The following is a 56811-nucleotide window of genomic DNA, read 5'->3' on the forward strand; positions in this document are numbered from 1 at the left end:
GACGCGGGCGGCACGTTGGCGGCGGCGGGCCGCTCGACCATCGGGGTGCGGGGGCCGAGCGCCTCGGCGAGGCCGGCGAGCGCCAGCTTCGGGTCGGCGACGATGCCGAGGTCCACGGGGAAGTTCTTCGCGATCTCGTAGGCGTCCAGGTCGATGTGGACGATCCGGACGTCGGGCCGGAAGGGGCTTTCCAGGGAGGGGAAGACCTCGGGGAAGACGTACGTGCCGACGATCAGCACGCCGTCGGCCTCGCCGACGACCCGGGCGCTGTCCCGGCCGAACATGTGGCCCAACGCCCCGCCGTAGAGCGGGTGGAGGGTGTCCATGTTCACCTCGGAGGAGTTGACGCCCCAGACGGCGGCGCCGAGGCGCTCGGCGACCTGGGTCAGCTCCCGTTGGGCTCCGCTGGCGGCGACGCCGTCGCCCATGAGGATCAGGGGTCGGCGGGCGGAGGACAGCATCCGGGCCGCCTGCCGCAGCGTGTCGGCGGGCGGGGCCACGCGGGTGTCGGGGATGCTGGTCGGCACCGCCAGCTCCGCCGTCGTCGCGTCGAGCACGTCGGCGGGGAGGACCACCATCACGGGGCCGCGGGGCGGGGTCATCGCCGTCTTCACGGCGCGGCGCAGCACGCGGAGCGTGGAGGCCGGGTCGACGACGCGGGTGGCGTACTTGACGACCGGCCTGGCCATGGCGACGAGGTCGGCCGCCATCTGGGCGTCCATCGCGTCGTAGCGGACGCCGGCCTCGCCGACGACGACCACCAGGGGGGAGCCGCCACGCTTGGCCTGGTACAGCATGCCGATGCCGTTGCCGAGGCCGACGCCGCTGTGGAGTTGGACGAGGGCGGGGCGCTGCGCCGCGCGGGCATAGCCGTCGGCCATGCCCACGGCGGCGCCTTCGTGGAGCGCCATCACGTAGGAGAGATCGGAGTTCCTCGCCTCGTCGAGGAAACCCTGCTCGACCGTTCCCGGATTACCGAACATGTGGGTGATGCCGTCGGCCGCGAACTGCTCGAAAATCGCGGCCCTGCCTGGCCTGGCGCGCATTCGGGATTATTCCTTCCTCGACGAGTGGCTGAGAAATCCGCCCGAGCGGAACGACCAGCCGTACTACCAGCCGTAACGGCGGAGTCCGTTCTCCAGCACCTGGACCAGGAGTTCACCGGACAGGATCGAGTCCGGCGTGGAACGGGCCGTCACGAACGGGTAGTCCACGAGGGCGGACGTCTCCTTTCCGACGTTCCCGTGGAATCCGCCCTCGGGCCCGGTGGCGTCGCGCAGGATGTACTCCAGCGGGTACGGCGGCGGGCCCATGTTGAAGTCGACGCCGAGGAATCCGGTGCCGTCCTTGTAGTCGTACTCCTTGGGGTGGCCGGTGACGTGCTTGCCCCACAGCAGGCTGGTGCGGTCCTCCCACTCGCGGGCGAAGGCGAGCACGGCCACGCCGTAGCACTCGGCGAGGATCGGCTTGTCGGCCTTCACGAAGGCCAGCGCCACCTCGTGCAGCCGCTCGTTGTTGGCCAGGTCGACGATCGGGCCGCTGCCGCCGACGATCACCAGCGCGTCGAAGCCCGAGACCAGGTCGGCGGTGGCGGTGTCCAGCTGGCGGTGGTACTCCTCGATCTCCCGCAGGTGGTTCAGGGCGCTGTAGTAGGGCCGCTCGGGGATGAGCGCCTGGAGGCTGACGGGGTTGTCCAGCCGGCTGGACTCGTCGAGCTCGGTGGCGCGGCGCGCCATGTCGCGGGTGGTGACCGACCGGCCCAGCGGCGGGTCGATGTAGTCGGCGTCGAGGCTCGGCGGCAGCGCGTGGGGCCGCTTCCCGGTGGGGGTCATGAACGTGATCTGGTACCCCTGCCGGTCGAACGCCTCGACCGGGCCGACGAGCTCCTCGCCCCAGTATCCGTATTCGGAGAGGACGACGAGTATCCGCTTGGACATCTGTTTCTCCTCACTGCCCGCCGTGTGGCGGGGCGTGCTCTGTGGTGCGGACACCTGAAGTACATCCCGGGCCCGTCGGGAGCGACAAGGAATTCCCCGGCGGCGCCCGCCACTCGTCGAACTTGACGTAGTCGTGTCGGCGGTGACTTCGGGGAGTTGACGCAGTACGGGGCAGCGCTCCCGAGTCCGGCATTAATACCCCCGGGATTCGCACTATCTCTGCGAAGCCCTTGAAAGGGGGTAGCACCATGAATGGTCGCCTGGTCATAACAGATCTGGCTCCCGTCATCAGCGGCGGATCGCATGCCGCGAAAGCAGTTGTCGGGGAACACGTCCCCGTTTCCGCGACGATCTGGCGCGAGGGTCACGACGCCCTCGCCGCCCACGTTCTGGTGGGACCGGTGACGAGCGAGAACGTCCCGGACCGCACTCGGGACCACGCTCAGGAACGCACCCGGGACCACGCTCAGGACCGCGTCGCCGTCCCGATGAGGCTCGTCAACGCCGGCCTGGACCGCTGGCAGGCCGACGTCGTGCCCGACCGCGAGGGCCTGTGGTCCTTCCAGGTGGTGGCCTGGGGCGATCCGTGGGCCACGTGGCGCCACGCCGTCGACGCCAAGACCGCCGCCCGCGTCCCGCTCGACCTCCTCGCCAACGACCTGGAGAAGGGCGCCCTGCTCCTGGACCGCCTCGCGGCCCAGACGGGCGAGAGCCGCCCGGCCAGGGCCGCGCGCCGCCTGCGCGACGCCGAACTGCCGCTCGCCGAGCGGCTCCGTGAGGCCACCGGGGAGGCCATGGCCGCGCTCGTCGCACGCCACCCGCTGCGGGACCTGGTGACCGAGGGCCCCGTCCACCACCTCTACGTCGACCGCGAGCGGGCCCTGTTCGGCTCCTGGTACGAGATGTTCCCCCGCTCCACCGGCGGCACCGACGCCGACGGCGGGCCCGTCCACGGCACCTTCGCCACGGCCGCCGCCGACCTGCCGCGCATCGCGGCCATGGGGTTCGACGTCGTCTACCTGCCGCCCATCCACCCCATCGGCCACACCGGCCGCAAGGGGAGGAACAACACCCTCGTCGCCGGCCCCGACGACGTCGGCTCGCCCTGGGCGATCGGCTCCGCCGACGGCGGCCACGACGCCGTCCACCCACGCCTCGGCACCCTCGCCGACTTCGACGCCTTCGTCGCCGCCGCCCGCGACCTCGGCCTGGAGATCGCGCTCGACCTGGCGTTGCAGGCGTCACCCGACCACCCGTGGACCCGCGAGCACCCGGAGTGGTTCACCCGCCAGCCCGACGGCACCATCGCGTACGCCGAGAACCCACCCAAGCGGTACGAGGACATCTACCCGCTGAACTTCGACAACGACCCGGAGGGCCTGTACGCCGAGATCCTGCGGATCGTCCGCCTCTGGGCGGCGCACGGCGTTCGGATCTTCCGCGTCGACAACCCCCACACCAAGCCGCCGGCCTTCTGGCACCGGCTGATCTGGGAGGTGAAGTCCACCGACCCGGACGTCCTCTTCCTCGCCGAGGCGTTCACCCGCCCCGCCGTGCTCCAGGGCCTGGCGAAGGCCGGCTTCACCCAGTCGTACACCTACTTCACCTGGCGCACCGGGAAGGAGGAGCTGACCGAGTACGCCACGGAGCTGGCCGCCGGCGCCGACTTCCTGCGGCCGAACCTCTTCGTCAACACCCCGGACATCCTCCACGCGTCGCTCCAGCAGGGCGGCCCGGCGATGTTCGCGCTGCGCGCCGCGCTCGCCGCGACGCTCTCCCCGACGTGGGGCGTGTACTCGGGCTACGAGCTGTACGAGCACCGCCCGCTGCGCCAGGGCAGCGAGGAGTACCTCAACTCCGAGAAGTACGAGCTCAGGCCGCGCGACCACGCCTCCGCCGTGGCGCACGGCCGCTCGCTGGCGCCGTGGCTGACGCGGCTGAACGCGCTCCGCCGCGCCCACCCCGCGCTGCGGCAGCTGCGCCGCATCACGTTCCTGGACGTCGACCACGACGCGCTGCTCGCGTACGTGAAGACGGACCCGGCGACGGGCGAGGCGGTGCTCTGCCTCGTCACCCTCGACCCGCACGAGCCCGTGGAGGCGACCGTGCGGGGCATCCCGGCCGCGATGGGCGCGGCCGTCGACGACCGGCTGCTGCTCCGCGACGAGCTCGGAGGCGGGGTGGTGGCCCTCTTCGGCGACACCGCGCACGTGCGGCTCGACCCGCGCCAGGCGGTGGCCCAGATCCTGGTGAGGGCCTCATGAGTACCCGCGACAACAGCACACGGACCGACGCCAACGCCGCCACCGCCGCCGGGACCGCCGCGACCGCCGGCCCCACGGCAGCCGTGAGGCGCCCGGTCGACCACGCCCGCCGCCGCCCCCTCGTCGGCTCCGAGCCGGACTGGTTCAAGCGGGCCGTCTTCTACGAGGTGCTCGTCCGCTCCTACAACGACAGCGACGGCGACGGCGTCGGCGACCTCCCCGGCCTGACCGAACGCCTCGACTACCTCGCCTGGCTGGGCGTCGACTGCCTGTGGCTGCCCCCGTTCTACGCCTCCCCGCTGCGCGACGGCGGCTACGACGTCAGCGACTACCGCGCCGTGCTCCCGGAGTTCGGCACCATCGACGACTTCGTCGCCCTGCTGGACGCCGCCCACGCCCGTGGCATCCGGGTCATCACCGACATGGTCATGAACCACACCTCCGACGCCCACCCGTGGTTCCAGGCCTCCCGCCGCGACCCCGAGGGCCCGTACGGCGACTTCTACGTCTGGGCCGACGACGACTCCGGCTACGCCGACGCGCGGATCATCTTCGTCGACACCGAGACCTCCAACTGGACCCTCGACCCCGAGCGCGGCCAGTACTACTGGCACCGGTTCTTCTCCCACCAGCCCGACCTGAACTACGAGAACCCCCGCGTGCACGACGCGATGCTCGACGCCCTCCGGTTCTGGCTGGACCTCGGCATCGACGGGTTCCGCCTCGACGCCGTGCCGTACCTCTTCGAGGAGGAGGGCACCGACTGCGAGAACCTGCCGCAGACCCACGGCTTCCTGAGGACGGTCCGCAAGATCGTCGACGACGAGTACCCCGGCCGCGTGCTGCTCGCGGAGGCCAACCAGTGGCCCGAGGACGCCGTCGCGTACTTCGGCGGCGAGCCGGGCCTGCCGGAGCTGCCGGGCGACGAGTGCCACATGGCGTTCCACTTCCCGCTCATGCCGCGCGTCTTCATGGCACTGCGCCAGGAGACCGCCGCGCCCATCGCCGAGGCGCTCGCCGCCACGCCGGCCATCCCCGAGAACGCCCAGTGGGGGATCTTCCTGCGCAACCACGACGAGCTGAGCCTGGAGATGGTCACCGACGAGGAGCGGGCGTACATGTACCAGCAGTACGCGCCGCACCCGCGGATGCGGGCCAACATCGGCATCCGCCGCCGGCTCGCCCCGCTGCTGGGCAACGAGCGGGGGCGGCTGGAGCTCGCCACCGCGCTGCTGCTGTCGATGCCGGGCTCGCCGGTCCTGTACTACGGCGACGAGATCGGCATGGGTGACAACATCTGGCTGCCGGACCGCGACGCGGTCCGCACGCCGATGCAGTGGCGGGCCGAGCCGGGCGCCGGCTTCTCCACCGCCGACCCCGAGCTGCTGCCGCTGCCGGTGGTCAGCAGCCCCGGGTACGAGCCGGCGTCGGTCAACGTCGCGGCGCAGATGACGGATCCCGGATCGTTGCTGCACTTCACGCGGCGGGTCCTGGGGATCCGGCGGCGTCACCCGGCGTTCGGCGAGGGCTCGTTCGAGGCGCTGGCGGCCTCGGACGACGCCGTGCTGGCGTACGCCCGCGACCACGTGGCGGCCGACGGCCGGCGCGACCGGGTGGTGTGCGTGAACAACCTCGCCGCCACCGCCAGGTCCGTCACCGTGACGCTGCCCGAAAGCCTGGGCCGGGGCCCGGGCCTGGGTGGATGCCTGCTGGTGGACGAGCTGACCGGCGAGGAGCGCGAGGCGCGCGCCGAGCTGCGGTTGGAACTGCCGGGGCACGCGGTGCGCTGGTTCACCGTCGTCCCCGCGGAGGAGGTCCCGTGAGCCGGCCGCGACTCCCCTCGATCCCACCGGCGCTGCTGGGCGACTGGCTGGCGCGGCAACGGTGGTACGCCGGCCCGACCGGCACGGCGGCCACGACGGCGACCACGGCCACAACGGCCACAACGGCCACAACGGCCACCGTGGTGGCGGCCGAGCCGTTCACCGACCGCGGCGACGGGTTCCTCGCCACGGTCAGGGTCGGCCCGAACGGCGGCGACACGTATCTCCTGCCGTTGGGCGTCAGCGACCGGCCGGTGCCGCCCGAGGCGGTGATCGCCGCCGCCGGCACCCTGCCCGAGCTGGGCGACGGCAACGCCACCCTCCACGACGCCCTGGCCGATCCGCCGCTCGTCGCCGCCCTCGTCGCGCGCGCCGCGCCGGGCCTGGCGCTCGCGGCCGGCGACCGGCTCGCGGTCCGGCCGCTGGGCGTGGAGCAGAGCAACAGCTCCGTCGTGGTCGACGAGCGGTACCTGTTGAAGGTCTTCCGCAGGCTGCTGCCGGGCGCGGGCCGCGACCTCGCGCTCCACCGCGCGCTGGCCGAGGCCGGCAGCCCGCACGTGCCGCCGCTGCTCGGCGCGATCGAGGACGAGGCGGGGGCCACCCTTGCCACGCTTCAGCGCTACCTGCCCGACGCGGTCGACGGCTGGGCGCTCGCGCTCGACCACGCCCGGGAGGACCGCGACATGCGGCGGGAGGCCCGAGCCCTGGGCGCCGCCGTCGCGGCCGTCCACCGCGAGCTGGCTGCGGCCGGCGGGCGGACGCGGCTGTGGCCGCCGGACCTGCGGCGGCTGTCCCGAGGACTCGTGGCCCGGCTGGACCGGGCGCTCACGTCGGCGCCGCAGCTGGCGCCGTACGCGCCGCGGCTGCGGGCGGTGTTCGAGGCCGTGGGCCGCGCGACGCCGCGGCACGCCCGGCCGACGGCGCAGCTGATCCACGGCGACCTGCACCTGGGGCAGACGCTGCGGACGGCCGAGGGCTGGCTGGTCATCGACTTCGAGGGGGAGCCGCTGGCCACCCCCGAGGAGCGCGACCGGCCGGACTCGCCGCTGCGCGACCTGGCCGGCATGCTCCGCTCGTTCGACTACGCGGCCCACCACCACCGCTCCGCCGACGGACGTGACCGCGAGGGAGACGAGACCGGCGTGGGCGACGATGCCCGTGAGGCCGACGATGCCGAACGGGCCACCCGGTGGGCGGCCCGCCACCAGCGGGCGTTCCTCGCCGGCTACGCGTCGGGCGCGTCGGGTTCCCCGGGCGCGACGCGCGGCGGCGAGGACACCCGGCTGCTCACGGCGTACGTGCTGGACAAGGCCGTCTACGAGGTGGCCTACGAGGTGCGGCACCGGCCCGGCTGGGCGTGGCTGCCGCTGCGGGCTCTCGACCGCCTGCTGGCGGCGGTGCCCTCGGCCCCCACCCGGCCTGACCGGTCGGACCCGCACGACGGGCCTGACCGGCCGGACCCACACGAGGTGACCGCCGCCTAGGAACGGCCCAGCGCCGTTCCCTTCGCTCCGGACCTCAGCCGCGGAACCCGCGGCTCACGCCCGCCGCGGCCTCCTCGTCGCGCCCGCTCCCCTGGAGCGCGGCGAGGAGGTCGCCGCTGCCGTGGGGGTTGAGGCGCGGCAACACCTGCTCCCTGGCGATGGCGGGGAGCAGCGCCCGCCACAGGATCGCCAGGCGGCTGACGAGGTCGGCGCCCTCGCAGAGCACCTGGGAGAGCAGGTGGATCCCGGTGAAGCAGCCGACGACCAGGTGCGCGCAGTCGCCGGGCTCGGTGTCGGGGGTCAGCTCGCCGGCCTGGGCCGCCTGCACGAGGTGGGTGCGGCAGACCTCGTGCCACCACAGGTAGAGGCTGGGGTCGGCCCCTCCCATGGCGCGCTGTTCCGCGGTCAGACGGAAGCTGGCCCTCAGCACGGGGTCGGTGCCGAGCTGCCGGGCGACGCCCTGGGTCACGTCGATGACCGTCTGGGTGTGGAGACCGGTGTTGGTCAACACCAGCGAACGCTTCTGTTCCTCCATGACGCCCCTGGCCAATGCCTCCTTCGACTCGAAGTGGAAATACAGAGCCCCCTTGGTGACCCGGGCGGCCTTCAGAATGTCGGCGATGCTGGCCGACGAGAAGCCCTCCCGGTCGAAGACGGTCGCGGCGGCCCTCAGTACGCGGCGCCTCGTACGCAGCGCGCGTTCTTGCATGGTCAACCTAACCTTCCCCCTAGCATTCCCGTGCCGAAATCGGCACCCAAATACGTCAGCGATCCTAGAGGTTCGCGACACCGACGCAGAATGACGAAGCCCCGTTTCCCCGCGGTTGTTCAGGGAAACGGGGCTTCGCATGCGCGACTTCGCGTGGTCAATCCGCGTTGACGTGGCGCCGCCGCGGCAGTCCCACCACCGCGACGACCAGCCCGACGGCGGCCATCAGCGCCGCGCCGAGGAACGCGTTCTGGTAGGCGTCCAGCATGTGGGCAGGCTTGCCCCCCTCGCCGGCCGAGGCGGTGATGACGCCCGCCAGCACGGCCGTTCCGAGCCCGGCGCCGATGGCGTACGCGGCCGAGCACAGGCCGGCGGCCACGCCCTGGTGGCGGTCGGCGACGCCGCTGACACCGCCGATGTTCGCGGCGTTGAGGACCGTGCCGCACGCCACGCCGTGCGCCACCAGACACGGCAGCAGCAGCGTCAGGTACCGGTCCTCCTGTCCCACCAGCACGAACATGCCGAGCGAGGCGACCTGGAGGACGAGGCCGACCACGGCGACGACCCGCACGCCGAAGGCGTTGACCAGGCGGGGGGTGAGGAAGCGGGCGGTGAGGAAGACCGTGAGGCCGAGCGGCAGGATGCCGAGCGCGATCCGCATCGCGGAGTAGTCCAGCACCTCCTGGAGGTAGAGCACGACGGTGAACTGCCAGCCCAGCGCGGCGGCGGCGTGGGTGAGCGCGACCAGGTAGGAGGCGGAGCGGACCCGGGAGCCGAAGATCGCCAGGGGCAGCATCGGGGAGCGGTGGCGCCTCTCGATGACGACGAAGACGAGGAGCAGTACGGGGGCCAGCACGAGGGGGAGCATCGTTGCCCCGGCTGCCCAGCCGATCTCGGGGGCCTGGATGACGCCGAGGACGAGGAGGAAGAGCGCGGCGGTGACGACGAACGCGCCGCCCGGGTCGTAGGAACGGCGGGCGCCGGAGCCAGGGGCCTTGGCCGCGTCAGCGTCGACGGCGGCCGGCACCAGGGCCAGCAGGGCGAGGCCCAGCAGCCCGGGGATGAAGAAGACCAGGCGCCAGTTCACCTCGGTCAGCAGCCCGGAGGCGACCAGTCCGGTGCTCCACCCGAGGCCGCCGGTGGCGCCGTAGATCGACAACGCCCGGTTCCGCTCCCGTCCCTCGGCGAACTGGGTGGTGATGATGGAGAACGCGGCGGGTGCCGTGAACGCCGCGGCCGCGCCCTTGAGGAAACGGGAGACGATGAGCGGCTCGGGCGCGGTCATCAGACCGCCGAGCAGGCTGGCCAGGATGAAGACGGCGAGGCCGACCACGAGCACCCGGCGCCGGCCGAGGACGTCGGCCGCCTTGCCGCCCAGCAGCAGGAAGCCGCCGAAGGCGAGCGTGTAGCCGGAGACCAGCCACTGTAAGGCGCCGGTCTCCATCGACAGGTCGTCCTGGATGCTGGGCAGGGCGACACCGACCGTGGAGTTGTCCAACGCGTCGAGGAAGAACACCGCGCACGTGACCAGGAGGGTCAGGCCCTGGCGGCGGCGCCGCGTGGCGCCCGGGCTCGGGGATGGACCCGGGCGTGGGCTCGGGCTCGCGCTCGCGCTCGCGCTCGCCGGGAGGTCTTTGCTGAGGGTCATCGATCCTCATTTCTCTTCCGGTCTTTCCCGGCCGTTTCGGGGCAGGGAGAATTCATGGGAGGCATGCGAGGAAACGGGCCGCCGATCGGTGCGGTCCGTCACAGTCACTGACGAGTATTACGCCGAGCGCTCCCGTTCCCACGGCGCCGCCGGGTTCTCGCGACCACTTCGTGCAGTTAACGCTGAGGCGCCCGTGCACGCCCCCCGGGAACAGAAACGGAAGGCCAGGGAAGGCCAGGGAAGGCCGCAGAAGAGCGCACCGGTCCGCACCAGTCCGCAGAATCGCTCGGAACCGCGCGGTACCGCGCGGAACCAGCTCAGGCCACGATTCCGGCGATTTCTCTGACGGTGCGGGAGAACTCCCTGATGGTCGCCGTCTCGCCGTCCTTCAGCCAGGCCAGCGCCACGCGCATCGGCTCGGCGTCGGCGAGCGCGACCCAGCAGATGTCGGGGCGGACGTAGTACCGGGACATGCTGGCGGGGGCGAAGCAGATCGCCTCGCCGGCCGCGACGAGTTCGAGCATCTCCTCGACGTTGTCGTTGGTCGGGCCCCAGCGCGGCGACGAGCCGTCGGGGCGCGGGTTGACCGCCCACCAGTCGACCCAGGCGCGCGGGGCCTTCTCCGTCCAGGTCAGCGGCTCGTCGCGGACGTCGTCGAGGGTGACGTGGTCGCGCGTGGCGAGCGGGTGGCCCACGGGGAAGCCGGCCACGCGCGGCTCGACGCGGACGATGCTGGTCCGCAGGTCGGTGAGGTCGGCCGGCAGCCAGATGAACGCCACGTCGGCGCGCCCGTCGTGGAGAGCGGCCACCTCCGCCCCCCAGTCGAAACGGCGCGGCTCGACGCGGACCTCGGGGTGGCGGCGGGCGAACTCGGCGCGCGCACGGGTGGTCAACTCCCCCGCGCCGCTCGCCTCGAAGCCGATCCGCAGCAGCCGCCCGCCAAGCCCCTGGCGGTGCCGGTCGGCGGCCTCCCTGACCCGGTCCGCCTGGGCCACGGCGCGGCGCGCCGCCGCGACGACGTCGGTCCCGGCGTCCGTGGCGGTCACGCCGCCGGGGTGACGGTCGAAGAGCCGGACCTTGAGCTCGGACTCCAGGGACTTCAGCGCGTAGGACAGCGTCGGCTGGCTCACGTGGAGTGCCTCGGCGGCCCGGCCCAGGTTCCCCGTCTCCGCGATCGCGACGAGATAGCGCAGCTGACGCAGCTCCATACCAGCGATCATAAGTGTCGTCTATGACACGAGTGAATCTCTCACTTGGACAGCCGTCCCGCCCGGGTGCGACAACTGGCAGGGCGCGCACGGGAGTCAGCCCTCGGCCCGACACCCCGGCCGCGCCCCGACCCACATCCCGACCCGGCATCCGCGACCCGCGTCCCGTCCGACGTGTTCGCGTTCACTCATGGAGGCACGACCGTGACCGCCACCCCACCCACCCCCGACTCCGAGACCGGCTCCCTCGCCCCCTCCCGGCCCGCGTCCGGCAAGGTCTGGTTGATCACCGGGGCCTCCTCCGGCTTCGGTCGGGCCCTCGCCGAGGCGGCCCTGGCCGCCGGCGACACGGTGGTGGCGACCGCCCGCCGCCCCGAGGCCGTCCACGACCTGGTCGTCGCCCATCCGGACCGCGTCGCCGCCGTCCAACTCGACGTCACCGACCACGCCCGCCTCGCCGACGTCGTCGCCGAGGTCGTCCTCTGGTACGGCCGCATCGACGTGCTGGTGAACAACGCCGGTCACGGCCAGGTCGGCGCCGTCGAGGAGACCACCGAGCGCGAGCTGCGCGAGATCATGGACCTGCACTTCTTCGGCCCCGCCGCGCTGGTCCGCGCCGTGCTGCCGCACATGCGGGCGCAGAAGTCCGGCGCGATCGTGCAGATGAGCAGCTTCGGCGGCCAGGTGGCCTATCCCGGCTTCTCCGCGTACTGCGCGTCGAAGTTCGCGCTGGAGGGCCTGTCGGAGTCGCTGCGGCAGGAGGTGGAGCCGCACGGCGTCAAGGTGATGATCGTCGAGCCGGGCGCGTTCAGGACCAGCTTCTCCGGCGCGGGCCTGCACCAGTCGGCGGCGATGGACGCCTACGCCGAGACGGTCGGGCCGATCCGCGAGTTCATCACGGGCATCGACGGCACCCAGCCGGGCGACCCGGCGAAGGCCGCGGCGGCGATCATCGCCGCGCTGGAGAGCGACAGGACCCCGCTGCGGCTGGCGCTCGGCAACGACGCCTTCGACGGCCTGGTCGAGCACCTCGACGCGGTGCGCGAGGAGCTTCTGGCCTGGGAGTCCGTCGCCCGCGACGTCAACTTCCCCGACGAGGGGAACACCGACGACGGGAACACCGACGAAGGGAAGTGACGCCCTGACAGGCCGTCGGGCCCGTCCTCCACCGGCGGAGAGGACGGGCCCGACGGGCCCGACGGGCACGGCACCGCAGGAACCGGAGCCGTTGTGTGGGGGGACCTCGCGAGGTGCGGGACTACGCGGGGAGCGCCCGCAGGATCTCCGAGGGGTCGGTGTACGACTTCCACCGCACGATCCTGCCGTCGCGCACCGTCAGCCACTGGATGAACTCGATCTCGAAGACGCGTCCCGTCTCCTTGACGGTCGACCTCTCGTAGATCACGCCCATCGCGTTCTCGCCGTCCACCACGAGCGTGACGAGCTCCTCGTGGTTGACGTCCACGATGCTGGAGAAGATCCGGAAGGTCTCCATCACCTCGTCGACACCCTGGTAGGTGCCGATCCACGGCATGGCGTCGTTGTAGCCGGGCACCACCGCGTAGTTGATCCACTCGACGTCGTCGGCCAGGCAGCCGAGCGCCCGGTCGATGTCGCCGGTGGTCAGGCCCTCGAACCAGTTCTCGGCGACCTCGCGGGTCGTCGGGACCGGCGGGCGGGACGGGGTTGCGAAACGGGTCATGCGGGTGTCTCCTTCTCGTTCTTCCGGTCCGTCACCGGCCCTGCGGGCCGATGATCCAGTTCTGGCGCACCGTGAGGCTGTGCAGGTACCGCTCGTTGACGAAGGTCCGCAGGTCGGCGTCGACGAGGGCCTGCTGCGGCGTCTGCCGGGCCGCGCGGAGCGCGGCCGCGTTGTCGAACCACAGGTGGTGGGCGGCGTCGAACGGCGGCTCGCTCAGCGCGTACCAGGAGTCCCGCGTGAAGGACTGGTGGTAGCGGCGCAGGCCGGGCAGCTCGGTGACGAGCGGCGCGTGGGCGCGCCGGCTGTGCTGACGGAACTCCTTGACGGTCATGCCCTCGCGCCGCTTGGCCAGCATCACGAGCTTCACGCCGGGCTGGACGGCGGTGTCCGCCACCCCGGGGACGACGACCTCGGTGTCGGTGTCCAGCACGACGGTCCGCCAGAACGCGGCCCAGCGCGGCTCGTCGAGGCGGGCGCCCTCAAGGAACTCCGGGGTCTGGAGCGAGGCGAGCTGCTCCTCCTCGTTGGCGAGCCAGATCTCGGCGATGCCGCTCCACAGCGGTGCCTCCCGCTCGGTGTCCTCGCCCGGTTCGGGAATGCGGGTGTCGACGGCGTAGCGCCTGATCTGCGGGATCTTCGCGGCGTAACGGACGGCGTGCACGTCGACCCAGTACCGCTGGAACTCCTCCTCCGTCATTCCCGGCCTGGGCGCGGCGAATATGAGCTGGTGGATCACGGCCGTTCTTCCCTTCTCCTCGTGTCCTCGTGGACCGGCTCAGACGCGGTAGCGGGCCTTCACGTCCTCGGCGAATCCGAGGTAGTCGCGCAGGGGCCAGACCTCCTCGAACTCGAGGTACTCGCGCATCGGGAGGCGGCCGAGCGCCTCACGGTCCAGTTCCTCGGCGCTGGGCGAGTCGACGATGGCGATGACGCGCTTCTGTGCCGCGACCTTCCACAGGCCGATGCAGTATTCGGAGTCGAGGGTTTCCTGGGCGTGCTTCGCCTCCTCCTCCTCGACCTCCCACAGTTCGTCGAGCGAGATCCGGCCCTCGTGGTTCCAGCGCATCTGGACGTAGAACAGCATGGCGGTGCTTCCTTTCGCTTGCGTGGGATTCGGCGGCGCGGGACGTCCCGTTCGGATGTCCCGGCAGGCGTTGTCGTCTGTTCGCGGACTCGTCGCGGGTCGGCGTTCCTCCCGCTCGGCGGAGCCCGGGTGAGTGACGCGTGGGGGAGGGCGTTCACGCGCCAGTGGCCGGCGTCGCGCCCGTCGTCGGCGTCTCCGTCGCCGCGGCCAGGTCGCGGACCATCGGGTGGTCGGGGCCGAAGGTCTCCTCGGCGATCTCCAGGGCGGTCCTGCCGTCGTGGCCCAGCAACTCGGTGCGGGCCCCCGCGGCCAGCAGCACCCGGCCGCACTCCTCGAAGCCGTGCCACATGGCGTCGTGGAGCGGCGTGTACCCGTTGGTCGCGCCCTGGAAGTCGATGTCGACCCCGGGGGTCTCGACGAGGATCCGGGTGATGTCGGCGTGGCCGTTGTAGACGGCCTTGTGCAGGGGGACGGCGCCGAAGGTCGGCTCGGTGGCGTTGACGTCGGCGCCCGCGTCGATCAGCAGCCGCACGATCTCGGTGTGGCCGTCGCGGGCGGCCACCAGCAGGGGCGTGTGCAGGTCGTTGAAGCCGTTGAGGACCGGGAAGCGCTCGTCGACGTCGACGCCGCTGGCCAGCAGCGTGCGCACGACCTCGGCGCGGCCCTCGGTCACGGCGGTCATGAGCCGCTGCCGCCGGCCGCGCTCCTCGTCGGCGGCGGTACGCGCCTTCAGCAGCTGCTCGGCGGCCAGCAGCCGGTCCTTGCCGTGGACGTTCACGTTGAGCGCGTACTCGAAGTGCTCGCGCAGCGAGAAGCCGTAGTGGGTGGCGAGGTTCAGGCCGGCGTTCCGGTCCAGCAGGTAGGCCACGATGTCGGGCCACTTGTACCAGAGCGCGTCGATCAGCGGCGTGTGGCCGGTGGTGGGCGCGACGGCGTCGACGAAGGCCCCGGCCGTGACCAGCAGCCTGACGGTGTCGAGGTCGCCGCGCTGCACCGCCTTGTGGAGCGCCGTGCCGCCGGCGCGGCTGTCGGTGGAGTGGATGTCGGCACCAGCCTCCACCAGGGCCGCGACGACGGGGGCGTCGCCCGTGCCGGCGGCGGTCTGGAGGACGGTCAGGCCGGTCTCCTCGTCGCGGTGGTTGGGGTCGGCGCCGTGGCGCAGCAGCAGCGTGACCTGGTGGACGTCGCCCTCGCGCACCGCCGCCAGCAGGCGCGCCGGCAGCTCGGAGCGGAAGACGGCCACCTCGTCGGCGCTGTCGGAGAGCACCCGCCAGCGGCGGATGAGGCCGTCGTCGTCCAGCGTCAGCAGGGCCGAGTACTCGAAGCCTGCCTCGGCGCCGGTCGTCCGGTGCCGAATCCGCTGGGGGACGGTGGCGAGGACACGTCGGTTCTCGACCAGCACCTCGCGCGGCTCGTCGGTGGCGACGTCGACGCAGTCGGCGCGCCGCCGGAAGGCGCTGGCGACGGCGTCCTTTCCGCGCCACACCCCCACGTCGGGAAGTATCGCGTTCTGTTCGGTGACGGGAAACTCGACGACGATCTCCGGCGAGAGCGCGTCCAGCACACCCGGCAGGTTCTCGGACGCGATGTCGGCGAAGAGCGTGTAGATGACGGCACGGGTGTGGTCCGCTGTGTTCATGGAAACTCCGAGGGGAATTCTGGGGCGATGCCGGGAGGGTTCCGGACGGATGCCGGGAGGCGATGCCGGAATGACGGAACGCCGGGTGTCCGAATGCCGGGTTGCCGGGCCGACATCACCGAGTAAAGCCGGGCGGCCCGTCCGCGGAACAGCGAAGCGCGGAATCCCACGGAGTTCTGTGCAACTTGACGAAGTCGCGCCGACGACGTCGTGGCGTTGACGAAGTCGTCGCGCGCGGCGCGGCGTGGCCGGGTGTCCGGGATGGCCGGCCGGCGGCCCGCGAGCCACCGAAAGAGGCACTGCCAGTACCAGTAATAGCCGTACTCGTACGGGAGCGCCGCACATGGTCCGGTCTGTCAGCCCTCCCTGCGACACTCGAACACCATGAGCACCACGCGAAACGAACTGGCCGGATTCCTCCGTTCACGACGCCACAGGACCCGGCCCGAGGACCACGGCCTGGCCGTGGGTCGTCGCCGTTCGGCCGGGCTGCGCCGCGCCGAGGTCGCCCATCTGGCCGGCATCAGCGTCGACTACTACATCCGCCTGGAGCAGGGCAAGGTCGGTCGGCCCTCCTCCACGGTGCTCGACGCCCTGGCGCGTGCCCTGCGCATGAGCGCCGACGAGCGGGAGCATCTCTACCTGCTGGCCCGCGCCGAGAGCCCGCGGCGACGGATCACGGCGGAGCGGGTTCGCCCCAGCGTCCACCGCCTGCTGGAGGTGCTTCATCCCGCGCCCGCCTACGTCGTCGGACGCCGCATGGACCTGCTGGCGTGGAACGAGACGGGCGCGGCGCTGCTGGCCGAGGACCTCCCCGGCCCGTCGTGGAAGCAGTCGAACCTGCTGTGGCACCTCTTATGCTCCCCGCACGCCCGGACGCTCCACGTCGACTGGGAGACGGCGGCGCGCCAGGGCGTCGCCCACCTCCGGGCCGCGGCCGGGCGGTACCCCGACGACCCGGGCATCGCCTCGCTGGTCGGCGAGCTGTCCCTCCGGAGCGGCGAGTTCCGCACCTGGTGGGCGCGGCACGACGTGCAGGACCACGGCAGCGGGCGGAAGGAGTTCGACCATCCGCTGGTGGGCAGGCTCAGCCTCGACTACGAGTCGCTGCGGCTGGCCGACGGGCCCGACCAGCACCTGGTGACGTACACCGCGCCGTCGGGGAGCCCCTCGCTGCGAGCGCTCGAACGCCTCGCGGCCCTGGCCCGGGAGCGATCGGGATCGACGGCCCGCGTGTGAACTCCAGGAAAACTACTGGACCGTCATGCGGTTTTATTTCTTCCCAACAAAGGACAGCGTGCGCTGCGATCGGCAATGTAGTAGACCGGTGGTCAGAATGTTGAATGTCCGTGTCCTGTCATTCGCGGGGCGAACTCCCGCAACTACGTTAGGTCCCGCTTGCCCGTTACCCCAGGGGGTGATGAAACATGAGGCGAGTACCCCGACCAGCGAGCCCCCCGGGGGTGTGAGAGACAATGCTTGCGAATGACGTTGTTCCCATCATGGCCCGCGATTCTCTGGCCTCGTACGCCAACGAGGTCTTCCGAGCCATCCCCCGCGTCGATCAACGGAGGTGGGCGGAGGTCTATCTGAGGGGCCTCCTGTCAGTGGAGGGTAAGAAATCGGTGAGGAAGATAGCCGAGAACATACTCTCCGCCCCGGCGCACCAGTCGCTCCAACAGTTCATCAACCAGAGCCCGTGGCGCTGGGCGCCCGTGCGGGCAGGGCTCGCCCGGTACCTCCAGGGCGTGGAACCGCCGCGTGCGTGGCTGGTCAACCGCGTCGTCATCCCGAAGCGCGGCGACCGCTCGGTCGGCGTGGAGCGGCAGTTCCTTCCGGAGGCGGGACGGACGGTGAACTGCCAGCTCGGGCTCGCGGTCTCGCTGGTCGGCGCCACCTCCAACGTCCCCGTGAACTGGCGGATCCTCCTGCCACGCACGTGGGACAGCCCGGCGACGCGGAAGGCCGCCCACATCCCCGACCACGTGGAGATCAGGCCGGAGTGGCGGGAGACGGCCGCGATGGTGCGGGAGATGTCGGAGCGGTGGGGGCTGCGGCAGGTGCCGGTGGTGGCGAACGCGCGGCACCTGGGCCGGGCCAACGAGCTGGTCGCGGAGCTGTCCTCCTGCGGCGTCCCGTTCGTCCTGGAGGTCGGCGAGTCCCTGGGGATGTCGGGGGCGGCCCACCTGCTGCCGCGGCGGCCCCCGCACTCCAGCCTGCCGCGTCGCTCCCTGGAGCGGGTCCTCACCGCCCGTGCCTCCTTACACCCCCTCACCGGCCAGCCGCGGGAGCAGCAGTGCCAGGAGCGTCAGCGGCAGAAGCAGGCCCTGACCCAGCGGAACCACACGCTGGCCCCCGTCGCGCCCGCTCCACGGCGTTCGTTCGTCCGTTCCTCCATGACCCGGATTCCCGCGACCAACGGCTCGCCACCCCGCGTCGCACGACTCCTCACGGAAATCAGCTCCAGCGGTGAGGCCACACGCTTCTGGATCACCAGTCTGATGGACCACCGAATTGACGACATCATGTCACTGGCTCGGTTGGATTCCAGAACCCGTGAGGACATGCAGAACCTGGAACAGCACTTCGGCCTGCGTGACTTCGAGGGCCGCTCGTTCCGGGGTTGGCACCACCACATGACGATGGTCTCGGCGGCTTACATCTTCGCGAACGTCGGATGGCGAGCACCGGCGATGTGCGCGAGCTGACCCGGCTCCCTCTCTTCCTCCTCGTCCCTCCGGTCGAGAAATCCCCGGCCGAGGGACGGATCCGAGGCTGCCGGCCCCGTGAGGACCAATCCACTCACCCACCGGGGCCGGTTCCGCCAGACGACGGCACGCGGAACACCAGCCTCCAACCCCAGCCGTGCGCGCCGGCACCGCCGGCACGGCCAGCACCGCCAGCACCGCCGGCGCCGTCAGTGCAGGAACTTCAGGCCCACCACGCCGGCCACGATGAGCGCGAGACACAGCAGCCGCGCGGCGGTGGCGGGCTCGTTCTGGACGACCATGCCGTACAGGGCGGTGACGACGGCCCCGATGCCCACCCAGATCGCGTACCCCGTCCCGATGGGGATGGAGCGCATCGCGTAGGCCAGCCCCGCCATGCTCGCCGCCAGCGCGACGAGGAACAGGGTGCTGGGCCAGAGGCGGGAGAAGCCGCGGGACGCGTCGAGGGCGGCTGCCCAGACGGCTTCGAGGACTCCTGAGACGACGAGGACGACCCACGCCATGACGACGAACCTCCCAGACGAGAAGGGGCGACTGCTGTCCTACGTCGTCTTGTCCTGCCGGGTACGACGTACTCGTCCGGGACGGCCCGCGCGGCGGGGCGTCGCTTTCGAACGTAGCACGCGGCCGACTGTGGGTGGCCCCTGTTAGGTTCGCCACGTGGCGACAGAACAGGTGACCGAGCGCGATCTCACGGTAGACGACGGGCGAACCTTGCACGTGTACGACACGGGCGCGGCAGACGGCGGCGGCCGGCTCGCCGTGGTCTGGCACCACGGCACGCCCAACATCGGCGCGCCACCCCGGCCGCTCTTCGCCGCCGCCGCCCGGCTGGGCCTGCGGTGGGTGTCGTACGACCGCCCCGGGTACGGCGGCTCCACGCCGCTCCCCGGGCGGGACGTCGCGTCGGCCGCCGCCGACGTCGCGCACGTCGCCGACGCGCTCGGCCTCGACCGCTTCGCGGTGGTGGGGCACTCGGGCGGCGGCCCGCACGCCCTGGCGTGCGCCGCGCTGCTGCCCGACCGCGTGGCCGCCGCCGTCAGCGTGGCCGGCCTCGCGCCGTACCCGACCGCTGCGACCGGTGACGCGGAAGGGTTCGACTGGTTCGCGGGCATGTACGACGGCGGCGTCGCGTCGCTGCGGGCCGCCGTGGCCGGGCGGGAGGCGAAGGAGCGGCACGAGGCGACGGCCGTGTACGACCCGGAGATGTTCACCCCGGACGACCACGAGGCGCTGGCGGGGCGGTGGGCCTGGCTGACGAGGGTCGTCGTGCCGGCCGTCGAGGCGGGGCCGGCGGCGTTGGTCGACGACGACCTCGCGTACGTCTCCCCCTGGGGCTTCGACCCCGCGCGGATCACCGTTCCCACGCTGCTTCTCCACGGCGAACGGGACCGCGTCGTGCCCAGCTCACACGGGCGGTGGCTGGCCGACCGCTGCCCGACGGCGGAGCTGCGCCTGAGCGCGGAGGACGGGCACCTCTCCGTTCTCGACGGGACCGAGGCGGCGCTGGAGTGGCTGCGGAAGGTGGCGGGACGAGGATGACCGGGGACGACACACCTTTCGACACGCCTTTCGACACGCCCCTGACAGCGAGCCTGCGGCGGGCCGTCGCCGCCGCGCCCGACGACGTGCCGCTGCGGCTGCACCTGGCGCGGCTGCTGCTGGACGCCGGGCGGGGCCCGGAGGCGGTGGTGGAGGTGGCCGCCGCGCTGCAACGGGCGCCGGAGGACCGTGAGGCGCGGGCGTTGATGACGGAGGCGGTCGGCGGCGGCCCGGCCACGCGGGACGCACCGGAGGACCAGCGGCGTTCTCCCAGGCCCGGGCCGGGTCCCGGTCCCGGGCCGGCGGGCTTCGACTGGGCGCGGGCCGAGAGCGAGGTGAGGGACGTCTCGCCGCCGCCCCCCTTCGTCACCGGCCCCGAGCCCACCAGCCCGCCCGCCGTCCCGCCCGCCGACCCACCACCCCACCAACGGCCGCGCGCGCCCCTCGCCGCGGACGGCTCGGGCGACGCCGGCGACGTCCCCGCCTGGGACGTCGAGCCCGCCGGTGAGCTGCGGCTGGCGGACGTCGGCGGCATGCGGGCGGTCAAGGAACGGCTGGAGGCCGCGTTCCTCGCCCCGCTGCGCAACCCCGAGCTGCGCCGCCTGTTCCACAAGAGCCTCCGTGGCGGCCTGCTGCTCTACGGCCCGCCCGGCTGCGGCAAGACCTTCCTCGCCCGCGCCGTCGCCGGCGAGCTGGGCGCGCGGTTCATCAACGTCGCGATCAACGACGTGCTGGACATGTGGGCGGGCTCCTCCGAGCGGAACCTCAACGGCATCTTCACCACGGCCCGCCGCCACGCGCCCTGCGTCGTCTTCCTCGACGAGCTCGACGCGCTGGGCGGCAAGCGCAGCCGCATCCACCACGGCCCCATGCGCAACACCGTCAACCAGCTCCTCACCGAGCTCGACGGCGTCTCCTCCGCCTCGGACAACGAGGGCGTCTTCGTCCTCGCCGCGACCAACAGCCCCTGGGACGTGGACGCCGCGCTGCGCCGCCCCGGCCGCCTGGACCGGACGCTGCTGGTGCTGCCGCCCGACGAGGAGGCCCGCGAGACGATCCTGCGCTACCACCTCCGCGACCGGCCCGTCGCCGGCGTCGACCTCGGCCGGCTGGCCCGCCGCACCGACGGCTTCTCCGGCGCCGACCTCGCCCACGTCTGCGAGACCGCCGCCGAGCACGCGCTGTTGGACTCCGTCCGCGACGGCCGGCCCCGCATGATCGGGATGCCCGACCTGTTGGCCTCGGCGAGGGAGGTGCGGCCCTCCACCGACGCCTGGTTCGCGACCGCCCGCAACGTCGCGCTCTTCTCCAACGAGGGCGGCACCTACGACGAGCTGCTGGCGTACCTCAAGCGCAGGAAGCTCGTCTGAACGGATGACGGGGCTTCTCGCCACGGGCGAACGGCGTGCAGGGACGAACGGCGTGAGCGGATGAGTGCCGCCGGGGGGCGGGCGACCCCGGTCCGCAGGGCGGAGATGCTGGCCTCGGCCGGCCGCCCGGCGGAGGCGATCGCGCTGCTGACACGCCACCTCGCGAGCGAACCCGACGACGCCGCCGCCTGGTTCCTGCTGGCGCACTGCCAGCTGAGCGTCGGCCGCCGGCTCCGCCGCGAGGCCCCGCCCGGCGGGCGGGAGGGCGCGGACATGACGCGGGAGGCCCGCCGCGCCGCCGCGGAGGGGCACAGGTCCGCGCTGCGCGCCGTCGAGCTGAGGCCGCACAAGGCCGCCACCCACCGCCTCCTCGCCAACGCCCTGCTGGACGTCGGCGAGGTCGACGCCGCGCTCGCCGCGGCCCGGGAGGCGACGCGGCTGGCGCCCCAGGCGTGGCGCGAGCTGTGGACGCTCGGCCGGATGATGATGGAGTCCGCGGCCCGGGAACGCGATCCGGAACGCCGCCGCGCCGGCCTGGAGGAGGCGTTGGACGTCGCGGAGCGGAGCGCGCGGGCCGCGCCGCCCGAGGACCCCACCCCCCACAAGCTCACGGTGAACATCCTCGAACGCCTGGGCCGGCACGCCGAGGCCGCCGAGACGTGGGAGCGCGTCGTCGCGGCGGACCCGACCAGCGCCGAGGCCCACGACATCCACGTCCAGCTGCGGGAGCGGGTGGGCGGGTCGACGGTGGCGGAGCGGCTGCGCACGCTCGTCGCGCGGGTGGCCGAGTCGCCGGGCGACTGGTCGGCGCGGCACGCCCTCGACGTGCAGACGCACCGTCTGCTGCGCCGGCTGCGGCTGGTCGCGCTGGTCGCGCTCGGCGTCGTCGCGCTCGGGCGGCCGCTCGGGGTGGGTGTGGGGGTCGGCCTGGCCGTGGGCCTGGCGGTCGGCGTGACGGCGGCGCTGCGCGGGCCAGGGCGGCTGCCGCGCGGGGTGTGGCGCGGGATGCGGCGGCTGTGCCTGCGGGTGCCGGTGGTGGCGCTGGCCCCGGCGGCGGCCCTGTGGTGTCTCGGGTGCGCCTTCGTGATCGCGCTGGTGCCGTTGGACGGCGAGGAGGTGGCGGCGGTGGTGGAGGCCGGGGCGGTTCCCGCGCTCGTCACGGTCGGCGTCGACGCGTGGTGGCGGCGCCGGCAGGCCGCTCGGGTGCGGCGCGGGCGGCTCGACACGCGCGACTGGTACGGCGCGCGGCCACGCCCGCGCCGGCCCCACGGATGACGCCCGACCGGCCATCCCGTCTCCTCCCACCGGACGTCCGACGCCGCGTCGTCGGCCACCCGACGCCGCCCCACCGGCCGTCCCACGCCGCCTCGTTGGCGGCCCGAGGCCGCCCCGGCGGCGCCGGGTGTCCGGCGGATGCCGAACGGATGGCGGATGGATGGCCGATGGAGAGCGACGCGCGCCACGCTGGACGCGTCATCGAGTTTCCGAAGTCCCACTCGGTTCTCGATCGGCCCGCCTCAGCCGATAGCACGGGGGGCACCGGTACGTCTCACGCCCGTTCTCCCAGCGGGTAGGGCTCGGCGTTCTGGTGCGGTGGACTGACGCGGGGAAGGCTCGGACTGGGGTGGCGCTGACCCGCGTCACCCCAGTACCGACGCGTAGGCCTGTCACCCGGCGCTCCCGGGGGGATACTGCCGGGATGGACGATGGGAGAGGTCTCACCGACCCCGTAGCCGTGACGTGCCCCCAGGGCCCGGACGGCGCTGTGGAGTTCCGGCTCCTGGGGCCGATGGAGCTGTGGGTCGACGGGCGGGCGCACCAGGTGCCCGGGCCCCGTCAACGGCGCTTGCTGGCCGTCCTGACACTCACCCCCAACCGCGTCGTGTCGTCCGACGCGCTGGTGGACGCCCTGTGGGACGACGAACCACCCGACACCGCCCGGCGGCAGGTCCACAACGCCGTCGCCGCGCTCCGCCGCCGGCTGCCGCCGCTGCGCGGGCTGCTGGTCAGCGACGGGCCCGGGTACCGGATCGGGCTGCCCGAGGAGCGGATCGACGCCCACCGCTTCACCCAGGCCCTCGTGGCCGCCCGCGCGAAGGCGGCGGTCGCCGGCGGCCGGGCGGGCGCGTTGCGGACGCTCCAGGAGGCGATACGGCTCTGGCGCGGCCCGGCCCTGGCGGGGCTCACGGGCAGGGTGGTGGAGGCGGCGGCGGCGCGGCTGGAGGAGCAGCGCCTCGACGCGCAGGAGCTGGCGATGGAGCTGCGCCTGGCCGACGGCGAGTCGGCGGCACTCGTTCCCGAGCTCACGCGCCTGGTCGACGACAACCCGCTGCGCGAGGGCTTCGCGGCCCTGCTGATGCGGGCGCTGCACCGCTCGGGCCGGCAGCCGCAGGCCCTGGCGGTCTACGAGCGGACCCGCGTGACGCTCGCCGAGGAGCTGGGCGTCGACCCCCGGCCCGACCTGCGCGCGCTGTACCAGCGGGTTTTACGAGGTGAGCCGGACCTCCCGCTCCCCGAACCGCGCGCGGCGACGGGCCGCGTGCCCGCCCCGAGGCGCGAGACGACCGCCACCGCCGACGCGACCCCCGTGGCCAGCGCCAGCGACACCGGCACCGGCACCGGCACCGGCACCCCGAACGTCGCCGACGAAGCGGACCAAGCGGACCACGTCGGCCCAGCCGCCACCGCCACCCCCGCCACCGCCGCGCGCCCGGCAGCCCCCCGCCCCGACACCCTCCCGTACGACATCACCGACTTCACCGGCCGCATATCCGAGGTCAGCGACGTGCTGCGCCTGGTCACCAGGACCGAGGGCCCCGGCCTGCCGATCGTCGCGTTCGACGGCATGGCCGGCGTCGGCAAGACGACCCTCGCCGTGCGCGTGGCCCGCCTCGCCGCCGACCGCTATCCCGACGGCCGACTCTTCGTCAACCTCCACGGCCACAGCGTCGACCGCGCCCCCCTCAGCCCGGACGCCACCCTCGACCTGCTGCTGCGTCAGCTCGGCGTCGTGCCCGAGCAGATCCCCGACGGCCGCGAGGAGCGCGTCGCGCGCTGGCGTTCGGAGGTCGCCGGCCGGCGGCTGCTCGTCGTCCTGGACAACGCCGCCGACGAGGCCCAGGTCCGCCCCCTCCTCCCCGGCACCTCCGGCCTGGCCGTCCTGATCACCAGCCGGCGCCGGCTGTCCTCGCTGGAGGGCGTCCGTTCCGTCTCCCTCGACCTGCTGCCCCACGACGACGCGGTGGCCCTCTTCCGCCAGGTGGCCGGCACCCGCCAGGTGGCGGGCGAGCCGCGCCACGTCGACGAGGTGGTCCGGCTCTGCGGGTGCCTGCCGCTGGCCCTGCGCATCGCCGGCTCCCGCCTGCACCACCGCCCGGCGTGGACGGTCGCGCACCTCGCGCACCGGCTGCGCGACGAGCGGCGGCGCCTCACGGAGCTGAGGGCGGGCGACCGCGACGTGCGCGCCGCGTTCGCCGTCTCCCACCAGCAGCTCCGCGAGGACGAGCAGCTGCTCTTCCGCCGGCTCGGCCTCCACCCGGGGCCCGACGTGGACGCCTACGACGCGGCGGCGCTGCTCGACGTCCCCGCGGCGGAGGCGGAGCGGCTGCTGGAGGAGCTGACGGAGGCGCACCTGCTGACCGAGCACGCCGCCGGCCGCTACCACTTCCACGACCTGCTGGGCAGCTACGCCCGACAGCTGGCCGACGCCGAGGAGCCGCAGGCGGAACGGGCGGCGGCGGCGCTCCGCCTCACCGAGCACTACCTGCACCTGGCCCACGCCATCGAGGAGCTCGTCGACCCGGGCAGCCAGCGCGCCCCCCTCGACGTGGGCCGCCTCTCGGAGCTGCCGACGCTGCGCACCATCGCCGACACCAAGTCCGCCGTGGTCTTCGCGCACCGCACCTTCGTCGCCGTGATCGAGCACGCCTACGACCACGGCCTGTACCGGCAGGCGTCGTACCTGTCCGAGGTCGTCGGCGCGTGTCTGCTGCGGCAGGGCTACGTGGAGGAGGCGCTGACCGGCTTCGCGGTCGGACTGCGGGCGGCGCGGGCCACGGGCGACGCCGACGTCGAGGCGTACGTCCAGTGCGGCATCGGCTTCGCGCACGTCTCCACCGGCCGCTTCGCCGAGGCGCTGCGGGCGTTCAGGGACGGGCTGGCCATCGACCGGGCGCGGGGCGACGAGCTCGGCGCCGCGCGCACGCTGCGGACCATGGCCGTCGCGCACTACCGGCTGGGGCAGTACCGCTCGGCGCTGGAGGCGCTGCTGCCCGTCGTGGAGGTCTTCCGCGAGGCCGGCTCACCACGCGACCTGGCGATCACCCTGAGTCATGTCGGGATCACGTACACCCAGCTCGGCGAGTACGACAAGGCGGTCGAGGCCCACAACGAGGCGCTGACGGTCGACCCGCACAGCCACCAGACGCGGCTGCTGTGCCTGTTCAACCTCGGCTGGGCCCAGAGCCGGGCGGGCCGGTACGACGTGGCCGAGGCGCAGCTGCGGGAGGCGCTGCGGCTCAACGGCGAGTCGGGCAGCGTGGACTCCGAGGCGCGGGGCCTGTCCCACCTGGCGGACTGCCTGCTGCGGCAGGGGCGCGCCGAGGAGGCGCTGCGGGAGTGCCGCGCCGCGTTGACGGTGTCGGAGGGGCTCGACAGTCCCGACATCAGGAGCCTCGCGCTGGGCGTGATGGGCAGGGTCCACCTGGCGCGCGGCGACCTGGCGTCGGCCAGGAGCTGCTTCGACCAGGCGCTGCGCGCGACGGAGGGCGTGGGGCTGACCTTCCGCCGGATGGTGGCGCACGACGGCCGGGGCCGGGTCGCGGCGGCCGAGGGCGAGCGGGAGCTGGCGCTGTACCACTGGCGGCAGGCGCTCGCGCTGGCGGAGGAGAGCGGCGTTCCCGAGGCGTCGACGCTGCGGCGGCAGATCAGGAACCTCGGCGGGATCGAGTGTGTCGAGGGCGTCAGGGGCGTCGACGAGCTCCGCGGCGTCGAGCGTCTCGGGAGCGTCGAGACCGTGGGGAGCGTCCTCGCCGAGCTGTCGGCCGACGGCGAGCGCGGCGGCGGGTACCCGGCGTACCCGCCGGACCGGGGGGAACGCGGCCTGGGCGAGTATCGAGGGGAGGAGGAATGAGCCGGAGCGGTACCCTTCATGTGCTCCAACCCGCTCCCTCCGCCTGACGCGGACACGCGACAATCCACCGCTCCGACGACCTTCCGACGACATGGGTGATCGAACGATGCACCGGTACCGGTCCCACACCTGCGGCGAGCTGCGCTCCGCGGACATCGGCTCCGATGTCCGGCTCTCGGGCTGGCTGCACAATCGGCGGAACCTCGGCGGCATCCTCTTCGTCGACCTGCGCGACCACTACGGCGTCACGCAGCTGATCGTCCACCCGGAGGCCGACGGCAGCGGGCCTGTGATCGAGCGGCTCAGCTCGTTGCCGAAGGAGACCGTGGTCCGCGTGGACGGCCGCGTCGTCAGCCGCGGCGCGGAGAACGTCAACCCCGAGCTGGCCACGGGCGAGATCGACGTCGAGGTCAGCGAGGTGGAGGTGCTCGGCGCCTCCGAGCAGGTGCCGTTCACGATCAACGCCGACGACGGCGTCAACGAGGAGCGCCGGCTGGAGTTCCGCTTCCTCGACCTGCGCCGGGAGCGGATGCACCGCAACATCATGCTCCGTTCCCAGGTCATCGCCGCCATCCGGCGGAAGATGACCGAGCAGGGCTTCACCGAGATGGCCACCCCGATCCTGTCGGCGACCTCCCCCGAGGGCGCCCGCGACTACCTGGTGCCCTCCCGCGTCCACCCGGGCAGCTTCTACGCGCTGCCGCAGGCGCCGCAGCAGTTCAAGCAGCTGCTGATGATCGCCGGCTTCGACCGGTACTTCCAGATCGCGCCGTGCTTCCGCGACGAGGACGCCCGCGCCGACCGCTCGCCCGGCGAGTTCTACCAGCTCGACGTGGAGATGAGCTTCGTCGAGCAGGAGGACGTGTTCGCGGTCATCGAGCGGGTCATGACCGAGCTGTTCGAGGAGTTCGGCCGGGGCTGGCACGTCACCTCGCCGTTCCCGCGCATCCCGTACCGGGAGGCCATGGCGAAGTACGGCACGGACAAGCCGGACCTCCGCGCCCGGCTGGAGCTCACCGACGTCAGCCACGTCTTCGAGGGCTCCGGCTTCCGGGCCTTCGCCGACCAGCACGTGCGGGCGCTCGGGGTGCCGGACACGGCCGGGCAGCCGCGCCGCTTCTTCGACGAGATGGGTGACTTCGCCACCGGGCTCGGCGCCAAGGGCCTGGCGTGGGTGCGGGTCGGCGAGGACATGACGCTGACCGGGCCGATCGCGAAGTTCCTCACCGAGGAGAACGTCGAGGCGCTGGTGACGGCGGTGGGCGCCAAGCCGGGCACGGCGATCTTCTTCGGCGCCGGCGAGGAGGCCGAGGTCTCGCGCGTCATGAGCGCGGTGCGGGTGGAGGCGGCCAGGCGCGCGGGCCACTTCGAGGAGAACGTCTTCCGCTTCTGCTGGATCGTGGACTTCCCCATGTTCGAGCGGAACGAGGACACCGGGGCCATCGAGTTCTCCCACAACCCGTTCTCCATGCCGCAGGGCGGGCTCGCGGCGCTGGAGGAGCAGCACCCCCTCGACGTGCTGGCCTGGCAGTACGACATCGTCTGCAACGGCGTGGAGCTCTCCTCGGGCGCGATCAGGAACCACGAGCCGGAGATCATGTTCAAGGCCTTCGGCATCGCCGGGTACTCACCGGAGGACGTGGAGCGGGACTTCGGCGGCATGCTGCGCGCCTTCCGCTACGGCGCCCCGCCGCACGGCGGCATCGCGCCGGGCGTCGACCGCATCGTGATGCTGCTGGCGGGCGAGCCGAACATCCGCGAGACGATCGCCTTCCCGCTCAACGGGAACGCCGAGGACCTCCTGATGGGGGCGCCGAGCCCGGTCGACGAGACCCGGCTGCGCGAGCTGCACCTGTCCGTCAGGAAGCCCCCGACGCAGAAGGGCTAGGAGCCCTGGGCGGCGGTGCGGGTCTCCCCTCCCGGGTCCTTCCGTCCCGCCGCCCTGTCCGACCCCTGGCCGCCCTCCCGCCCCGCCTAGCTGGCGGGCTCCGGCATCGCCGACGAGTGGTGGTGGACGATGAGCCAGCCCTCTCCGTGGTGCGCGCGCTCGTAGACGAAGGTGTACCGGGCGTCGACCGTGCGGGCGGGCGCGTCGGGGCGGGCGAAGTGGAAGCGGTACGTGCCGGCGTCGACCGCCGCGTGCGGGCCGGGAGTGATCACGTGGGATTCGAGGATCTCGCCCGTGGGCCGGTTGGCCAGGAAGTGCTCGAAGTAGTCCACGATGCCGGCGCGGTCCGTGCGGACCACGTTGGACAGCGTGGGGATCAGCACGGCGTGTGGGGCGTACCGGTCGGCGACCACCTGGGGGTCGCCAGTCGCGAGGGCGTCGTTCCAGAGCGTGAACAGGTCACGGATCTCCTGCTCGGTGGGCATGGCCTACCTTCCCGATGGTGCGTCGTACCTACGATCGAATGAAGATCATTCGAGATCTCAGACCAGCCGTGCCCACGCGACGACCCCTTCGAACCTCACAGGTCGAACTCAGCGGGTGAGATCCCCAACGCGCCGCAGGCCTCGCGGACGACGCCGCGCTCCATGGCGTCGAAGTTCCCGTCGGCGCCGCCGATGACGATGCCGATCTGGATGACGGCCCGCGCCTCCTCCGGCTTCTTCTTCGCCTTGCCGATCTCCTGGAGGACGCTGATCTTCCCGAACTGGAAGTCCCGCGTCAGCTGGTCCACGTACCCGTTGAAGCGCTGCTGGAGGTCGGCGGCGGGGAAGTTCTGGAGGACCTGGTTCGTGGCGATGAGGGAGGCCACGCGCTGCCGCTCGGCGGGGTCCACGTGCCCGTCGGCCGCCGCCACCAGGGCGCACATCGCCATGCTCGCGTCACGGAAGGCGCCCGACTTCAGGTCGGACTTCTTCTTCATGAGCTGGTCCTGCATCTTCGTGGCCGAGTCCCTCAGCTTGTCCCACAGCGCCATGTCGAACGTCACCTCTGTCTGTCGTGTGTCTCGCGTGCCGCCGTGTCCGTCGGGACCACACGCGTTGTCTCTGGTCTCTCTCCGTGGCAACGATTCCACACGACGTACGAGTTCCGTGAGGTCATGGCCGCGTCGCGGGCGTGGCGCGTCAACAGAACGTACCGGGGAATTGCACCCTGGGCGTTTCTGCACCAAGCTGCGCGCATGCCGACGAAACGCACGAGGACGCCCCGCCTCAAGCTGGCCGTCAACCGCTCACGGCTCGGCCACAAGATCGCGTACGCGCTGACCCACCCGCGCCGCGTCATCCCCCACCTCCGACGCAGCGGGCGCGACGCCTGGCTGCGGCTGAGACACCGCGACCACGTGGCGTACTACCGCGCCGTGATGGCCTCGGACGCCGCGCGGGACCCCAGGGCCGCCGTCGGCAGCCGCACGAAGGACCGGTGGCTGGCGCTCGGCAAGATGCAGTTCGACTACCTGCGCGGTCACGGCCTCAGCCCCGAGCACCGCATGCTCGACATCGGCTGCGGCAACCTGCGCGGCGGCTGGCGCTTCATCCGGCACCTCGACGCCGGCAACTACTACGGCATCGACATCTCGCCGGACATCCTCATCAGCGCGAAGCAGACCCTGGTGGACTACGGGCTCCAGGAGAAGCTGCCGCACCTGACCCTCACCAAGGACCTGACGCTGGACTTCCTGCCCTCCGGGCACTTCGACGTCGTCCACGCGCACAGCGTCTTCTCGCACTCGCCGATCGAGGTCATCGACGAGTGCCTGGCGCACGTCGGCCGCGTCCTGGCGCCCGGCGGCTTCTTCGACTTCACCTTCGACCGCACGGAGGGCACCGAGCACCAGGTGCTGCGGGAGGACTTCTACTACCGCACCGAGACGCTGATCTCACTGGCCGAGCGCCACGGCCTGCGTGCCCGCTTCATGGAGGACTGGGAACGGCTGCCCCACGGCCAGTCGAAGATCCGGGTCAGCCTGGCCCCCGAGTCCGAGCCTGAGCCCGAGTCGGGGCCGGGGTCGGGGTCGGAAGGGCCTGACGGCGGTGAGACCGCCGGTCAGGAGGACGGTCAGGAGGAGAAGAACAGCCCCGACAGCCCGCCCTTGCGACGGTGACCGTAGTGGCCGTGGTGGCCATGGTGCCCGTGGTGGCTCGGCGCGCCCCAGGCGGGACCGGGCTGCGGCGGGGGCGGCGGGGCCGCGACGGGCGGCGGCGCGGGCGCGGCGGCGTACTGGGACTCGAGGCGCGTGATCGCCTCCAGCTCACCGTAGTCCAGGAAGATGCCACGGCAGCCGGAGCACTGCTCGATCTGGACGCCGCTGCGACTGAACGTGCTCATCGGCGCATGACACTTGGGACACTGCATCGTCGGCTCCCTTGGGTCGTCTCGACGCAGCCACCCTAAACGGTCCCGCGCCGTCGCGGGTGGCCAATCCGGAGACAACTGTCGACAAAGGCGATCTCGTCCCCGTCGAGCGCGCGGCCCTCGACGGCGGCGCTGGCCAGCGCGCGGGCCGCGTGGTGGGCCGTGAGCGCGCGGGCGGGGGCGTCCAGACGGGGCCAGGGGTCCCCCTCGGGGAGAGCCGACGGGGGCACCCGGCCCGCCCGTCCCGCCCGGTCCACTGCCCGGTCCGGCTGGCCCGGCAGGACCGGGCGGACCGTCCGGGTCGTCCGAGGTGCCCGGGTCGCCGATGCCGCCGATGCCGCCGATGCCGTCTGGGTGGCGAGATACGCCGTGAGCAGGCGGTGCCAGTCCTCCGGCGCCAGCAGCCCGGAGGCGTACCAGGCGGCGGGCCGGGCCAGGTCCCAGGCCGGGTCGCCCAGGCCCATGTCGTCGACGTCGATCAGCAGCCACTCCTCGCGGCGCGGACCGTGGAGCGGGAGGCGGACGAGCTGCCCGAGGTGGAAGTCCCCGTGGCAGAGTGCCAGCGGCGGCGACGGCTCCTCGGCGCGGCACCACGCGGGCAGGCCCTCCCACACGTTCTCCACGGCCCGCCGCGCCTCGGCCAGGCCCGGCGTGCCCCCGACGCCCGCCGTCCACAGGCGCGCGACGACGCGGGCGGTCCGCACGGGACCGGCCATCGGCGGCACCCGGGACGGTCTGCCGCCGGACACGACCGCCGGCACGTCGACGGCGTGCAGCGCGGCGAGCAACGCGCCGGCCGCCTCCCACGGGACCGCCGTCTCGTCCTCGGGATCCACGGGCGTGCCGTAGGGCCAGGTCGTCGCCAGCCGCTCCTCCGGGCCGGGCAGCCGGACCGCCTCGGGCGAGGCGGGCGGCAGCACGATCCCCGCCAGGGCCCCGCCGGCGGCCAGCCGCAGGCGCAACGCGAGCGCGGCGGCGTCGGTGCCCGCCGCGTGCGCCTTCGCCACCAGGCCACCCGCGCGGACCACCGTCACCTCGCGCCGTTCCACGAGGACGGCGGGCGGCTCGGGCGGCTCAGACGGCTCGGGCAGTTCGGGCGGCGCGCCCCGGACGGGGGAGGCGCCCGGCGCGGCCAGCAGCCTCGCCAGCTGCTGCCCGAGGGCGCTGAGCGGCGTGGACGCGTTCGGCGGAGACTGCTGCTGGGGCACGGAATCCAGTGTCGCGCGCCGCGCCGCCCGTGACGCCGGCCCACGACACCGGATCGTTCGAGCTGGAGCGCGGTGGGGCGCGTGGAGCGTTAGCGCGGGAGGTCGACGAGGCGGACCCGGTCGCCCGCGTCGGCGCCGCCGGGGGGCACGACCGCGAGCGCCTGGGCCGAGGCGACGCCCCGGAGCATCGCCGGGCCCGCGTAGGTCAACGGCCGGACGCTGCCCGTCGCCGCGCAGCTCACGGGCACCAGACGCGTGTCCCTCGGGTGCCCCGTGACCGCCGCGACCAGCGGCGCCCACCGCTCCTCCCCGTCCCCGGGCGCCACCCGCCCGGCGAGGGCGGCCAGCAGCGGCGCGGCCAGTGTCACCAGGCCCGACACGGCTGCCAGCGGGTTCCCCGGCAGGCCGACCAGCGGCACGCCGCTCGGCAGCCGGGCCAGCAGCATCGGGTGGCCGGGCCGCACCGCGACGCCGCTGACGAGCGCGGTCGCCGACAGCCTGCGGAGCGTGGGCCGCAGGTGGTCGACGGGCCCCGCGGCCGTGGAGCCCGTGGTCACGACGACGTCGGCCCGACTGGTGCTGATCGCCTCGAACAGTGCCTCGGCGTCGTCGCCCAGGCGGCGCGTGACCAGCACGTCCGCGCCGAGGCCGGTCAGCCACGGGCCGACCAGGGGGCCCAGCGCGTCGCGGATCAGGCCGTCGCGCGGCAGGCCCCGGCGCAGCAGCTCGGCGCCGAGCACGAGCACGTCGACGCGAGGGCGCGGGCGCAGCGGCAGCTCGTCGTAGCCGGCGGCGGCGGCCAGGCCGAGCACGGCGGGGGTGACGGGCGTGCCGGCCGGCAGCAGCTCCGTCCCCGAACGGCACTCCTGCCCGCGCGGGCGGATGTCGGCGCCCGGCTCGGGTTGGGCGCCGCGCAGCCGCCCGTGCGCGCCGCCCGTGGCGGTGCCCCGTTCGGCGCGGAGCACGGCGGTGGTGCCCTCGGGGATGCGGGCGCCCGTCGCGATCGGCACGGCCTGCCCGTCGGTCAACGGGGGCGCGCCGCCCGCCCCCGCCAGCACCTGGGCGGGGCCCGCGAGCCGCCACGGGCCGGGGCCGGCGACGGCCCAGCCGTCCATGGCGGAGGTGTCGAAGGCCGGCAGGTCGGTGAGGGCGGTCAGCGGCTCGGCGAGGGTGTGGCCGAGGGACTGGTCCAACGGGCGGGGTCGCACGGGCAGCGGGCGGGCGGCGCGGTACGCGGCGGCGCGGGCGGCGTACCAGTCGGGCGGCTGGGCGACGGAGGCGTGGGGGACGGCGCCGGTGGGCGCGGTGGCGGTGGGGGGCGGCGGCACCCGGCCGCCCTCGGCGTCGGTCGCCCGGCCGGAGGCTCCGCGCCCGGAGGTGCCGCGTCCGGAGTCCTCGGGCCCGGCCGTGGCGCGGTGGGCGGCGAGGGGGCTGTTGGCGACGGCCAGGGCGTCGTCGAAGTCGTCGACGTCGTCGACGCGGTCGCCCGGGCCGGCGCCGGACGTCGGCGTCACCGCGCCTCCCCCGACGGCTGCCCCTGCCCCTGCTCCTGCTCCTTCGCCTGGTCCTTCGCCTGGCCCTTCGCCTGGCCCTCCCGGCCCGCCTCGCGTTCCCGGCCCCAGCGCGCGGCGAGCTCGGCCACGCGGCGGGCCGCCTCGGCCTGGCCGATGCCGTGGCGGGCCATCGCGTACCCGATGAGGAAGGTGGTCAGCGGCGCCGCGGGGCGGGCCACGCCGTGCGCGGCGTCACGGGCGGCGTCCAGCAGCGCCGTGGTGTCGACGTCGAGGTCCGGTTCTGTGGCGGGCGCGATGCCCAGCTCGACGCGGGCGGCGGCGATCCATTCGTCCAACACGGTCCCATCGTCCCCGATCCGGGCGCGGGCCGTGGCGATGTCGGACCAGGTGTCGCAGTCGGTGGCGTCCTCGCCCGCGTCGAGGTGGCCCAGCGTCAGGTGCGGCAGCAGCCGTTTGACGGCCACGCCGGACAGCGGGCCCCCCGCCCCGGCGGGGGCGGCGGTCTCGCCGGCCGCCACCGCGGCGAGCGCGCGGCGCAGCGAGGCCGTCCGGTAGACGGCCGCCAGGGGCTGCTCGCGGCCCTCGGCGTCGCGGAGCAGGAGGCCGTCCGCGCCGGGCGGCACGGCGCTGAGCCGTCGAAGCGTCTGGGTCGTGAGGAACGGCAGGTCGGCGGCGAGGACGGCGACGAGCGGCCGGTCGACGTGGCGCAGTCCCGCGGCGATGCCCGCGACCGGCCCGCCGCCCGGCGGGTCCTCCCGCGCCCACCGCGGCACGCGGCCCGTCGCCGGGTCCGTGGCGCGGCGCGGCCCGACGACCACGACCCGCCCGGCCTCGGCGCACGCGTCGAGCACCCGCCCCAGCAGCGTTCTCCCGCCGACGCGAACGGCTGGCTTGTCCGCCCCGCCCAGCCGCCGCGCCGCCCCGCCCGCCAACACCACGGCGTCGAACCCGGCGTCGAACCCGGCGTCCGGCGCGGCGTCGGACGCGGGCTCGTCGGGGGTGGGCGGGGTGTCGGGATCACGGAGCACGGTCACGTGGTCACGCTACTGCCCTGCGACGCCGGGGAGGTGGTGAGGCCCTGTGGACAACGAGGTTCCCGTCACGTCCCATGGATGCACAGCCAGCTGCACGTCGGGGAGGGGAGGCCGCGTTCGTATGCCCGAGCGTGGGAGCGATGAGTAACGGAAACCACCACCAGCCGGCCCGGCAGCTCGACTCGATCGACCTCGCGATCCTTCGGCTGCTGCGCGTGGACGGACGCGCGTCGATCCGCTCGGTCGCCGAGCAGGTCCACATCTCCCGCGCCAACGCCTACGCCCGGATCAACCGCCTGCTGGAGGAGGGCGTGATAAGGGGGTTCGGCGCCCGGATCGACCACGAACGCGCGGGCGACGGCGCCGCCGCGTACGTCGCGATGACGATCGTGCAGGACAGCTGGCCCACCCTGCGGGAGAAGCTCAGGAAGCTGCCGGGCGCCTCTCACATATCCCTGGTCAGTGGCGACTTCGACGTGCTGATGCTGGTGCACACCACCGACAACCGGGCGCTGCGCGAGCTCGTGCTGGGCCGCGTCCAGCCCCTGCCCGAGGTCCTGACGACCCGCACCCTCCTCGTCTTCGAGGAGGCGGAGCCGCTGTCCGAGCCGGCCCCCCGCTCGATCGACCGCTGACCGCCAGTCGGCGGCGGAGACTGGCGGAGGCTGAGGGACGGGGTCAGTGGATGGGGCACTGGCCGGCGGCGCGGGCGCGCGCGGCGTCGTCGAGGTAGAAGTTCGGCCGCAGCTCGGCGTAGTCGTAGTAGCGGTGGAAGACCGGCGTCAGGCCGCCGGAGACGGGAGGAACGATCCAGCTCCAGTCCGTGGGCACGATCCGCCCCTCGCTCTCCTCCCGCTCCAGGTGGGTCAGGAAGCGCCGCGACTCGGTGTGGTGGTCGGTGATCTTGACCCCGGCGGCCCGGAAGGAGTGCAGCACCGCCACGTTGAGCTCGACCAGCGCCCGGTCCCGCCACAGCGTCTCCTCGGTGCTGGTGTCGAGGCCGAGGATCTGGGCGACGAGCGGCAGCAGGTTGTAGCGGTCGGGGTCGACGAGGTTGCGGGCGCCGATCTCGGTGCCCATGTACCAGCCGTTGAACGGCGCCAGGGGGTAGTCGATGCCGCCGATCGACAGCCGCATGTTCGAGATGACGGGCACCGAGTGCCAGCGCAGGCCCAGCTCCCCGATGCCGGGGTGGTCGGGGTGGGCCAGCGGCACCTCGTGCACGAGCTCGCGGGGTATGTCGTGGAGCTGCGGCTTCTCGCCGGGCATCTGGATGACCCACGGCAGCACGTCGAACCAGCCGCCGGGCGCCTGCCAGCCCAGGTGGCGCACCACGTCGGTGAGGCCGATGTGGGCGGCGTCGCCGATGACCGCGCCGTCGAGGCGGCGGTACCCGGCGTAGCGGACGAGCTGACCGTTCCACAGGACGGGCGCCGGCCGGTGGGGCGTCGCCGGGGCGAAGACGGAGATCACCGGGCGCACCCGGCCGCCGTTGGTGGCCAGGCGGAGGTGCTCGCACAGGCAGGCGTGGATCTGCTGGGAGCTCGTCGCGGCACGCCGGTCGAGGACCCGCAGGCTACGCCAGTACAGGCGGCCGATGCAGCGGCTGGAGTTGCGCCAGGCGACCCTGGCGCCGAACTCCAGCTCGGCGGGGGTGTGCTGGTAGGTGCCCGTCCGCTCGATGCGCTCACGGATCTGGCTCAGGCGCATCGACAACGGGACGGGCTGGTCCGGCTGCTCGGCGTGGAAGAGGTGGACGAACTCCTCGACCTCGTCCCAGTTCGGAACGGGTGCCACCGTGCGTTCCGTGGTGTCCATGGGTTCCTTGGATGGGGTGCGGCTGGTCCGGCCGCGCCCGCGACGGCGGGCCCCGGACTACGCGCGAGGCTACTCGCGGACGGAAGCTGAACAAGCGTCACAGATGTGCGGTTCGGCGCCAGAACCGCCATGTGGCGTCCAACACATCGGCGTTGCGCTCCTCGAACTCCAGCGCCGCCCGGACCGACTCCGTCGGACAGTCCCACGCGGGCCGCCCCGCCACCAACGGGCTCAGCCGCAGGTGCGAACCCGTCTCGCCCGTCACGCGCCCGACCCTGCCGGTGCGCGTGTCCACCACGCACGCGCCGTTTTCCCAGCCCATCCCGACGTCCTTCCCACTCGCGCGGACCGCCGTTGTTTCCACGGTGGGCGCTTTCCGTTGAAGGCGCGTTACGTGCGCTTCCCTCTTCCGCAACAGCAATCTCCGCCACGGAGCGGACGCGTGGTGAGAAATGACTGTCCGGTTCGAAAACCGCGCGGGAGAGGCGGAGAGGCGGAGAGGCGGTGAGTGGGATGGAAACGGCACGGGTGACAGGAGGGGCACGGAGCGCTGCCCGGCCGGTTCTCCGGCCTGGCCCGAAGGCGTCCCGGTGCGGGGCCCTGCCCGCCCGGCCGTCAGGGGCTGGCGGCCCTCTCGGGCCAGGGCGCGATCCGCTCGGGGTTCTCCTCCTTGACGACCCGGCCGCAACTCGTGCACGCCCAGTCCGGGTTGTCGAAGAGAAAGCCGTCGTTCGTGAGGTTCACCTCGCGAACGAGAGTTCCATTCTGGCATTTGCAACTGATCGCTTCGACGATCTTCCGCATGGGCTCTCTCAGACCGGGCGACGGCGTGGGTACGTCACGGGACGGGGCTCACAGGATAGGGCCGGAATGCCGCGTTGTGGAGGCGTCATCCACTCCCGGCGTTGATGGTCCGGACATCCAGTGGAAGAGGGTCATGGCGACGCTGGTCGCGAGGTTGTAACTGGAGACGTCCTGACGCATCGGCAGGGACAGCAGCCGGGTGGCACGGGCGCGCACCTCGGGCGAGAGTCCGGCGCGTTCCGACCCGAAGGCGAGCAGCGAGCGGTGAGGGAGCGTCACCTCGCGGAGGTCCTCGCCCTCCGGGTCCAGCGCGTAGAGCGGGACCTCGGGCGGGAGTTCGTCCGGGGTGAGGCGGGCCACGGCCGTCGCGAAGTGCAGGCCGGCCCCGGCGCGCACCGCGTTGGGGTGCCACGGGTCGAGGCCGCCCGTGGTGACCAGGCCGCCCGCCTCGGCGCCCGCGACCAGGCGGACGACGGCGCCGACGTTGCCCAGGTGCCGCGGGTTGTCCAGCAGCACGACCGGCGCGTCGGGCCACGGGGCGAACGGCCGCGCCGCCGCCGGGCGGAGCGCAAGGGCGGCGACGCCGGTGGGGTGCGGGCGCTGCGGCGGGGGCAGCAGGGCACGCAGTGTCGCGGGCGGCACGGGGGTGAGGAGGGCCGCGAGCCGCTCGGTCGCCTCCGGGGCGAGCTCCCGCGCCAGCGCCAACGCGGCGGGCTTGTCCGAGGTGACGGCCAGCGGGACCTCGGCGCCGAAGCGCAGCGCGTGCTTGAGGGCGTGGAAGCCGTCCACCAGGACGGCGCGCGGTCGGGGCGGGCGGGCCGCCAGCAGCTCGCGCCAGCGGCCCACCACGGCCTCGGCGCCGTCGGCGCCGGCCGTCCTGCCGGTGCCGTCGGTGCCGTCGGGCAGCCCGCCGTCAGCCGTCACGTGTCACGTTCCACCGGCTCCCGGGGCCGCGTCGGCGCGGGGATCGTCGGCGTCGTCACCGGAGGCTCGGGCGGCGCCGAACCCGGCGCAGAGCCCGGTGCAGACCCCGGCCCCGACGTCGGCGGCCCTGGCGGCGGCCCCGGCACCCGCGGCGGCGACCCGGGCACCTGCGGCGGCAACGCCCCCGGCGTCGCGGCCGGCGCCGTGCCCGGCAGGCCCCCCGGCCCCGCCTTCGCCGGCTCCGGCGGGGGAGCGGCGCCCCGGCGCCGGAACGGCCGGCCGAGCAGCTGCCCCAGCGCGCTCGTCCGCCCGCCCAGCCACAGCAGGAAGACGGTGGGCAGGAAGACGCTGTCCATCGCGATCATCGCCATGGAGAAGGCGGGCAGGCCCAGCACCACCGCGATGCCGATGTGCTCGCCGATCATCAGGAAGAGCAGCAGGTTCTTCGCCCTGCGGTTCAGCAGCGCGAACGGGAACGCCACCTGCACCGCGACCGTTCCGTAGGTGAGCACGGTGACCATCAGGCCGTTGTTGCCCAGCTGCTCCGAGAGCGCCGGCCAGGGCTCGAAGTAGTCCAGATGCAGCGGGTAGTAGACGGCCGTGCCGTCCTGCCAGCGCGATCCCTGGATCTTGTACCAGCCGGCCGCCGCGTAGATCACGCACACCTGGAACATGATCACCAGCAGGACCGCGTTGTGCACGACGTTGGCGATGATGTCGGAGACGATCCGCACCTCGCCGCCCGCGTACCGCTCCACCAGCCACCAGTACGCGTAAACCAGCCACATCCCCGCGAAGAACGCCGTCCAGATCCAGCTGTCCAGCTTCCCCGAGGCCACGCTCCCGAGCAGTGCCGCGCCCAGCACCGCCCACACCGCGATGCCCACCGGGTCGGCCCAGTGGCCGGTGCCGCGCGCCCGGCGGCGCGCGTCGAGCGACCACACCTGGCCGCAGCGGCTCACGACGAGGTAGAGCGCCATCAGGTGGACGACGTTGTCGCCGCCGTCGCCCATGAACACGCTGCGGTTCTGCAACGACAGCACGCCGATCATGTACAGCAGCGCCATCGCGCGGGTGCGCCAGCCCAGCAGCAGGCCGACGCAGGAGGCGATCCCCAGCAGGTAGACGAACTCGAACCAGACCCGCGAGTCCGTCCACAGCAACACCGTGAAGGCGTGGTTGTCGGCGACGAAGCGGGTGGCTATGTCGTAGCCCCACGGGCTGTCGGGCCCGTAGAGCTCGTGCCGGTGCGGCCACTCCCGCAGCAGGTAGATCAGCCAGGCGGTGGCGAAGCCGATGCGGACGATCGCCGTCTGGTACGGGCCGAGCGCGCGGCGGGTCACGTGGCCGATGCCGCGGGCGAGCGCGTTGTCGAAGGACTGTCCCACTCCGCGGAACGGCGACGGCGGGGTGCCGCCGGTCCCCTGGGACTGTGGCGTGGTCGCGCTCATCGTTCCCCTCCCTCGCCCTGTCCCTCACCCTGTCCCCCACCCGACGACTGGTCCGACGCCTGGCCCGACGCCTGGTCGTCGTCGTCCGGGGCGAGGACGCCGCTCGGCAGGTCGCGCGAGGTCACGACCCACCAGTCCAGCTCGTAGTAGGCGGTCGAGGTGTCGAGGTCCTCCGCCCGCCACTCGGGCGCCGGCACCAGCGTGGTCGCCGACCGCAGCTGGATGCGCACGATGTCGTCCACGTCGACGAGCCCCGACTGGTCGAGACGCAGCAGCGCGATGCGGTGCACGTAGATCTCCGACAGCTCGCCGCGCAGGCCCACCGCCTCGCCGCCCGTTTCCGTGTGGGAGCCGGTGTAGAAGTCCCAGGCGCGACGGAGCTCGTTCTGCGCCGTGTGACTGGGCCAGGGGTTGTGCTCGATGTTCTCGACATCCATGGCCGTCAGGGATATCCAGTCGGTGGTGTCGCGCCCGCCCTCGCCGTCGCGGGTCTCGGCGCGCACCTCGACGGCGACGTTGCGCTGGAGCGGGTTGGGCGCGAACAGCTTCCAGCTCTGCTCGAACTCCGGGTAGATGTACTCGCGCATCCCGTCGCCGTACTCCTGGGTGACGTGGTTCTCAGGAGCGACGAAGAGGAAGACCATCACCATGTGGGCGGCGGCGTAGATGGTCAGGGCGCCCACCGTCAGGGCGACGATGATCCGCGCGGGCAGCGACAGCGCGCCGAGGCGCACGTCCGCGGTGGCGGTCCGGTCGAGGTCGGAGCCGAGGTCGGAGCCGGGGTCGGGGTCGGAGCCGGGGCCGGACGCGGCCGACGGGTCCCGCGGAGGAGCGGCGGCGGCCCCGCTCCGGGCTCCGTGCGCGCCAGGCGACGCGCCTCCCGGCGTGGCCCCCGGCGTTGCTCCGGGTGCCGCCCCCGGGGCGCCCTCCGGTGCCTGGTCCGATGACTGCTGGTCCATGATGCTCGGCAGCTCCCCCTACGCTTATCGACCCGTTCTCGCCCGAGCCCTGACCCGAGCACCGTAGCGTGTGGTCATGAGTCGCGCGATCGAGACATCCATCTTCACGGAGATGACGGAGCTGGCCCGCCGCACCGGCGCGATCAACCTCGGCCAGGGCGTGCCGGACCTCCCCTCCCCACCCGCCCTGCTGAAGGACGTCTCCGAGGCCGTCCTCGCGGGCGAGAACCAGTACCCGCCCGCCGTCGGCGCGCCCGCGCTCCGCACGGCGGTCGCCGCCCACCAGCTGCGACGTTACGGCCTGACGTACGACCCGGACGGCGAGGTGCTCGTCACGACGGGCGCGACGGAGGCGCTGGCCTCCGCGCTGCTGGCGCTGGCCGGCCCCGGCGACGACGTGCTGACGCTCGACCCCTGCTACGACGCGTACCCCGCCGGTGCCCGCCTCGCCGGCGCCCGCCTCGTGACCGTGCCGCTCACGCTCGACGGCGACCGCTTCGCCCTCGACCCCGACGCGCTGTGCGCCGCCGTCACGCCCCGGACGCGGCTGCTGGTCCTCAACACCCCGCACAACCCCACCGGCACCGTCCTTTCCCCCGCCGAGCTCGGCGCCGTCGCCGAGCTGGCGTGCGAGCGGGACCTCACCGTCGTCACCGACGAGGTGTACGAGCACCTGACCTACGACGGCCTCCCCCACGTGCCCGTCGCGAGCCTCCCCGGGATGCGGGAGCGGACGGTGACGATCTCGTCGGCCGGCAAGACGTTCAGCGTCACCGGGTGGAAGGTCGGCTGGGTCACGGGGCCGGCACGGCTGGTGGCCACCGTCGCGTCGGTGAAGCAGTTCCTGACGTACGCCTCCGGCACGCCGTACCAGGCGGCGATCGCGCGGGCGCTCGACGCGGTCGAGCCGTGGGCGGCCGCGCTGCGCGAGACGCTGCTGGCCGGCCGCGACCTGCTCGGCGAGGGCCTGACCGCGGCGGGCCTGCGGCCGTACCGGGCCGAGGCCGGGTACTTCGTGCAGGCCGACGTCAGGCCCTGGGGCTACGACGGCGACGACGCGGGGTATCGCTTCTGCCGCGAGCTGCCCGAACGCGGCGGCGTCGTCGCCATTCCCACCTCCGCGTTCCGGCAGGCCACGCCCGACCCGGCGCCGTGGCTGGTCCGCTTCTCCTTCTGCCGCCGCGCGGACTCGCTGCGCGAGGCGGTGGCGCGGCTGGCTACGGCCTCGGAGGGCGGCGCGCCGGCCCGGGAGGCGTGACGTCGCGGGAGGCGGCGTGCCAGCGGGCGGCGCGGGCGGCGTCCCCGGGCGCCGCGTCCGGCGCCGTGTCGGACGCCGCCTCGGACCTCGCGTCGGACCTCGCGTCGGGCGCCATGTCGGACCTCATGTCGGGCAGCGCGACATTGAGAGGAGTGACGTCGGGAAGCGTGATGTGCCGCAGCTTCTCCGGGTTGCGGACCGCGTGGATCGCGGTGATGAGCCCGTCAGGGCCGGTCTCCACGCTCATCACCGAGTCCGGCCGGCCGTCCACGGCGATGACGGCGCCCGGGAGACCGTTGACCTGGGTGAGGTAGGCCATGGGCCTGCCCAGCCGCCGCATGACGCCGACCGACCAGCGCGCGACGTTGTCCGCGCCCCGCAACGGGCGGAGCGCCGCCGGCACCTTGCCGCCGCCGTCCGTCGACATGACCACGTCCGGGGCCAGCAGCCCCATGATCCGCGCCGGCTCGCCGGTGGCGCAGGCGGCCAGGAACTCCCTGGTCACCCGCTCGCGCTCCGCCTGCGATGCGCGGAAACGCGGCCGGCGCGCCGCCACGTGTGAGCGGGCCCGGTGCGCCAGCTGCCGCACCGCGGCCTCCGAACGGCCGACGGCCTGGGCGACCTCGGCGTAGGAGTAGCTGAAGACCTCCCGCAGCACGAAGACCGCGCGCTCCAGTGGGCTCAGGCTCTCCAGCACGACCAGCATCGCGAGGGAGACGGACTCGGCCCGCTCGACCTCCTCCGCCACGTCCGCCGCCTCGCGGCTCTGGGCGCCGTCGCTGACCAGCGGCTCGGGCAGCCACGGTCCGACGTAGGTCTCGCGCCGGTACGTGGCGGAGCTCAGACGGCCGAGCGCGAGGTTGGTGACGGTCCGCGCCAGGTACGCTCCCGGCCTCGCCACGGCGGCTCCTCCGTCCGCCGCCGTGATCCCGCTCCACCGCAGCCACGCGTCCTGGACCACGTCCTCGGCGTCCGCCACGCTGCCGAGCAGCTGGTACGCGATCCCGAACAGGCGTCGGCGGTGCTCCTCGAACACGGCCGTCGGGTCCCCGGGGCTCGCCCCGGCACCGACACCGACGCCGACCTCGGCGTCGCCCACCTCCTCGGGGCTCACTCCGCCGCTCCCACGCCGGGCGCGCGCACGGAGCAGCTCTCGGAGAACCCCTGGCTGGTCAGCCCCATCGCGTTGTTGACCCGCGAACGGAAGTTCTCCAGCGCCACGATCGCGGACAGCTCCACCAGCGCCGCCTCCCCGAGGCTCGCCAGCAGCCGCTCGACCATCTCGTCGGTGACGGCGGGCGGCGTCTCGGTCATCGCCTCCGCGTACTCCATCACGCCGCGCTCCGTCTCGGTGAACGTCCCCGGGTACTCCCGCCAGGTCGGCACCATCGCGATCTTCTCCGCCGGCAGGCCCAGCTGCGCGGCCTCCCAGTACCCGAAGTCGACGCACCATGAGCAGCCGATCCGCAGCGAGCTGACCATCACCGCCAGGTGCTTCAACGCCGGATCAAGGGCGTTCCACCGTGCGGCCCTGGTCTCCAGGCCGAAGTAGGAGCGCAGCACCCGTGGGTTGTGCCCGTACACGAGCCCGGGATCCAGCACCTTCCCGTACCGCCGCCGCGAGTACCACTCCCCGATCCGCAGCACCACCGAGCGCCTCGGCGTCAACGAGATCCGCGCCATGCCGTCCTCCGTCCACCTCTGTCGTGTGTCGTTCCGCTGTCCGTAGCTGTGACAGGACAGCCCCCGCCGTTGTGACATCGCGGGGCCGGGAGAGACAGCGAGGAGAGGGAAGGAGGAAGCGGAAGGCGAGGAAGGAGAGGAGGGGGAGGAAGGAGAAAGGGGAGCGGCTCGCGCCGCCCCCACGCGCCGCGCCCTAGAGGACGAACGGCTCGGCGCCGGTGTCGGCGACGAGCGGCCGGCCGGTGGCGTGCCAGGCGGCGAGGCCGCCGGCGACGTTGGCCGCGCTGACGCCCTGCTGGGCGAGGTACGCCGTCACCTGGGCGGAGCGCCCCCCGACCTTGCACACGACGTACAGCGTCTCGTCCCCGGCGTGCGCGGTGATCTCCTCGGCGCGCTGTATGACCTGGCCGATCGGGACGTGCAGCGACCCCTCGACGTGGCCGGCGGCCCACTCGTCCGGCTCGCGCACGTCGAGCAGGCGGGCGCCGGCGGGAACGGCGTCGGGGGTGACCGTGGGGAGGTCGGCGAAGTTCATGGCTCGAGACTAACCAATCCCACCGACATCACGGCCGGCGTCCGGACCGTGCCCGAGCAGGGTCGCCAGCTCGGCCTCGCGGGCGGCGAGGGTGCGGTGGAGGTCGGCGGCGATGGCGTCCAGCAGGCCGTCGGGGTCGTCGGGTGCGAGGCGGATGAGCGAGCCGATGGCGCTCGCCTCCAGCTCGGCGACCTCCTTGGCCAGCCACTCCTTCCGGTCGGCCATCCACTCCAGGCGGGCGGCGAGCTCGGCCACGCCGGGGCGACGCGGCTCGCCCCCGGTCTCCCGCCACTCCGCCGTCAGCGCGCGCAGCTCGTCGGCGTCGCCCCGGGCGTAGGAGGCGTTGACGCGGGCGAGGAACGCGTCGCGGCGGACGCGGTCGGGCTCGTCGGTGGCGAGGTCGGGGTGGACCAGGCGGACGAGGTCGCGGTAGAGCGCACGGGCCTCGGGGTCGGGCCGCACCCTCGCGGGGGCCGGCGGTGGGGCCGACGCCGGCCCGGACGTCGTGTCCGGAGTCGCGCCGGACGCGGGGTCCTGGGAGGCGGGCGCGGCGGGATCGGGTGGCAGGAACGCCGACATGGGCGGCAGCGGCGTGACGCGGGCGCGGGCCTCGACGGCGCGGCGTTGGTCCGTCGGGTCGCCCGTGCGGGCGGCGACGGCCTCGGCGATGTGTGCCTCGACCTCCTCGATGCGGGCGTGGAGCGGGCCCAGGCGCTGGTCGTGGAGGCGGGAGAAGTTCGCCACCTCTATGCGGAAGGTCTCGACCGCGATCTCGAACTCGATCAGCGCCGTCTCGGCGGCGGCGACGGCGCGGGCGAGCCGCTCCTCGGCGGACGCGGCCTCGGCGGAGGCGGCGTCGGATGCGGCGGCGTCGGCGGAGGTGGCGTCGGTCACCCGGCCCAGCCTAGGGTGCCGCGGCTAGGCCTGGTCCTGGTGGGGCTGTGACGCCTGGAACTCGTCGGGGCTCGGGCACCGCTCCCGCTCCTCGGCCGGCAGGTGCCTCCTGGCCCAGCAGGCGAGCTCCGAGAGGGCGGGAGCCAGCCCGTGGCCCGCGTCGGTCAGCTCGTACGTCACGCGCAGCGGGGGGCCGTGCTCCACGTGGCGGGTGACGAGGTCGAGCTCGGCGAGCTCGCGGAGGCGGTCGGAGAGCATGCGCTCGCTGACGCCGGGGATGGCGCGCCTGAGCTCGGCGAAGTGTCCCGGGCCGCTGATGAGGGAGGCGATCACCACGCCCGTCCAGCGCTTGCCGAGCAGGCCGAAGACACGCATCAGAGCCGAGTCGGGCTCGGTGCAGACGCCCGGGTGGTCCCCCGGGAGCTGGGCCGGCTCGGCCGGCTCGGCCGGCCGCGGGGAACGGGAGGACTGGAGAGCGCGCGCCGCCGCCTGCTCCAGCGCGGTCAGCTCCGTGTCCTCGTTCACACTCTCGCTCGCCTTCGTTCGCTCGCTCACGCGCCCACCCCCGCGCCCTTCTGTCGGATCCGCCCGGTCTGCCTGCCGCGTCGCCATCGTCCCAGCCTACCGAACTCAACGAAGGATGTAAGGTAGTGCGGAAAAGTTAGTGCTGCGGAAAAGTTAGCGACTGTGGTATGAGTAGTAGCGTACCGCTCCGCAGGTGCCGCGAGGATCTCGCGGGCTCGCGAACCCTGACATTTCCCCACAGACAGAAGGGCAAGGATCGTCGCATGGCCACGCTCCTGCACATCGACTCCTCCATCAACGGCGACAGGTCCGTCTCGCGTGCGGTGACGCAGACCTTCCGACAGACCTGGGAGGAGCAGCATCCCGAGGGCACGGTGGTGTACCGCGACCTCGCCGCCGACCCGCTGCCCCACCTGACGGGCGAGGCGTACTACGCGCAGTTCACCGCGCCGGAGGAGCGCTCGCCCGAGCAGCAGGAGGCGTTCCGTCTCCGTGAGGTGCTCACGGCGGAGCTGGAGTCGGCCGACGCGGTCGTGCTCGGCGTCCCCCTGTACAACTACGGCGTCCCGTCGAACATCAAGGTGTGGCTTGACCACGTCATCGTCATGGGCCGCACGGCCACCAAGGACACGCCCTCCACGCTCGCGGGCAAGCCGGTCACCGTCGTCACCAGCCGCGGCGGCTCGTACGCCCCCGGCACCCCGATGGAGGGGAACGACTTCGCCCACCCGTACCTGCGGTGGGTCCTGGCGGACCGGCTCGGCACGGACGTGACCTTCGTCATCCCGGAGCTGACGCTGGCGCCCACGACGCCGGGCATGGAGGCGCTCATAGAGAAGGCCGAGGCGTCCCGCGTCCAGGCGCACGAGGAGGCCCGTGCCTGCGCCAAGAGCCTGGCGGGCCAGCTCGCCGCCTGACGCCCCAGGCCCCGCCAGCCCCACCGTTGGCCGGCGCCACCGTCGGCCGGCGGTGGCGACGTTCCTCGGCGGTCAGCGTCGCAGGCGCCGCCGCACGCCGGCCACCAGGCGGGCGGCGGTGAAGCCGGCGCCGTAGACGAAGCGCATGGACGGCCCGAAGGAGGGCGCGGCCAGCAGCCCCGCGAAGAAGAGGCCGGGGAGGGAGGACTCGAAGCCGGTGCCCAGCTCCGGCGCCCGCGTCCCCCGCACCAGGTCGAGGTCGGCGCGGAGTGAGGGGTCGAGCAGGCGCAGCCGCAGCAGGTCGGGCACGAAGCCGGTGGCGGCGATCACGTGGTCGGTCTCGACGGCGCTGTCGGTGACGACGTTGCCCGTTGCGTCGCCACTGTTGGTCAGGCGGCTGTAGACGGGGACGCGGTCGGTGGCGAGTTCCAGTCGGACGCCGTCGTTCCTGCCCAGGGGCACCGCTCGGAGGAGGCGGTGCCCCAGCCGGACGGGGACGACGCCCTCCAGGCGTTCCCGCAGCCACCAGGCGCCCGCGGGTCCCATGGCGGTGGCGGCCAGGTGTCCCCTGACCGCGCCGGGAAGCAGCCGGAAGCCGCGCGGCAGCTCCGACCAGCCCCACGTCGTCCAGCCGGTGCCGAGCCCGCTGTGGGGCGCGCGCAGGCGTGCCACGAGGTTGCGGCGCAGCGGCTGGGGCGGGGTGTTCCACCGCAGTTGCCCGGCGCGGGCCACGACTGTGGGCCGCGCGCCGTGCTCGGCCAGCAGCGCCGCCGTCTCCAGCGCCGCCTGGCCGGCGCCGATGACCGCGACGTCGCGGCCGGCGAAGCCGGAGAGGTCGTGGTGGTCGCTGCTGTGGCTGGCCAGGGCGCGGGGCAGTCCCTGGAGGGCGCGCGGCATCCTGACGAAGGGCATCACGCCGACCGCCAGCGCCACCGTCCTGGCCAGCATCGCCTCACCGTCGGCGAGTTCCACGCGGAAGCCGGGGCCGTGAGCGGCCACGGCCGTCACGGTTCGCTCCTCCACGGTGACGCCGAGGCGTTCGGCGAACCACAGGCCGTAGGCGGTGAAGTCCGCGATGGACAGCGGGTGGGCGTGTTCGGCGACGAGGCCGTGGGAGTCGGCGTAGGCGGCCAGGGTGTGCTCACCGGCGGCGTCGGAGAGGTTCGACGCCCACGGCTCGGACTTCAGGAACATGTCGCCGGGCATGTGGTCCCGCCAGGACGCCATGGGGCGCCCGAGCACCCGCACGTCCAGCTTGGCCGCGGCGGCGTGCGCCGCGATCGACAGCCCGTACGGCCCCGCGCCGACCACGACCAGGTCATGCATCACGCGTCTGTCCTCCTCCTGTTGGTGATCCGACTGGTGATCCGGTCGGTGGTCCGGTCGGTGGTCCGACTCGTGTCCCGGCTGGCCGCCCGGCCCGTGGACCGGCTGGTCACCCGGCTGCTCGCCCGGCTGCTCGCCTGGCTGGCGGGGCGAGCGGCCCCGCGGCGGGTGACGGGGCCGGTGACACGGCCGGCCGCCCGGCCCGGGCCCCACGCGTACGCCATGGCCCAGAACGGCGACGGGTCGTCGGCCGCGAACCAGGCCGTCTCCACCGGCCGCCCCCATCGCGGCAGTCCCCGGCGGCCCCGGCCGCGCCACGCGGCCACCGCTCCCGAGAGCAGGCCGTAGTTCTCCGCGACGAAGACCCGGCCGGGGACGGGTTCGGGCGTCGGCACCCGGCGGCCGGTCAGGTCCAGGTGGAGCGCCCGCACCACGTCGAGCCCCGAGCGGTCGGTGAACAGGCGGAACTGCGCGCCGGGACGCGGGTTCACGTCCAGCAGGTGGTAGTCCCCGGTCGCGGCGTCGCGGCGGAAGTCGAGGTCGAGCACGCCCACGTAGCCGACGTGCGCGGCCAGCAGGTGCGCGGCGCGCGCCACGGCGGTGTTGGGCAGCCAACGGCCGAGGGCCGTCAGCCCCGCCCCCACCGGCCAGGCGAGTTCCTTCACCCCGGTGCCGCCGAGCAGCAGACGGTGTCCCCCAGGGGCGCCCCCGGGTGCCCCGCCGAACGACCCGTCGAACAACCCGTCGAAGGACCCACGGGACGTGTCGCGGGACGCGTCGGAGGAGGAGAAGCAGCCGTGGAAGAACCAGTCGGCGGCGGGGCCCGCGGGCAGCCGGCGTTGCAGCAGGAGCCGGTTTCCCTCACCGGCCGCCCCCGCCTCGACGCCGCGCTCGTAGAGCGCCCTGGCGGCGACGGCGGTGGTCACGAACGTGGTGCTGCGCAGGCCGGGCGCGTCTCCCCCCTCGCCCGCGGGCAACAGCCACGGCCGGGACCACTTCGCGACCAGCGGCAGGCCGAGCTCCCGCGTGGCCGACACCGCCTCCGCCGCGCTGCCCGGCACCACGGTCGGCGGGTGGGCGATGCCGAGCCGCGCGCAGACGTCGGCCAGTTCCGCCTTGTCCGCCATCCGCTCCACGAGCCCGGGACGCGGCTGCGCCGACACCAGGAAGCGGCCCCGCAGCCGGTGTGCGAGACGGGCGACGGCGATCGCGCCCGCGTCGTCCATGGGGATCAGGACGGCCGGCCGCCCGATCCGGTCCGCCGCCCGCAGCAGCGCCCGTTCCAAGGCGCCGTCGGCGCGCGGCGCCATGGGGTGCGCCCCGCGCAGGTACCGCGAACGAGCCAGCGGGACGCGCGGCGACTCCACGCACGCGTGCACCTCGACGCCCGCGCGCCCGAGCGAGCGGACGGCGCCGAGCGATCCGTGGTGGAAGGGGTTGCGGTCCACGCGCAGCAGCAGCGCGGGCACCGCTGCGTCGAGCGTTTCCGGCATGCCAGCGATCCTCGGCGGCGCCGACCCGCATTCCCCTCACACCGCGACGCGAGCCCACGATCGGACCAGCGGAAAAGCATTCCAGCGGCTCATTCGACAGATCGTGTGCCTATCGGCCCGGCGCGGTCCCTCGTCCGACGGGCCGCCAACGGCCGCCGCGACGGAGGTGCTACGTCCCCCCGCCTCTGTGCCCCAACGCCCTGAGGCCCCCGCTCCGGTGCCCGACGGCACGCGCGATCCGGGTGATGCCCTCGGCGATGTCGGACGGTGGCGTGGCCGCGTAGCCGAGGACGAGCCCCGGGGAGTGGGGCCGTTGCGCGTGCCACGAGAGCGGGTGCGTCTTGACCCCGTGTGCGAGGGCCGCCGCGGCGAGATCGGTGTCGGGCACCTCGCGCAGCGGCGCGGCGTCGAAGGTGATCGTCAGGTGGAGACCCGCGGCGGCCCCGTGGACGGTCGCCTCGGGAAGGTGGGCGCGGATCGCCGCGATCATCGCGTCACGACGACGCAGGTGGCGGCGACGCAGGACGCGAAGGTGGCGTTCGAGCGCGCCGGAGTCCATGAGGTGCGCGAGCACGAGCTGCGGCAGCGCCGCGTTGCCGAGGTCGGCCAGGCGCTTGGCGGCCAGCAGTTCCTCGGCGTACGGCGGGGGCGCCAGCACCCAGCCGATGCGCAGTGCCGGAGCCAGCAGCTTCGAGACGCTGCCCCCGTAGCAGACGCGCTCGGGAAGCATGGAGCGGAGCGCGGGGACGGGCGGGCGGTCGTAGCGGTGTTCGGCGTCGTAGTCGTCCTCGATGACGAGCCGCTCCGGGCGTTCGCCCGCCCAACGCATCAGCGCCCGTCGCCGCTCGCCGCCCAGGACCACCCCCATGGGGAACTGGTGCGCCGGGGTGAGCAGCACGGCGGGCGCGCCGGTCGCGGCCAACTCGTCCACGCGGATCCCGTCGTCGTCCACGGGCACGGGCGGGGTCGCCAGCTCCCAGGCCCGCAGCTGCTGACGGGCGCCGAGTGACCCCGGGTCCTCCACGGCGACCTGGTGGATGCCGTGGCGGGGCAGCAGCTGACCGAGGAGCGTGAGGAACTGGGCGACGCCCGCCACGACCAGCACCTGGTCGGGGTCGGCGCGTATGCCGCGGTTGCGCGCGAGCCAGGCGGCCACGGCGCGGCGGAGGGCGGGTGTGCCGCGCGGGTCGCCGTAGCCCAGGTCAGCGGGGGTGGCGGCGGCCAGGACCGTGCGTTCGGCGCGCAGCCAGGCGGCGCGGGGGAACGCGGTCAGGTCGGGTGCGCCGGGCGCCAGGTCGACGCGGGCGGCGGCGGCACGCAACGACTCGAAGACCTCGACGCTGGGATCGGCGCCGGGCTCGGCGTCGCGATCGCCGCCGCGCTCGGCGCCGGTGGCGAAGAGCGCCGAGGCGGGCACGCCGCCCATGGGGCCGGCCGGGGGTGACGGCACGGTCGGGGAGGTGAACGGCGGGGCCGCCGGCACAGCGGGTGCGGCTACGGGTGCGGCTACCGGTGCGAGTGCGGGTGCCGGCGAGGTCACCGTGGAGGTGTCCGCGCCGGCCGCCGTCCCCCCGGCCGCCGCCCTCCCTCGCGCCGGCGCGGCGCGTGGGTCCAGGACCTGGGGATCCGCGACGAGAGGCGCCGCGACGACGACGGTGCCACGCCGCCCCTTTCCGGCGACGTGACCGTCCTCCCCCAGGCGCTGGTACGCCTCCGTCACCACCCCGCGCGACACCCGGAGTTCGGCGGCGAGGACGCGCGTCGCGGGCAGCGTGCTGCCCACGGGCAGGCGGCCGTCGGCGATCGCCCGCCGCAGCTGCCCGGCCAGCCAGGCGGCGAGGCCGCCGTGAGGCGCCTCACCGACGTTGAGCTGGAGGAAGTCGGAGCCGAACGACGGGGCGGACGGCCGAGGGGACGCCGGTCCCGAGCTCCGCGTTATGGACCTCTCGCGTGAATCCCGATTGGACCTGTTCACTGGTCCATAGTGCACGGCAGGCTGATGCCATGACCAGCAAGAACACGTACGTACACGGTTACTCGCAGCGTGAGGCACAGCGCCTGGGGGACCAGGCCGACACCCTCGCGGAGTTGCTGCACGCGGGAACGTCCTATCCGGCCGGCAGCCGGGTGCTGGAGGCCGGCTGCGGCGTCGGAGCCCAGACCGTGCACCTCGCGACGCGCAGCCCGGGAGCCCGGATCGTGTCCGTCGACATCTCCGAGGAGTCCCTGGCGCGGGCGCGCCGCCGCGACCCCGAGGTGACGGCGGAGGTGGAGTGGCACCGCGCCGACCTCTACGGGCTGCCGTTCGCCGACGGCTCCTTCGACCACGCCTTCGTCTGCTTCGTGCTGGAGCACCTGGGCGACCCGCCGCGCGTCCTGGCAGAGCTCCGGCGGGTCGTGCGACCGGGTGGGACGATCACGGTCATCGAGGGCGACCACGGTTCCGCGTTCTTCCACCCCGACGGCGTCCACGCCCGCGCCGCGATCGACTGCCAGGTGCGGCTCCAGGCCGCCGGCGGCGGCAACGCGTTGATCGGCCGGCAGCTCCAGCCCCTGCTCGCCGCCGCCGGCCTCGACGTCCTCGAGATCGGCCCCCGCACGGTCTACGCCGACGCCACACGGCCCGCGCTCGTCGAAGGTTTCACGGGAAACACGTTCATCGCGGCCATCGAGGCGGTCCGGTCCGACGCCCTGGAGGCCGGGATCATCACCGCGGCGGCGTTCGACAAGGGCATCGACGAGCTCCGCCGCACCGCCGAGCCGGGTGGCACCTTCCACTACGCCTTCTTCAAGGCCGTGGCACGCCGTCCGTGACGCCCTGCGGCGAGGAGCCGGCGGCCTGCGGCGGAACGGCCGTCGCGGCCGTCGCGGCCGGCCCGGGGGAGCGGGGGCGCGGAGTCCGGGTGAGCAGGACCAGTCCGCAGCACAGGGCGCCGGCGCAGGCGCCGCTCACGAGCGAGACCAGGGGGGAGGGGGAGACGCTGCCGGCGTGCGGGCTGGCCTCGGTGAGGACGGTCAGTTCGACGCCGGTGGCGGCCGCCGCCGCCTCGCCGTGGCCGACGAGCGCGCGGGCCACCGCGTTCGCGACGCGGGCCGCCGCCACGGGCTCGGGCGCGGTGCCGGTGATCTCGATCACCGGCGCGTCCGGCGACGTCGCCACCCGCACGCGCTCACGCAGCTCGGCCACGGTTCCGCCCACGTCGGCGCGCGCGGCGTCGAGCACGGCGCCGTCCGTCGCGACACGGCCGTAGACCTGGGCGTAGCCGAGTGCCTCCTGCCAGTCCGCGCCGCTGACGACCAGCTGACCGGTGGTGGCGTAGCTCGGGTTCGTGAGGAGGGCGTGGGCCGCGCCGGCGAGCGGGCCCAGCAGCAGGCAGCAGACCGGCACGAGCCACGCCCGTCGAGGCTTCGACGGCTTCGACGCCTCCGATGCCTCCGATGCCTCCGATGCCTCCGATGCCTCCGGCAGCTTCGATGCCTTCGATGCCTTCGGCAGCTTCGGTGCCTTCGGCAGCGTCAGCTGTTTCGGTGGCACGGGAATCCCGGCGGGCCTCGGGAGGTCGAGAGGTCCGGGGAGCGCCGGAAACCTCGCCGACCTGCGGGACCCGAACAGCCTCAACAGCCTCCTCGGCCCGCGAGGTCGGGGACGTCCGACCCATCCGGTGCCTTCGGCACGCCCGGCACGTGCGGCGAGCCTCGCGAACCTGCGTGACGTCGGGAAGCCGGCGGTCATCGGTGGACCTCCTCGTAGAGCTCCACCAGCCGGTCGGCAGAGCGCGTGATGTCGTAACGCGCCACGGCGGGCGGCACCGGCAGGCGCCGGGTGCCATGCGCCAGTTCCACGTACAACGCGTGCGCCACCTCCCCCACGCTCGCGGTGACACGGCGCGCGCCCGGCGCCTCGTGGCGCGGCAGTTCGTCCACGGCCGGGCAGGTGACGTGGAGCACCGGCAGCCCGGCGGCCAGCGCCTCCAGCACCGCCAGCCCGAAGGTCTCCTCCGTCGAACAGGACACGAAGACGTCCATGGCCGCCAGCAGCGCCGGCATGCGTCGCTCGTCGCACTCCCCGGGAAGCACCACGCGATCCCCCACACCCAGACGCCCCGCCAGCTGCCGTAGCCGCTCCCGCTCGGGCCCCGTGCCCGCCACCACCAGCCGGATCCCGTTCCACGGCGCCGGCAGCCGCGCGAGCCGCGCCACCGCGCGCACCAGCACGTCGAAGCCCTTGCCCGGCACCAGCCGGCCCGCCCCGCCCACGACGGGCGCGTCCCTCGGCAGGCCGAGTCGGTCCCGCTCGGCGCGGCGGGCCGCGGCGTCGAACCGGAAACGGGCCGGCTCGATGCCGTTGGGCACCAGCCGGATGCGCTCCTCCGGAACGCCCCACGCCCGCAGCCGCCGCGCGACGGCGCCGGAGACCGCGACCGTCGCCGCGCCGAGCCGCTCGCTCGCGAGGTAGAGGGCTCGGTTGCCAGGGGTCAGGGGGCGGCCCTCGATGAGGCGCTCGCCCAGCGAGTGCTCCGTGGCCACCACCGCCCGCACACCGGCCAGTCGGGCCGCCAGCCGGCCGTAGACGCAGGCGCGGTAGAGGTGGGTGTGGACGACGTCGTACCGGCCGTGCCGGATGTGCCGGACGAGGCGGGGCAGCGCGCCGACGTCGCGGTTGCCGGTCATGCCGAGATGGGTGACGGGCACGCCGTCGGCCGCCAACTCCCGTGCCAGTGCCCCGGGATGGGTGAGCGTGACGACCTCGTAGACGGCGGCGTCGGGCCGACGGAGCCGCAGCTGCGTCAGCAGCGCCCGCAGCTGCCGTTCGGCCCCGCCGACCCCGAGGCCGGTGATGACGTGCAGCACCCTGAGCCTGCTCACGACAGGGTCACCGCCCGTCGGCGCACCGGCTGGAGCAGCCGCTTCAGGTGCAGCCGGGGGGTGGTGTCGCCCGAGCCGACGTGGACGCGGGGCAGGGCGTGGCGGCCGGCGGATCCGGCGAGCGCCCTGGGGGTGTCGATGGCGCAGGCGTAGTCGTAGCCCGCGGCCCGCACGGCGCCGACGGAACGGGCGTCGACGTGGCCGTAGGGGTAGCAGAAGCCGGCGACCTCCTGGCCGGTGATCTCGCGCAGCAGCGCCCGGCTGTCGGCGGTCTCGGCACGCAGCGCGTCGTCGTCGGCGAGGCCGGGGAGGGAGACGTGGCTCAGCCCGTGGGATCCGATCTCCATGCCCGCCTCGGCGACCGCGCGGATGCCGTCGGCCGTCAGCAGCCGCTTCTTGGGCCCCGGGGTGTCCCAGGCGTTGTGGCCGCCGAGGCGGCCGGGCAGCACGAAGAGGGTGGCCGTGCAGCGGTGGGCGCGCAGCAGCGGCAGCGCGTGGGTCAGGAAGTCGGCGTACCCGTCGTCGAAGGTGAGGCCGACCAGGCGGCGCACCGACGGGTCACCGGGGGGCGCGGCGGCCACGGCGCGCAGCAGCCGGTCGACGGAGACGCCGCGCAGGCCGCGTCGTCGCAGCCAGCGCAGCTGACGGTCGAGGCGGGCGGTGGAGACGGTGACGCCGTACGGGTCGGGCTGGGCCTGGGCCTCGGGGAGCACCGAGTGGTACATCCACACCCACACGCGGTGGCGGGCCGCGCCGGCATCGGCGTCCACGGGTGCGGGGGCAGGCGTGGGGGGCGCGGTCGTGACGCGGGTCCGCGTCGCCTCCTGCGCCGGTGTCGTGGCCGTGGCCGTGGTCGTGGTCGTGGTCGTGATGGTCGCGGGGGTCATGGGTGGTGTTCTTCCTCTCTCACGGTCGAGGTGTTCTCGGATCGAGGTCGACGTCGAGGTCGTGGGGGGAGGCAGAGCGGGCGGCATGCGGAGCGGGTCGAGTCGAGGGACGGGTGGGGGCTGTGGGGAGGCCACGGCGGCGGAGGGCCGTGTGCGCGACGGCGAAGACGGCGAAGACGGCGAGGACGACCACGCCGCCCACCACGCAGCCCCCCGGCGCTGACGGCACGAGGCCGGCCAGGGCCCAGCCGGCGGCGGTGGCGACGACGGCGGCGAGCGCCAGCCACCACAGCCGGGCACGAGCGGCACCGTCCACGCCCGGCCCGCCGTCGTCGCCACCGCCGTCGCCGTCCGCCTCCCCCTCCCTCTCGCTCTCCCTCCCGCCGAGGCGGGTCCGCATGCGGCGCAGCAGCAGGTAGGCGGCCAGGCTGATGCCGGCGGCGTTGGCGGCGGCGAGACCGGGCGCCCCCCAGCCGGCGAACCGAACGGCGGCGAAGCCCGCCACGGCGGTGACCGCCAGCCCGGCCCCCATGCCGGCCAGCGGGAACCACGACACGGGTCGCGCGGCGAAGAACGGCCGCGCCAGCGTGCCGACCAGGGTGTGGCCGAGGAGCCCGAGGGCGTAGACGCGCATGACGGCGGCCGTCGCCTCGGTCGCCTCCGTGTCGAACGCGCCGCGCTCGAAGAGGACCTCGATGATCTGCGGGGCACACGCCGTGACGAAGGCGGCTCCCGTGAGCACCACCACGCCGGCGAACTCCAGGTCCCGCTCGACGCGCCGCCTGACGCGCCCGAGGTCGCCCTCGGCGAGGGCCCGCGCGACCATCGGCAACGTGACGGTGCACACCATCAGCGACAGCACCATCGGCACCTGGGCGACCTTCTGCGCGTAGTTGAGGTGCGAGATGGCGCCGGGCGGCAACGAGGAGCCGAGGCACCGCTCCACCAGCACCTGGGCCTGCCGGGTGAGGGCGAACAGCACCACGGGCGCCACCACGGCCAACCCGCCGACGAGCAGCGGCGCCGCCTCCCGGGCCTCCCCGCCCTCGCGGCTGGGGCCGTCGCCCTCCCGACGGAGGACCCCGCCCTCCCCGCCCGTGCGGGGCGCGGCGGTCCCGGCCCGTGCCTGAGCCGGAGACCGGCGCAGTCGCCACAGCACGAACGGCAGCTGGAGCAGCACCATCAGCACGCTCCCGACGGCCACACCGGCCGCCGCCGCCCGCACCCCCCAGGCGTCGGCCAGGGCCAGCGCGACGGCGATGACGCCCAGGTTGTAGGCGAGGTAGATGCTCGCGGGCGCCGCGAAGCAACGGTGGGCGCGGAGCACGGCGCTGGCGTAGCCGGCGAGGCCGAAGCCGAGGACGGTGACGGCCGTCAGCCGGGTGCAGTCCACCGCCACCTCGTGGTGGTGGTCGGCCAGCCCGGGGGCCAACACCCGTACCAGCGGCCCGGCCGCCACGGCCACGGCGACGGCCGCGAGCACCAGACCCAGCAGCAGCCGGGGGAGTGTGGCGGCCAGCAGCCTCCGGACCGCGCCGGGCCCGCTCAGCAGGGCGACGCTGACGGCGGGGACCAGCAGCAGCGCCATGGCGTCCTCGATGAGGAGGGTCGACGCCACCTCGGGGACGGTCCACGCGACGAGGAACGCGTCCGTCTGGCCGTCCGCGCCGAAGAGGTGGGCGATGATCTGGTCCCGCGCCAGGCCGCAGAGGGCACCGCAGGCCGTCAGCACGGCCGTCACGCCGGCGGCGCGCACCACGAACCGCTCGGTCCGCTCGGCCCGCTCGTTCCGGTCGTTCCGGTCGTTCCGGTCGTTCCGCTCGCCCCGTTGGTCCCCTTCCGCCGACTCGCCGCGCACCCCACGCGGCCCTCCCCGTCCGCGCGACGCCACCAGCCCTCTCACGTACGTGCTCCCGTCTCGCGGGCCGCGGGGAACGCGGCGGGCGACAGGGCCCACCAGGCGGCCAGGCCGAGGCCGACGGCGGTCAGCGTGCTGGTGGGGCCGCCGATGTCGGCGTAGAGGAAGTCGACCGCCTGCCAGCTCAGCAGGCCGACGGCGGCGAGCCCGACCGCCCGCTCGTCCGGCTCGGCGACGCGCCCCGTCGGCAGCCGCGTCCCCGTCCCCGTCCGCAGTCGCAGTCG

At 73.9% G+C, this 56811-nt stretch carries 50 protein-coding genes, 1 pseudogene and 1 riboswitch (2 of these 52 only partly in view); of the genes and pseudogenes, 16 read left to right on the plus strand and 35 right to left on the minus strand.

What is annotated here, in order from left to right; all coding sequences use genetic code 11:
• Window positions 1-1046: the 5' portion of a thiamine pyrophosphate-binding protein gene (locus tag ACTWP5_RS01510; protein WP_443218796.1), read on the minus strand. Its footprint begins 562 nt before the window's first position; 1046 of the gene's 1608 nt are visible here — the first part of the coding sequence; its start codon is at window positions 1044-1046; its stop codon lies beyond the left edge, outside the window.
• 63 nt (window positions 1047-1109) lie between these two features.
• Window positions 1110-1937, minus strand: coding sequence for a type 1 glutamine amidotransferase domain-containing protein (locus tag ACTWP5_RS01515; RefSeq protein WP_443218797.1), 828 nt, complete (start codon window positions 1935-1937; stop codon window positions 1110-1112).
• Window positions 1938-2185: 248 nt separating this feature from the next.
• Between ACTWP5_RS01515 and ACTWP5_RS01520 the strand changes: the two genes are divergently transcribed.
• The 3 genes from ACTWP5_RS01520 to ACTWP5_RS01530 are packed head-to-tail and all read left to right on the plus strand — an operon-like array spanning window position 2186 to window position 7508.
• Entirely contained in the window at window positions 2186-4201 is a 2016-nt protein-coding gene (locus ACTWP5_RS01520) for a maltotransferase domain-containing protein (RefSeq protein WP_443218798.1), read from the plus strand.
• A complete protein-coding gene (gene treS, locus ACTWP5_RS01525; protein WP_443218799.1) occupies window positions 4198-6024 on the plus strand; it encodes a maltose alpha-D-glucosyltransferase in 1827 nt (608 codons plus the stop codon). Before ACTWP5_RS01520 ends, treS begins: the two co-directional genes overlap by 4 nt.
• A complete protein-coding gene (locus tag ACTWP5_RS01530; protein WP_443218800.1) occupies window positions 6021-7508 on the plus strand; it encodes a maltokinase N-terminal cap-like domain-containing protein in 1488 nt (495 codons plus the stop codon). The genes treS and ACTWP5_RS01530 overlap by 4 nt, the downstream gene beginning before the upstream one ends.
• A gap of 34 nt (window positions 7509-7542) precedes the next feature.
• Here the strand turns inward: ACTWP5_RS01530 and ACTWP5_RS01535 are convergent, their stop codons facing one another.
• The 3 genes from ACTWP5_RS01535 to ACTWP5_RS01545 all read right to left on the minus strand — a co-directional run bounded on the left by ACTWP5_RS01535 (window position 7543) and on the right by ACTWP5_RS01545 (window position 11073).
• A complete protein-coding gene (locus tag ACTWP5_RS01535) occupies window positions 7543-8217 on the minus strand; it encodes a ScbR family autoregulator-binding transcription factor (protein ID WP_443218801.1) in 675 nt (224 codons plus the stop codon).
• Window positions 8218-8374: 157 nt separating this feature from the next.
• Entirely contained in the window at window positions 8375-9865 is a 1491-nt protein-coding gene (locus tag ACTWP5_RS01540) for an MFS transporter (protein WP_443218802.1), read from the minus strand.
• 317 nt (window positions 9866-10182) lie between these two features.
• On the minus strand, window positions 10183-11073 hold the full coding sequence (locus tag ACTWP5_RS01545) for a LysR family transcriptional regulator (protein WP_443218803.1): 891 nt from the start codon (window positions 11071-11073) through the stop codon (window positions 10183-10185).
• Between the two features lie 204 nt (window positions 11074-11277).
• Between ACTWP5_RS01545 and ACTWP5_RS01550 the strand changes: the two genes are divergently transcribed.
• Window positions 11278-12210 (plus strand): oxidoreductase, encoded by a 933-nt coding sequence (locus tag ACTWP5_RS01550; RefSeq protein WP_443218804.1) that lies wholly within the window; start codon window positions 11278-11280, stop codon window positions 12208-12210.
• Between the two features lie 121 nt (window positions 12211-12331).
• Here the strand turns inward: ACTWP5_RS01550 and ACTWP5_RS01555 are convergent, their stop codons facing one another.
• The 4 genes from ACTWP5_RS01555 to ACTWP5_RS01570 form a co-directional block, all read right to left on the minus strand.
• Window positions 12332-12775, minus strand: a complete 444-nt coding sequence (locus tag ACTWP5_RS01555) for a nuclear transport factor 2 family protein (RefSeq protein ID WP_443218805.1) — start codon at window positions 12773-12775, stop codon at window positions 12332-12334.
• A 31-nt stretch (window positions 12776-12806) separates the two neighbouring features.
• Window positions 12807-13511 (minus strand): EthD domain-containing protein, encoded by a 705-nt coding sequence (locus tag ACTWP5_RS01560; protein WP_443218806.1) that lies wholly within the window; start codon window positions 13509-13511, stop codon window positions 12807-12809.
• 39 nt (window positions 13512-13550) lie between these two features.
• Complete coding sequence (locus tag ACTWP5_RS01565; protein WP_443218807.1) at window positions 13551-13859, minus strand: muconolactone Delta-isomerase family protein; 309 nt, start codon at window positions 13857-13859, stop codon at window positions 13551-13553.
• 154 nt (window positions 13860-14013) lie between these two features.
• On the minus strand, window positions 14014-15498 hold the full coding sequence (locus ACTWP5_RS01570; protein ID WP_443218808.1) for an ankyrin repeat domain-containing protein: 1485 nt from the start codon (window positions 15496-15498) through the stop codon (window positions 14014-14016).
• Between the two features lie 384 nt (window positions 15499-15882).
• Between ACTWP5_RS01570 and ACTWP5_RS01575 the strand changes: the two genes are divergently transcribed.
• The gene (locus ACTWP5_RS01575) at window positions 15883-16737 is read left to right on the plus strand and encodes a helix-turn-helix domain-containing protein (protein WP_443218809.1); all 855 of its coding nucleotides are present in this window, start codon (window positions 15883-15885) and stop codon (window positions 16735-16737) included.
• 263 nt (window positions 16738-17000) lie between these two features.
• Entirely contained in the window at window positions 17001-18206 is a 1206-nt protein-coding gene (locus ACTWP5_RS01580) for an IS701 family transposase (protein WP_443218810.1), read from the plus strand.
• Window positions 18207-18415: 209 nt separating this feature from the next.
• Here the strand turns inward: ACTWP5_RS01580 and ACTWP5_RS01585 are convergent, their stop codons facing one another.
• Complete coding sequence (locus tag ACTWP5_RS01585) at window positions 18416-18730, minus strand: DMT family transporter (RefSeq protein WP_443218811.1); 315 nt, start codon at window positions 18728-18730, stop codon at window positions 18416-18418.
• Between the two features lie 38 nt (window positions 18731-18768).
• A riboswitch (guanidine-III (ykkC-III) riboswitch) is annotated at window positions 18769-18833 on the minus strand.
• Window positions 18834-18887: 54 nt separating this feature from the next.
• On the opposite strand from ACTWP5_RS01585, the gene ACTWP5_RS01590 reads away from it, so the two are divergent.
• The 5 genes from ACTWP5_RS01590 to aspS all read left to right on the plus strand — a co-directional run bounded on the left by ACTWP5_RS01590 (window position 18888) and on the right by aspS (window position 28158).
• Entirely contained in the window at window positions 18888-19769 is an 882-nt protein-coding gene (locus ACTWP5_RS01590; RefSeq protein WP_443218812.1) for an alpha/beta fold hydrolase, read from the plus strand.
• Entirely contained in the window at window positions 19766-21139 is a 1374-nt protein-coding gene (locus ACTWP5_RS01595) for an ATP-binding protein (protein ID WP_443218813.1), read from the plus strand. The genes ACTWP5_RS01590 and ACTWP5_RS01595 overlap by 4 nt, the downstream gene beginning before the upstream one ends.
• Before the next feature lie 60 nt (window positions 21140-21199).
• Complete coding sequence (locus tag ACTWP5_RS01600) at window positions 21200-22414, plus strand: tetratricopeptide repeat protein (RefSeq protein ID WP_443218814.1); 1215 nt, start codon at window positions 21200-21202, stop codon at window positions 22412-22414.
• A 424-nt stretch (window positions 22415-22838) separates the two neighbouring features.
• Window positions 22839-26270 carry an AfsR/SARP family transcriptional regulator gene (locus ACTWP5_RS01605; RefSeq protein WP_443218815.1) on the plus strand — a complete coding sequence of 1144 codons (3432 nt, stop codon included), beginning with the start codon at window positions 22839-22841 and terminating at the stop codon, window positions 26268-26270.
• A gap of 106 nt (window positions 26271-26376) precedes the next feature.
• Entirely contained in the window at window positions 26377-28158 is a 1782-nt protein-coding gene (gene aspS / locus ACTWP5_RS01610; protein WP_443218925.1) for an aspartate--tRNA ligase, read from the plus strand.
• 86 nt (window positions 28159-28244) lie between these two features.
• Here aspS and ACTWP5_RS01615 read toward each other — a convergent pair whose 3' ends face one another.
• Both ACTWP5_RS01615 and ACTWP5_RS01620 read right to left on the minus strand, forming a co-directional pair.
• Window positions 28245-28643: an SgcJ/EcaC family oxidoreductase gene (locus tag ACTWP5_RS01615; protein ID WP_443218816.1), complete on the minus strand. Its 399-nt coding sequence runs from the start codon at window positions 28641-28643 to the stop codon at window positions 28245-28247.
• A 95-nt stretch (window positions 28644-28738) separates the two neighbouring features.
• Window positions 28739-29194, minus strand: coding sequence for a tellurite resistance TerB family protein (locus ACTWP5_RS01620; RefSeq protein WP_443218926.1), 456 nt, complete (start codon window positions 29192-29194; stop codon window positions 28739-28741).
• Between the two features lie 204 nt (window positions 29195-29398).
• On the opposite strand from ACTWP5_RS01620, the gene ACTWP5_RS01625 reads away from it, so the two are divergent.
• A complete protein-coding gene (locus ACTWP5_RS01625) occupies window positions 29399-30322 on the plus strand; it encodes a class I SAM-dependent methyltransferase (protein ID WP_443218817.1) in 924 nt (307 codons plus the stop codon).
• On the opposite strand, the gene ACTWP5_RS01630 is transcribed toward ACTWP5_RS01625, so the two are convergent.
• From ACTWP5_RS01630 to ACTWP5_RS01645, 4 genes are all read right to left on the minus strand, one after another.
• Window positions 30277-30573, minus strand: coding sequence for a TFIIB-type zinc ribbon-containing protein (locus ACTWP5_RS01630; protein WP_443218818.1), 297 nt, complete (start codon window positions 30571-30573; stop codon window positions 30277-30279). The genes ACTWP5_RS01625 and ACTWP5_RS01630 overlap by 46 nt on opposite strands.
• 35 nt (window positions 30574-30608) lie before the next feature.
• On the minus strand, window positions 30609-31781 hold the full coding sequence (locus ACTWP5_RS01635) for a phosphotransferase family protein (protein ID WP_443218819.1): 1173 nt from the start codon (window positions 31779-31781) through the stop codon (window positions 30609-30611).
• Between the two features lie 89 nt (window positions 31782-31870).
• On the minus strand, window positions 31871-33295 hold the full coding sequence (locus tag ACTWP5_RS01640) for a molybdopterin molybdotransferase MoeA (RefSeq protein WP_443218820.1): 1425 nt from the start codon (window positions 33293-33295) through the stop codon (window positions 31871-31873).
• Window positions 33292-34329 carry an NTP transferase domain-containing protein gene (locus ACTWP5_RS01645; protein ID WP_443218821.1) on the minus strand — a complete coding sequence of 346 codons (1038 nt, stop codon included), beginning with the start codon at window positions 34327-34329 and terminating at the stop codon, window positions 33292-33294. The genes ACTWP5_RS01640 and ACTWP5_RS01645 overlap by 4 nt, the downstream gene beginning before the upstream one ends.
• Before the next feature lie 140 nt (window positions 34330-34469).
• Here ACTWP5_RS01645 and ACTWP5_RS01650 point away from each other — a divergent pair, with 140 nt between their 5' ends.
• Window positions 34470-34964, plus strand: a complete 495-nt coding sequence (locus ACTWP5_RS01650) for an Lrp/AsnC family transcriptional regulator (RefSeq protein WP_443218822.1) — start codon at window positions 34470-34472, stop codon at window positions 34962-34964.
• Between the two features lie 43 nt (window positions 34965-35007).
• Here ACTWP5_RS01650 and ACTWP5_RS01655 read toward each other — a convergent pair whose 3' ends face one another.
• The 6 genes from ACTWP5_RS01655 to ACTWP5_RS01680 form a co-directional block, all read right to left on the minus strand.
• The gene (locus tag ACTWP5_RS01655; RefSeq protein ID WP_443218823.1) at window positions 35008-36147 is read right to left on the minus strand and encodes a nitric oxide synthase oxygenase; all 1140 of its coding nucleotides are present in this window, start codon (window positions 36145-36147) and stop codon (window positions 35008-35010) included.
• Window positions 36148-36244: 97 nt separating this feature from the next.
• Complete coding sequence (locus tag ACTWP5_RS01660; protein ID WP_443218824.1) at window positions 36245-36469, minus strand: hypothetical protein; 225 nt, start codon at window positions 36467-36469, stop codon at window positions 36245-36247.
• Between the two features lie 293 nt (window positions 36470-36762).
• Window positions 36763-36891: a hypothetical protein gene (locus ACTWP5_RS01665; RefSeq protein WP_443218825.1), complete on the minus strand. Its 129-nt coding sequence runs from the start codon at window positions 36889-36891 to the stop codon at window positions 36763-36765.
• A 108-nt stretch (window positions 36892-36999) separates the two neighbouring features.
• Complete coding sequence (locus ACTWP5_RS01670) at window positions 37000-37800, minus strand: TrmH family RNA methyltransferase (protein ID WP_443218927.1); 801 nt, start codon at window positions 37798-37800, stop codon at window positions 37000-37002.
• Between the two features lie 71 nt (window positions 37801-37871).
• Window positions 37872-39326 (minus strand): HTTM domain-containing protein, encoded by a 1455-nt coding sequence (locus ACTWP5_RS01675; protein ID WP_443218826.1) that lies wholly within the window; start codon window positions 39324-39326, stop codon window positions 37872-37874.
• A complete protein-coding gene (locus tag ACTWP5_RS01680) occupies window positions 39323-40285 on the minus strand; it encodes a DUF5819 family protein (protein ID WP_443218827.1) in 963 nt (320 codons plus the stop codon). The genes ACTWP5_RS01675 and ACTWP5_RS01680 overlap by 4 nt, the downstream gene beginning before the upstream one ends.
• 76 nt (window positions 40286-40361) lie before the next feature.
• On the opposite strand from ACTWP5_RS01680, the gene ACTWP5_RS01685 reads away from it, so the two are divergent.
• Window positions 40362-41543, plus strand: a complete 1182-nt coding sequence (locus tag ACTWP5_RS01685) for an aminotransferase class I/II-fold pyridoxal phosphate-dependent enzyme (protein ID WP_443218828.1) — start codon at window positions 40362-40364, stop codon at window positions 41541-41543.
• 169 nt (window positions 41544-41712) lie between these two features.
• Here the strand turns inward: ACTWP5_RS01685 and ACTWP5_RS01690 are convergent.
• From ACTWP5_RS01690 to ACTWP5_RS01710, 5 genes and pseudogenes are all read right to left on the minus strand, one after another.
• Window positions 41713-42657, minus strand: a pseudogene (locus ACTWP5_RS01690) (RNA polymerase sigma-70 factor); the annotation flags it as partial.
• The gene (locus ACTWP5_RS01695; protein WP_443218829.1) at window positions 42654-43226 is read right to left on the minus strand and encodes a carboxymuconolactone decarboxylase family protein; all 573 of its coding nucleotides are present in this window, start codon (window positions 43224-43226) and stop codon (window positions 42654-42656) included. The gene ACTWP5_RS01695 and the pseudogene ACTWP5_RS01690, both read right to left, overlap by 4 nt.
• A gap of 193 nt (window positions 43227-43419) precedes the next feature.
• Entirely contained in the window at window positions 43420-43761 is a 342-nt protein-coding gene (locus tag ACTWP5_RS01700; protein WP_443218830.1) for a rhodanese-like domain-containing protein, read from the minus strand.
• Window positions 43762-43770: 9 nt separating this feature from the next.
• Window positions 43771-44655: a hypothetical protein gene (locus tag ACTWP5_RS01705; protein ID WP_443218831.1), complete on the minus strand. Its 885-nt coding sequence runs from the start codon at window positions 44653-44655 to the stop codon at window positions 43771-43773.
• A gap of 24 nt (window positions 44656-44679) precedes the next feature.
• Window positions 44680-45210, minus strand: a complete 531-nt coding sequence (locus ACTWP5_RS01710) for a winged helix-turn-helix transcriptional regulator (RefSeq protein ID WP_443218832.1) — start codon at window positions 45208-45210, stop codon at window positions 44680-44682.
• 233 nt (window positions 45211-45443) lie between these two features.
• On the opposite strand from ACTWP5_RS01710, the gene ACTWP5_RS01715 reads away from it, so the two are divergent.
• Window positions 45444-46097, plus strand: a complete 654-nt coding sequence (locus ACTWP5_RS01715) for an FMN-dependent NADH-azoreductase (protein WP_443218833.1) — start codon at window positions 45444-45446, stop codon at window positions 46095-46097.
• A 72-nt stretch (window positions 46098-46169) separates the two neighbouring features.
• Here ACTWP5_RS01715 and ACTWP5_RS01720 read toward each other — a convergent pair whose 3' ends face one another.
• The 3 genes from ACTWP5_RS01720 to ACTWP5_RS01730 form a co-directional block, all read right to left on the minus strand.
• Window positions 46170-47423, minus strand: a complete 1254-nt coding sequence (locus tag ACTWP5_RS01720; protein WP_443218928.1) for an NAD(P)-binding domain-containing protein — start codon at window positions 47421-47423, stop codon at window positions 46170-46172.
• Window positions 47423-48916, minus strand: a complete 1494-nt coding sequence (locus ACTWP5_RS01725; protein ID WP_443218834.1) for a carboxylate--amine ligase — start codon at window positions 48914-48916, stop codon at window positions 47423-47425. Before ACTWP5_RS01725 ends, ACTWP5_RS01720 begins: the two co-directional genes overlap by 1 nt.
• Window positions 48917-49085: 169 nt before the next feature.
• A complete protein-coding gene (locus ACTWP5_RS01730) occupies window positions 49086-50744 on the minus strand; it encodes an aminotransferase-like domain-containing protein (protein ID WP_443218929.1) in 1659 nt (552 codons plus the stop codon).
• A gap of 176 nt (window positions 50745-50920) precedes the next feature.
• On the opposite strand from ACTWP5_RS01730, the gene ACTWP5_RS01735 reads away from it, so the two are divergent.
• Entirely contained in the window at window positions 50921-51730 is an 810-nt protein-coding gene (locus tag ACTWP5_RS01735) for a methyltransferase domain-containing protein (RefSeq protein ID WP_443218835.1), read from the plus strand.
• Here ACTWP5_RS01735 and ACTWP5_RS01740 read toward each other — a convergent pair.
• The 5 genes from ACTWP5_RS01740 to ACTWP5_RS01760 form a co-directional block, all read right to left on the minus strand.
• Entirely contained in the window at window positions 51705-52451 is a 747-nt protein-coding gene (locus ACTWP5_RS01740; RefSeq protein ID WP_443218836.1) for a hypothetical protein, read from the minus strand. The two genes, ACTWP5_RS01735 and ACTWP5_RS01740, sit on opposite strands and share 26 nt — an antisense overlap.
• A gap of 194 nt (window positions 52452-52645) precedes the next feature.
• Complete coding sequence (locus tag ACTWP5_RS01745; protein ID WP_443218837.1) at window positions 52646-53782, minus strand: glycosyltransferase; 1137 nt, start codon at window positions 53780-53782, stop codon at window positions 52646-52648.
• Window positions 53779-54507 carry a polysaccharide deacetylase family protein gene (locus ACTWP5_RS01750; RefSeq protein WP_443218930.1) on the minus strand — a complete coding sequence of 243 codons (729 nt, stop codon included), beginning with the start codon at window positions 54505-54507 and terminating at the stop codon, window positions 53779-53781. The genes ACTWP5_RS01745 and ACTWP5_RS01750 overlap by 4 nt, the downstream gene beginning before the upstream one ends.
• A 181-nt stretch (window positions 54508-54688) precedes the next feature.
• Window positions 54689-56410 (minus strand): lipid II flippase MurJ, encoded by a 1722-nt coding sequence (locus tag ACTWP5_RS01755; RefSeq protein ID WP_443218931.1) that lies wholly within the window; start codon window positions 56408-56410, stop codon window positions 54689-54691.
• A gap of 158 nt (window positions 56411-56568) precedes the next feature.
• Window positions 56569-56811, minus strand: partial view of an O-antigen ligase family protein gene (locus tag ACTWP5_RS01760; RefSeq protein WP_443218838.1) — the end only. 1329 nt of this gene lie beyond the right edge of the window; the window shows 243 of its 1572 coding nt (coding positions 1330-1572); its start codon lies beyond the right edge, outside the window; its stop codon occupies window positions 56569-56571.

The organism is Streptomyces sp. 4N509B (assembly GCF_052245655.1).
In the GTDB taxonomy this organism is placed as follows: Bacteria; Actinomycetota; Actinomycetes; order Streptomycetales; family Streptomycetaceae; genus Streptomyces.

Coding starts and splice junctions, on each gene's coding strand:
- ACTWP5_RS01515 (WP_443218797.1), bottom strand. CDS start 1,937: ATGTCCAAGCGGATACTCGTCGTCCTCTCCGAATACGGATACTGGGGC.
- ACTWP5_RS01520 (WP_443218798.1), top strand. CDS start 2,186: ATGAATGGTCGCCTGGTCATAACAGATCTGGCTCCCGTCATCAGCGGC.
- treS (WP_443218799.1), top strand. CDS start 4,198: ATGAGTACCCGCGACAACAGCACACGGACCGACGCCAACGCCGCCACC.
- ACTWP5_RS01535 (WP_443218801.1), bottom strand. CDS start 8,217: ATGCAAGAACGCGCGCTGCGTACGAGGCGCCGCGTACTGAGGGCCGCC.
- ACTWP5_RS01540 (WP_443218802.1), bottom strand. CDS start 9,865: ATGACCCTCAGCAAAGACCTCCCGGCGAGCGCGAGCGCGAGCGCGAGC.
- ACTWP5_RS01545 (WP_443218803.1), bottom strand. CDS start 11,073: ATGGAGCTGCGTCAGCTGCGCTATCTCGTCGCGATCGCGGAGACGGGG.
- ACTWP5_RS01555 (WP_443218805.1), bottom strand. CDS start 12,775: ATGACCCGTTTCGCAACCCCGTCCCGCCCGCCGGTCCCGACGACCCGC.
- ACTWP5_RS01565 (WP_443218807.1), bottom strand. CDS start 13,859: ATGCTGTTCTACGTCCAGATGCGCTGGAACCACGAGGGCCGGATCTCG.
- ACTWP5_RS01570 (WP_443218808.1), bottom strand. CDS start 15,498: ATGAACACAGCGGACCACACCCGTGCCGTCATCTACACGCTCTTCGCC.
- ACTWP5_RS01575 (WP_443218809.1), top strand. CDS start 15,883: ATGAGCACCACGCGAAACGAACTGGCCGGATTCCTCCGTTCACGACGC.
- ACTWP5_RS01580 (WP_443218810.1), top strand. CDS start 17,001: ATGGCCCGCGATTCTCTGGCCTCGTACGCCAACGAGGTCTTCCGAGCC.
- ACTWP5_RS01585 (WP_443218811.1), bottom strand. CDS start 18,730: ATGGCGTGGGTCGTCCTCGTCGTCTCAGGAGTCCTCGAAGCCGTCTGG.
- ACTWP5_RS01595 (WP_443218813.1), top strand. CDS start 19,766: ATGACCGGGGACGACACACCTTTCGACACGCCTTTCGACACGCCCCTG.
- ACTWP5_RS01600 (WP_443218814.1), top strand. CDS start 21,200: ATGAGTGCCGCCGGGGGGCGGGCGACCCCGGTCCGCAGGGCGGAGATG.
- ACTWP5_RS01605 (WP_443218815.1), top strand. CDS start 22,839: ATGGACGATGGGAGAGGTCTCACCGACCCCGTAGCCGTGACGTGCCCC.
- aspS (WP_443218925.1), top strand. CDS start 26,377: ATGCACCGGTACCGGTCCCACACCTGCGGCGAGCTGCGCTCCGCGGAC.
- ACTWP5_RS01615 (WP_443218816.1), bottom strand. CDS start 28,643: ATGCCCACCGAGCAGGAGATCCGTGACCTGTTCACGCTCTGGAACGAC.
- ACTWP5_RS01620 (WP_443218926.1), bottom strand. CDS start 29,194: ATGGCGCTGTGGGACAAGCTGAGGGACTCGGCCACGAAGATGCAGGAC.
- ACTWP5_RS01625 (WP_443218817.1), top strand. CDS start 29,399: ATGCCGACGAAACGCACGAGGACGCCCCGCCTCAAGCTGGCCGTCAAC.
- ACTWP5_RS01630 (WP_443218818.1), bottom strand. CDS start 30,573: ATGCAGTGTCCCAAGTGTCATGCGCCGATGAGCACGTTCAGTCGCAGC.
- ACTWP5_RS01650 (WP_443218822.1), top strand. CDS start 34,470: ATGAGTAACGGAAACCACCACCAGCCGGCCCGGCAGCTCGACTCGATC.
- ACTWP5_RS01655 (WP_443218823.1), bottom strand. CDS start 36,147: ATGGACACCACGGAACGCACGGTGGCACCCGTTCCGAACTGGGACGAG.
- ACTWP5_RS01660 (WP_443218824.1), bottom strand. CDS start 36,469: ATGGGCTGGGAAAACGGCGCGTGCGTGGTGGACACGCGCACCGGCAGG.
- ACTWP5_RS01675 (WP_443218826.1), bottom strand. CDS start 39,326: ATGAGCGCGACCACGCCACAGTCCCAGGGGACCGGCGGCACCCCGCCG.
- ACTWP5_RS01680 (WP_443218827.1), bottom strand. CDS start 40,285: ATGGACCAGCAGTCATCGGACCAGGCACCGGAGGGCGCCCCGGGGGCG.
- ACTWP5_RS01685 (WP_443218828.1), top strand. CDS start 40,362: ATGAGTCGCGCGATCGAGACATCCATCTTCACGGAGATGACGGAGCTG.
- ACTWP5_RS01695 (WP_443218829.1), bottom strand. CDS start 43,226: ATGGCGCGGATCTCGTTGACGCCGAGGCGCTCGGTGGTGCTGCGGATC.
- ACTWP5_RS01700 (WP_443218830.1), bottom strand. CDS start 43,761: ATGAACTTCGCCGACCTCCCCACGGTCACCCCCGACGCCGTTCCCGCC.
- ACTWP5_RS01715 (WP_443218833.1), top strand. CDS start 45,444: ATGGCCACGCTCCTGCACATCGACTCCTCCATCAACGGCGACAGGTCC.
- ACTWP5_RS01720 (WP_443218928.1), bottom strand. CDS start 47,423: ATGCATGACCTGGTCGTGGTCGGCGCGGGGCCGTACGGGCTGTCGATC.
- ACTWP5_RS01725 (WP_443218834.1), bottom strand. CDS start 48,916: ATGCCGGAAACGCTCGACGCAGCGGTGCCCGCGCTGCTGCTGCGCGTG.
- ACTWP5_RS01735 (WP_443218835.1), top strand. CDS start 50,921: ATGACCAGCAAGAACACGTACGTACACGGTTACTCGCAGCGTGAGGCA.
- ACTWP5_RS01750 (WP_443218930.1), bottom strand. CDS start 54,507: ATGTACCACTCGGTGCTCCCCGAGGCCCAGGCCCAGCCCGACCCGTAC.